57 protein-coding genes (2 of these 57 cut by a window edge) are annotated in these 57,419 nt (G+C 65.0%); 8 read left to right on the top strand and 49 right to left on the bottom strand.

Annotated elements, in window-relative coordinates:
* From ACFI9K_RS08645 to rpsB, 5 genes are all read right to left on the bottom strand, one after another.
* Window positions 1-602, bottom strand: partial view of a phosphatidate cytidylyltransferase gene (locus tag ACFI9K_RS08645; RefSeq protein ID WP_462663106.1) — the 5' portion only. Its footprint begins 313 nt before the window's first position; only the first 602 of its 915 coding nucleotides appear in the window; its start codon is at window positions 600-602; its stop codon lies off the left edge, out of view.
* A 37-nt stretch (window positions 603-639) separates the two neighbouring features.
* Window positions 640-1,197, bottom strand: coding sequence for a ribosome recycling factor (gene frr, locus ACFI9K_RS08640; RefSeq protein ID WP_462663105.1), 558 nt, complete (start codon window positions 1,195-1,197; stop codon window positions 640-642).
* A 55-nt stretch (window positions 1,198-1,252) separates the two neighbouring features.
* Window positions 1,253-1,981 carry a UMP kinase gene (gene pyrH / locus ACFI9K_RS08635; protein ID WP_057477618.1) on the bottom strand — a complete coding sequence of 243 codons (729 nt, stop codon included), beginning with the start codon at window positions 1,979-1,981 and terminating at the stop codon, window positions 1,253-1,255.
* A gap of 164 nt (window positions 1,982-2,145) precedes the next feature.
* Complete coding sequence (tsf, locus tag ACFI9K_RS08630; RefSeq protein ID WP_222093164.1) at window positions 2,146-2,970, bottom strand: translation elongation factor Ts; 825 nt, start codon at window positions 2,968-2,970, stop codon at window positions 2,146-2,148.
* Between the two features lie 159 nt (window positions 2,971-3,129).
* Window positions 3,130-4,032: a 30S ribosomal protein S2 gene (gene rpsB, locus ACFI9K_RS08625; protein ID WP_462663104.1), complete on the bottom strand. Its 903-nt coding sequence runs from the start codon at window positions 4,030-4,032 to the stop codon at window positions 3,130-3,132.
* Window positions 4,033-4,376: 344 nt separating this feature from the next.
* Between rpsB and ACFI9K_RS08620 the strand changes: the two genes are divergently transcribed.
* A complete protein-coding gene (locus ACFI9K_RS08620) occupies window positions 4,377-4,883 on the top strand; it encodes a M23 family metallopeptidase (protein WP_462663103.1) in 507 nt (168 codons plus the stop codon).
* A 3-nt stretch (window positions 4,884-4,886) separates the two neighbouring features.
* Here ACFI9K_RS08620 and ACFI9K_RS08615 read toward each other — a convergent pair whose 3' ends face one another.
* From ACFI9K_RS08615 to ACFI9K_RS08555, 13 genes are all read right to left on the bottom strand, one after another.
* Window positions 4,887-5,819, bottom strand: coding sequence for a MinD/ParA family ATP-binding protein (locus tag ACFI9K_RS08615; protein WP_462663240.1), 933 nt, complete (start codon window positions 5,817-5,819; stop codon window positions 4,887-4,889).
* Between the two features lie 472 nt (window positions 5,820-6,291).
* A complete protein-coding gene (locus ACFI9K_RS08610) occupies window positions 6,292-7,218 on the bottom strand; it encodes a tyrosine recombinase XerC (protein ID WP_462663102.1) in 927 nt (308 codons plus the stop codon).
* Window positions 7,219-7,287: 69 nt separating this feature from the next.
* Window positions 7,288-8,070 carry a siderophore-interacting protein gene (locus ACFI9K_RS08605; protein ID WP_462663101.1) on the bottom strand — a complete coding sequence of 261 codons (783 nt, stop codon included), beginning with the start codon at window positions 8,068-8,070 and terminating at the stop codon, window positions 7,288-7,290.
* A gap of 99 nt (window positions 8,071-8,169) precedes the next feature.
* The gene (dprA, locus tag ACFI9K_RS08600; protein ID WP_462663100.1) at window positions 8,170-9,291 is read right to left on the bottom strand and encodes a DNA-processing protein DprA; all 1,122 of its coding nucleotides are present in this window, start codon (window positions 9,289-9,291) and stop codon (window positions 8,170-8,172) included.
* Window positions 9,288-10,793, bottom strand: a complete 1,506-nt coding sequence (locus tag ACFI9K_RS08595; RefSeq protein WP_462663099.1) for a YifB family Mg chelatase-like AAA ATPase — start codon at window positions 10,791-10,793, stop codon at window positions 9,288-9,290. The genes dprA and ACFI9K_RS08595 overlap by 4 nt, the downstream gene beginning before the upstream one ends.
* Window positions 10,793-11,149 (bottom strand): YraN family protein, encoded by a 357-nt coding sequence (locus tag ACFI9K_RS08590; protein WP_462663098.1) that lies wholly within the window; start codon window positions 11,147-11,149, stop codon window positions 10,793-10,795. The genes ACFI9K_RS08595 and ACFI9K_RS08590 overlap by 1 nt, the downstream gene beginning before the upstream one ends.
* Before the next feature lie 347 nt (window positions 11,150-11,496).
* Window positions 11,497-11,841, bottom strand: coding sequence for a histone-like nucleoid-structuring protein Lsr2 (locus ACFI9K_RS08585; RefSeq protein ID WP_283275546.1), 345 nt, complete (start codon window positions 11,839-11,841; stop codon window positions 11,497-11,499).
* A gap of 431 nt (window positions 11,842-12,272) precedes the next feature.
* On the bottom strand, window positions 12,273-12,578 hold the full coding sequence (locus tag ACFI9K_RS08580; protein WP_008717288.1) for a DUF2469 domain-containing protein: 306 nt from the start codon (window positions 12,576-12,578) through the stop codon (window positions 12,273-12,275).
* Window positions 12,579-12,615: 37 nt separating this feature from the next.
* Window positions 12,616-13,374 (bottom strand): ribonuclease HII, encoded by a 759-nt coding sequence (locus ACFI9K_RS08575; RefSeq protein WP_462663097.1) that lies wholly within the window; start codon window positions 13,372-13,374, stop codon window positions 12,616-12,618.
* Complete coding sequence (gene lepB, locus ACFI9K_RS08570) at window positions 13,371-14,147, bottom strand: signal peptidase I (RefSeq protein ID WP_462663096.1); 777 nt, start codon at window positions 14,145-14,147, stop codon at window positions 13,371-13,373. Before lepB ends, ACFI9K_RS08575 begins: the two co-directional genes overlap by 4 nt.
* 183 nt (window positions 14,148-14,330) lie before the next feature.
* On the bottom strand, window positions 14,331-14,672 hold the full coding sequence (gene rplS / locus ACFI9K_RS08565; protein ID WP_032378188.1) for a 50S ribosomal protein L19: 342 nt from the start codon (window positions 14,670-14,672) through the stop codon (window positions 14,331-14,333).
* Between the two features lie 138 nt (window positions 14,673-14,810).
* Window positions 14,811-15,659: a hypothetical protein gene (locus tag ACFI9K_RS08560; RefSeq protein ID WP_462663239.1), complete on the bottom strand. Its 849-nt coding sequence runs from the start codon at window positions 15,657-15,659 to the stop codon at window positions 14,811-14,813.
* 97 nt (window positions 15,660-15,756) lie between these two features.
* Window positions 15,757-18,105, bottom strand: a complete 2,349-nt coding sequence (locus ACFI9K_RS08555) for a Tex family protein (protein WP_462663095.1) — start codon at window positions 18,103-18,105, stop codon at window positions 15,757-15,759.
* A gap of 68 nt (window positions 18,106-18,173) precedes the next feature.
* Here ACFI9K_RS08555 and ACFI9K_RS08550 point away from each other — a divergent pair, with 68 nt between their 5' ends.
* Window positions 18,174-19,130 carry a serine hydrolase gene (locus ACFI9K_RS08550; protein ID WP_462663094.1) on the top strand — a complete coding sequence of 319 codons (957 nt, stop codon included), beginning with the start codon at window positions 18,174-18,176 and terminating at the stop codon, window positions 19,128-19,130.
* A 5-nt stretch (window positions 19,131-19,135) separates the two neighbouring features.
* Here ACFI9K_RS08550 and trmD read toward each other — a convergent pair whose 3' ends face one another.
* The 12 genes from trmD to ftsY all read right to left on the bottom strand — a co-directional run bounded on the left by trmD (window position 19,136) and on the right by ftsY (window position 31,900).
* Entirely contained in the window at window positions 19,136-19,816 is a 681-nt protein-coding gene (trmD, locus tag ACFI9K_RS08545; protein ID WP_462663093.1) for a tRNA (guanosine(37)-N1)-methyltransferase TrmD, read from the bottom strand.
* Between the two features lie 3 nt (window positions 19,817-19,819).
* Window positions 19,820-20,362: a ribosome maturation factor RimM gene (gene rimM, locus ACFI9K_RS08540; protein WP_222093151.1), complete on the bottom strand. Its 543-nt coding sequence runs from the start codon at window positions 20,360-20,362 to the stop codon at window positions 19,820-19,822.
* Window positions 20,363-20,377: 15 nt separating this feature from the next.
* On the bottom strand, window positions 20,378-20,620 hold the full coding sequence (locus ACFI9K_RS08535) for an RNA-binding protein (protein ID WP_008717313.1): 243 nt from the start codon (window positions 20,618-20,620) through the stop codon (window positions 20,378-20,380).
* A complete protein-coding gene (rpsP, locus tag ACFI9K_RS08530; RefSeq protein WP_032366399.1) occupies window positions 20,617-21,096 on the bottom strand; it encodes a 30S ribosomal protein S16 in 480 nt (159 codons plus the stop codon). The genes ACFI9K_RS08535 and rpsP overlap by 4 nt, the downstream gene beginning before the upstream one ends.
* 186 nt (window positions 21,097-21,282) lie before the next feature.
* A complete protein-coding gene (locus ACFI9K_RS08525; protein WP_462663092.1) occupies window positions 21,283-22,113 on the bottom strand; it encodes a lysostaphin resistance A-like protein in 831 nt (276 codons plus the stop codon).
* Window positions 22,113-23,216, bottom strand: a complete 1,104-nt coding sequence (locus ACFI9K_RS08520) for an amidohydrolase family protein (protein WP_462663091.1) — start codon at window positions 23,214-23,216, stop codon at window positions 22,113-22,115. Before ACFI9K_RS08520 ends, ACFI9K_RS08525 begins: the two co-directional genes overlap by 1 nt.
* An 18-nt stretch (window positions 23,217-23,234) precedes the next feature.
* Window positions 23,235-24,794: a signal recognition particle protein gene (ffh, locus tag ACFI9K_RS08515; RefSeq protein ID WP_462663090.1), complete on the bottom strand. Its 1,560-nt coding sequence runs from the start codon at window positions 24,792-24,794 to the stop codon at window positions 23,235-23,237.
* 153 nt (window positions 24,795-24,947) lie between these two features.
* Window positions 24,948-25,784, bottom strand: coding sequence for a M23 family metallopeptidase (locus ACFI9K_RS08510; RefSeq protein WP_462663238.1), 837 nt, complete (start codon window positions 25,782-25,784; stop codon window positions 24,948-24,950).
* Window positions 25,785-26,103: 319 nt separating this feature from the next.
* Window positions 26,104-28,635: a [protein-PII] uridylyltransferase gene (locus ACFI9K_RS08505; RefSeq protein WP_462663089.1), complete on the bottom strand. Its 2,532-nt coding sequence runs from the start codon at window positions 28,633-28,635 to the stop codon at window positions 26,104-26,106.
* Window positions 28,625-28,963: a P-II family nitrogen regulator gene (locus ACFI9K_RS08500; RefSeq protein WP_019664269.1), complete on the bottom strand. Its 339-nt coding sequence runs from the start codon at window positions 28,961-28,963 to the stop codon at window positions 28,625-28,627. The genes ACFI9K_RS08505 and ACFI9K_RS08500 overlap by 11 nt, the downstream gene beginning before the upstream one ends.
* A gap of 72 nt (window positions 28,964-29,035) precedes the next feature.
* Window positions 29,036-30,325 (bottom strand): ammonium transporter, encoded by a 1,290-nt coding sequence (locus ACFI9K_RS08495; protein ID WP_462663237.1) that lies wholly within the window; start codon window positions 30,323-30,325, stop codon window positions 29,036-29,038.
* Window positions 30,326-30,526: 201 nt separating this feature from the next.
* Entirely contained in the window at window positions 30,527-31,900 is a 1,374-nt protein-coding gene (gene ftsY / locus ACFI9K_RS08490) for a signal recognition particle-docking protein FtsY (RefSeq protein WP_462663088.1), read from the bottom strand.
* A gap of 102 nt (window positions 31,901-32,002) precedes the next feature.
* Here ftsY and ACFI9K_RS08485 point away from each other — a divergent pair, with 102 nt between their 5' ends.
* Window positions 32,003-32,635, top strand: coding sequence for an MSMEG_1061 family FMN-dependent PPOX-type flavoprotein (locus ACFI9K_RS08485; RefSeq protein ID WP_462663087.1), 633 nt, complete (start codon window positions 32,003-32,005; stop codon window positions 32,633-32,635).
* A 15-nt stretch (window positions 32,636-32,650) separates the two neighbouring features.
* Here ACFI9K_RS08485 and smc read toward each other — a convergent pair whose 3' ends face one another.
* From smc to ACFI9K_RS08415, 14 genes are all read right to left on the bottom strand, one after another.
* Window positions 32,651-36,304 carry a chromosome segregation protein SMC gene (gene smc, locus ACFI9K_RS08480; RefSeq protein ID WP_462663086.1) on the bottom strand — a complete coding sequence of 1,218 codons (3,654 nt, stop codon included), beginning with the start codon at window positions 36,302-36,304 and terminating at the stop codon, window positions 32,651-32,653.
* A gap of 62 nt (window positions 36,305-36,366) precedes the next feature.
* The gene (locus ACFI9K_RS08475) at window positions 36,367-36,642 is read right to left on the bottom strand and encodes an acylphosphatase (protein WP_462663085.1); all 276 of its coding nucleotides are present in this window, start codon (window positions 36,640-36,642) and stop codon (window positions 36,367-36,369) included.
* The gene (locus ACFI9K_RS08470; RefSeq protein ID WP_462663084.1) at window positions 36,639-37,538 is read right to left on the bottom strand and encodes an SMP-30/gluconolactonase/LRE family protein; all 900 of its coding nucleotides are present in this window, start codon (window positions 37,536-37,538) and stop codon (window positions 36,639-36,641) included. Before ACFI9K_RS08470 ends, ACFI9K_RS08475 begins: the two co-directional genes overlap by 4 nt.
* Window positions 37,538-37,966: an OsmC family protein gene (locus tag ACFI9K_RS08465; protein WP_462663083.1), complete on the bottom strand. Its 429-nt coding sequence runs from the start codon at window positions 37,964-37,966 to the stop codon at window positions 37,538-37,540. The genes ACFI9K_RS08470 and ACFI9K_RS08465 overlap by 1 nt, the downstream gene beginning before the upstream one ends.
* 89 nt (window positions 37,967-38,055) lie before the next feature.
* Window positions 38,056-38,922 (bottom strand): bifunctional DNA-formamidopyrimidine glycosylase/DNA-(apurinic or apyrimidinic site) lyase, encoded by an 867-nt coding sequence (gene mutM / locus ACFI9K_RS08460; protein WP_462663082.1) that lies wholly within the window; start codon window positions 38,920-38,922, stop codon window positions 38,056-38,058.
* A complete protein-coding gene (gene rnc, locus ACFI9K_RS08455; protein WP_462663236.1) occupies window positions 38,922-39,704 on the bottom strand; it encodes a ribonuclease III in 783 nt (260 codons plus the stop codon). Before rnc ends, mutM begins: the two co-directional genes overlap by 1 nt.
* A gap of 25 nt (window positions 39,705-39,729) precedes the next feature.
* Complete coding sequence (gene rpmF / locus ACFI9K_RS08450) at window positions 39,730-39,912, bottom strand: 50S ribosomal protein L32 (RefSeq protein WP_032397784.1); 183 nt, start codon at window positions 39,910-39,912, stop codon at window positions 39,730-39,732.
* Window positions 39,913-40,521 carry a YceD family protein gene (locus tag ACFI9K_RS08445; RefSeq protein ID WP_462663081.1) on the bottom strand — a complete coding sequence of 203 codons (609 nt, stop codon included), beginning with the start codon at window positions 40,519-40,521 and terminating at the stop codon, window positions 39,913-39,915. It lies immediately after the preceding gene.
* Between the two features lie 90 nt (window positions 40,522-40,611).
* Window positions 40,612-41,400: a DivIVA domain-containing protein gene (locus ACFI9K_RS08440; protein ID WP_462663080.1), complete on the bottom strand. Its 789-nt coding sequence runs from the start codon at window positions 41,398-41,400 to the stop codon at window positions 40,612-40,614.
* Between the two features lie 133 nt (window positions 41,401-41,533).
* Window positions 41,534-42,022 (bottom strand): pantetheine-phosphate adenylyltransferase, encoded by a 489-nt coding sequence (gene coaD / locus ACFI9K_RS08435; protein ID WP_462663079.1) that lies wholly within the window; start codon window positions 42,020-42,022, stop codon window positions 41,534-41,536.
* 36 nt (window positions 42,023-42,058) lie between these two features.
* A complete protein-coding gene (rsmD, locus tag ACFI9K_RS08430) occupies window positions 42,059-42,613 on the bottom strand; it encodes a 16S rRNA (guanine(966)-N(2))-methyltransferase RsmD (RefSeq protein ID WP_462663078.1) in 555 nt (184 codons plus the stop codon).
* Window positions 42,610-46,026, bottom strand: a complete 3,417-nt coding sequence (locus ACFI9K_RS08425) for a pyruvate carboxylase (RefSeq protein WP_462663077.1) — start codon at window positions 46,024-46,026, stop codon at window positions 42,610-42,612. The genes rsmD and ACFI9K_RS08425 overlap by 4 nt, the downstream gene beginning before the upstream one ends.
* 111 nt (window positions 46,027-46,137) lie before the next feature.
* Entirely contained in the window at window positions 46,138-48,399 is a 2,262-nt protein-coding gene (gene recG / locus ACFI9K_RS08420) for an ATP-dependent DNA helicase RecG (RefSeq protein ID WP_462663076.1), read from the bottom strand.
* A 12-nt stretch (window positions 48,400-48,411) separates the two neighbouring features.
* Window positions 48,412-50,088 carry a DAK2 domain-containing protein gene (locus tag ACFI9K_RS08415; RefSeq protein WP_462663075.1) on the bottom strand — a complete coding sequence of 559 codons (1,677 nt, stop codon included), beginning with the start codon at window positions 50,086-50,088 and terminating at the stop codon, window positions 48,412-48,414.
* A gap of 275 nt (window positions 50,089-50,363) precedes the next feature.
* On the opposite strand from ACFI9K_RS08415, the gene rpmB reads away from it, so the two are divergent.
* Together rpmB and ACFI9K_RS08405 are read left to right on the top strand one after the other, a co-directional pair.
* Window positions 50,364-50,555 (top strand): 50S ribosomal protein L28, encoded by a 192-nt coding sequence (rpmB, locus tag ACFI9K_RS08410; protein WP_008717389.1) that lies wholly within the window; start codon window positions 50,364-50,366, stop codon window positions 50,553-50,555.
* Window positions 50,556-50,708: 153 nt separating this feature from the next.
* Window positions 50,709-51,482 (top strand): enoyl-CoA hydratase/isomerase family protein, encoded by a 774-nt coding sequence (locus tag ACFI9K_RS08405; RefSeq protein WP_462663235.1) that lies wholly within the window; start codon window positions 50,709-50,711, stop codon window positions 51,480-51,482.
* A 5-nt stretch (window positions 51,483-51,487) separates the two neighbouring features.
* Here the strand turns inward: ACFI9K_RS08405 and ACFI9K_RS08400 are convergent, their stop codons facing one another.
* Genes ACFI9K_RS08400 through ACFI9K_RS08390 form a run of 3 tightly spaced genes read right to left on the bottom strand, consistent with a single transcriptional unit; the run spans window position 51,488 to window position 53,744 of the window.
* Complete coding sequence (locus tag ACFI9K_RS08400) at window positions 51,488-52,180, bottom strand: uracil-DNA glycosylase (protein WP_462663074.1); 693 nt, start codon at window positions 52,178-52,180, stop codon at window positions 51,488-51,490.
* Window positions 52,177-52,701, bottom strand: a complete 525-nt coding sequence (locus ACFI9K_RS08395; protein ID WP_462663073.1) for a gamma carbonic anhydrase family protein — start codon at window positions 52,699-52,701, stop codon at window positions 52,177-52,179. Before ACFI9K_RS08395 ends, ACFI9K_RS08400 begins: the two co-directional genes overlap by 4 nt.
* Before the next feature lie 38 nt (window positions 52,702-52,739).
* Window positions 52,740-53,744 (bottom strand): thiamine-phosphate kinase, encoded by a 1,005-nt coding sequence (locus tag ACFI9K_RS08390; RefSeq protein WP_462663234.1) that lies wholly within the window; start codon window positions 53,742-53,744, stop codon window positions 52,740-52,742.
* Window positions 53,745-53,920: 176 nt separating this feature from the next.
* On the opposite strand from ACFI9K_RS08390, the gene ACFI9K_RS08385 reads away from it, so the two are divergent.
* Window positions 53,921-54,169: an Lrp/AsnC ligand binding domain-containing protein gene (locus ACFI9K_RS08385; protein ID WP_462663072.1), complete on the top strand. Its 249-nt coding sequence runs from the start codon at window positions 53,921-53,923 to the stop codon at window positions 54,167-54,169.
* A gap of 3 nt (window positions 54,170-54,172) precedes the next feature.
* A complete protein-coding gene (locus tag ACFI9K_RS08380; protein ID WP_462663071.1) occupies window positions 54,173-54,790 on the top strand; it encodes a DUF3515 domain-containing protein in 618 nt (205 codons plus the stop codon).
* Window positions 54,791-54,799: 9 nt separating this feature from the next.
* Here the strand turns inward: ACFI9K_RS08380 and ACFI9K_RS08375 are convergent, their stop codons facing one another.
* Both ACFI9K_RS08375 and ACFI9K_RS08370 read right to left on the bottom strand, forming a co-directional pair.
* Window positions 54,800-55,906 carry a D-alanine--D-alanine ligase family protein gene (locus ACFI9K_RS08375; protein ID WP_462663070.1) on the bottom strand — a complete coding sequence of 369 codons (1,107 nt, stop codon included), beginning with the start codon at window positions 55,904-55,906 and terminating at the stop codon, window positions 54,800-54,802.
* Between the two features lie 73 nt (window positions 55,907-55,979).
* A complete protein-coding gene (locus ACFI9K_RS08370; RefSeq protein WP_462663069.1) occupies window positions 55,980-56,978 on the bottom strand; it encodes an NAD(P)H-dependent glycerol-3-phosphate dehydrogenase in 999 nt (332 codons plus the stop codon).
* Between the two features lie 121 nt (window positions 56,979-57,099).
* On the opposite strand from ACFI9K_RS08370, the gene cofC reads away from it, so the two are divergent.
* Window positions 57,100-57,419, top strand: partial view of a 2-phospho-L-lactate guanylyltransferase gene (gene cofC, locus ACFI9K_RS08365; RefSeq protein ID WP_462663068.1) — the 5' end (the start) only. It continues 421 nt past the right edge of the window; the window shows 320 of its 741 coding nt (coding positions 1-320); the start codon lies at window positions 57,100-57,102; its stop codon lies off the right edge, out of view.

Genomic DNA, 57,419 nt, shown 5'->3' with positions numbered 1-57,419 from the left:
TGTTTTCCGAACAACACACCGGCGATGTAGCCACCGACATCCGAGCACACGACGCCGATGACGAATACCAGAATGCGGCCTGCCCCGTTGTCCTCGAGCACCATCAGAACGGTGAACGAGGCCAACAGCGGTAGCCAACATGCCACCAGAACGGTGACCGAAAGTTCTTCGAGGTAGTTCTTGGGTGCCGAATCGAAACCCTGCCGGAGAAGAAGCCACACCATGCAGACCACGACGGTGCCCACCGCGGCACTGAGCACTCCGGCAGTACCGAACGGCCAGCCCAGCCAGATCATGGCTTGACCACCGAGGATGAGCGGGATGCGCGGAACCAGCACGCCGCCCTCACGGAGTCGCTTGGACACCTCGTACGTCGCGACGGCCAGCGCCGCCGCCACGACGCCGATCCACACCAGTGGGACGAACACGAGCACGAGAATCAGACCGATGCCCAAGCCGCCGCCGACGCCGATTGCGGCAGGCAGGTTCCGGCCCGCTTTACCGGCCGACTTCGCTGCGGCGACCCCGGACGAGGCAGCGGGCGTACCGCTGCCCTCCTGCCGATCCGGTCCCACCACTGTCGTCAACTCCTCGAATGTCATCGTCGTTCTGCCATCGTGCGCCAGGACCAGAAGGAGGTCAGACCTCCATCAGTTCGCCCTCTTTGCGCTTGACGAGTTCGTCGACGGAGGCGGTGTACTTCGCAGTGGTCTTGTCGAGGTCGTTCTCGGCGCGCACGACCTCGTCCTCGCCGGCCTCGCCCTCTTTCTGGATACGCTTGAGCTCTTCCATCGTCTTGCGGCGCACGTTGCGAATGGACACCTTCGCGTCCTCACCCTTGCCCTTGGCCTGCTTGACGAACTCGCGGCGTCGTTCCTCGGTCAACTGCGGCACGCCGATACGAATGAGGTTGCCGTCGTTGGTCGGGTTGACTCCCAGATCGGAATTGCGAATGGCGGTCTCGATCGGCCCGAGCTGATTCGACTCGTAGGGCTTGATCACCACCAACCGCGCCTCGGGCACGCTGATGCTGGCCAGCTGGGTGATCGGTGTCGGTGCACCGTAGTACTCGATGACGATGCGGGAGAACATTCCCGGGTTTGCACGACCGGTGCGGATCGAGGACAGATCGTCACGTGCAACCGATACGGCCTTTTCCATCTTCTCCTCGGCGTCGAAGAGAGCTTCGTCAATCACGATCTGTCCTCCATCGTCTTCGTTCTCGATTCGCCCGCGGCCGTGTCGGTGACGTTCACGACGTGACCAGCGTGCCGATCTTCTCGCCCGCTACGGCGCGAGCAATGTTTCCTTGAACCAACAAATTGAACACCAACATCGGCATTTGATTGTCCATGCACAGGCTGAAAGCCGTCGCGTCGGCGACCTTGAGTCCCTGTTCGATCGCCTCGCGGTGGGTGATCGTGTCGAACATCGTCGCGTCGGGGTCCAGACGCGGGTCGGCCGAGTAGACACCGTCGACGCCCTTGGCCATGAGCAACACCTCGGCCCCGATTTCGAGAGCGCGCTGCGCAGCGGTGGTGTCGGTGGAGAAGTACGGCATCCCCATCCCGGCCCCGAAGATCACGACGCGACCCTTCTCCAGGTGCCTGCGCGCACGCAGCGGCAGGTACGGCTCTGCGACCTGACCCATGGTGATGGCCGTCTGCACCCTCGTCGCCACCCCCTGCTTTTCCAGGAAGTCTTGCAGCGCAAGGCAATTCATCACCGTGCCGAGCATGCCCATGTAGTCCGAACGCGACCGGTCCATGCCGCGCTGTTGCAGTTCCGCACCACGGAAGAAGTTTCCGCCACCGATCACCACGGCGACCTGAACTCCAGTGGACACCACCTCGGCGATCTGCTCGGCGACGTTGTTCACGACATCTGGGTCGAGCCCCACTTGGCCGCCACCGAACATCTCCCCACCCAGTTTGAGCATCACACGTCGGAACCCGGGACGGTCAGGGGCCGGATCGGTCATAGCTCTCCTCGGTACTCGTCGAACACAACGGTTTACTCACCGATCATCCTGCCCTATCGGCACCCGAACGGTGGACACGGCTCCGACCTGCCTCGCGCACGAACGATGCCGCCCACTCGATGAAATCGAATGAGCGGCATCGCCTCGACCGACAGGTGCGCAGACTAGCTGGCCCCGACCTCGAATCGAGAGAAGCGGGTGATGGTCACGCCGGCCTCGTCGAGAATGGCTTTCACGGTCTTGTTGCCGTCCTGAACCGACTTCTGCTCGGTGAGAACGACGTCCTTGAAGAACCCGTTGACGCGACCCTCGACGATCTTCGGCAGTGCCTGCTCCGGCTTGCCTTCTTCGCGTGCGGTCTCTTCTGCGATCCGACGCTCGGCTGCGACCAGGTCCTCGGGGACCTCGTCACGGCTGACGTACTTGGCCTTGAGCGCGGCGATCTGCATTGCGGCAGCACGTGCAGCGTCGCCCGCGGCGTCGCCGTCACCGGTGTACTCGACCAAGACGCCGACAGCAGGCGGCAGATCCGCGCTGCGCTTGTGCAGGTACGTGGCGGTGTTGCCGTCGTAGGACACGACCCGGCGAATTTCCAGCTTCTCGCCGATCTTGGCGGACAACTCGTTCAAGGCTGTCTCGACGGTCTTACCGTTCAGATCGAGGGCCTTGAGCGCGTCGACGTCGGCAGGCTTGCCTGCTGCAGCCGTCGCCGCGACGGACGCCGCGAACGTCTGGAACTCGTCGTTCTTGGCCACGAAGTCGGTCTCGGAGTTGATCTCCACGAGCACTCCACCCTCGGCGACGACGAGGCCCTCGGCGGTGTTGCGCTCGGCGCGCTTGCCGACGTCCTTGGCACCCTTGATGCGCAGGTACTCGACGGCCTTGTCGTAGTCGCCGTCGTTCTCGGCGAGTGCGTTCTTGCAGTCCATCATTCCGGAGCCGGTGAGCTCACGGAGCCGCTTGACGTCGGCGGCAGTGTAGTTCGCCATCGTGGGCGAGCCTCCTCAAAAGTCTGGGTACGGGCGTTGACGAAAATGCTGTTCTCAGGGAGTGATCGGCGGACTCGATGCGGAGCCGTTCCGAGGACAACCCTGACATACCGAAGCGGCCCCGACCCACCCCTGAGGGTGAACCGGGACCGAATTCGATCAGGCCTGAGTGGCCGGTGCTTCTTCTGCTGCGGGAGCGTCCGCTGCCGGAGCATCCGCTGCCGGAGCATCCGCTGCGGGGGCGTCGGCTGCCGGAGCGTCCGCTGCCGGTGCCTCGGCTGCCGGTGATGCCTGCTGAAGCTGCTCGAGCTCCCACTCGGCGAGCGGCTCGCCTGCGCCGACCTCGGGCTTGGCGTCGGATGCAGTGTTCTGACCTGCTCGTGCCTGCACGCCCTCGGCAACTGCGGATGCCACGACCTTGGTCAGCAGCGCTGCGGAACGAATTGCGTCGTCGTTGCCCGGGATCGGGTAGTCGACCACGTCGGGATCGCAGTTGGTGTCGAGAATCGCGATGACCGGGATCTTGAGCTTGCGGGCTTCGCCGACGGCGATGTGCTCCTTGTTGGTGTCGACGATCCAGATGGCCGACGGAACCTTGGCCATGTCGCGGATGCCGCCGAGGGTGCGATCGAGCTTGGTCATCTCACGCGTGAGCATGAGGATTTCCTTCTTGGTGCGTCCCTCGAAGCCACCGGTCTGCTCCATTGCCTCGAGTTCCTTGAGGCGGACCAGACGCTTGTGCACGGTCTGGAAGTTGGTGAGCATGCCACCGAGCCAGCGCTGGTTCACGTAGGGCATTCCCACGCGAGTTGCCTCAGCGGCGATGGACTCCTGTGCCTGCTTCTTGGTGCCGACGAACAGAACCGTGCCACCATGGGCGACGGTCTCCTTGACGAACTCGTAGGCCTTGTCGATGAAGGTCAGAGTCTGCTGCAAGTCGATGATGTAGATGCCGTTGCGGTCGGTGAAGATGAATCGCTTCATCTTCGGGTTCCAGCGACGGGTCTGGTGTCCGAAGTGTGTGCCGCTGTCGAGCAGCTGCTTCATTGTTACTACAGCCATGGCTGAAGAACTCTCTTTCGATGGTGCGGTTGACGCAGAGTGTCGGTGACCTCTGCCCTGGCGTCCGCCCAGGTCGCCGGACCTACGAACCACGGAGATTCGAGGACCGCCGGCAACCTGCACTCGTATCGGTGTCTCTGCCGAAGCAGGCGATGCGATGAGGTGGACGCGCGAAGTCGACCCATGCACGCACAGGCCGCATCATGAGTGTAGACCTGCGGCCGCCCCCGTCATAACCAGGCCCGACTGTCAAGACTCAGCGGTGCCTGTGGACAAACGAATTCACTGTCCACAATCGACGTTGTCACTCGTTTCGATGCTCCTGTTCGAGCGATGGTCGACAGATGAACATCCGTCCCGCGCTGCGGACACTGTCGATCGCCGTCGTGGCCGGCCTCTCGCTCTGCACTGCGTCGGCATCGGCGGCACCGGGCGACTTCGCCTGGCCGTTGCACCCCAAGCCCCGCATCGTCACCCCCTTCGCCCCGCCTGCTCAGGACTGGCTGCCCGGACACCGCGGTGTCGACCTCGCCGGCGACGACGGCCTCCCGGTACTGGCCGTGGCCGACGGCACCGTGGTCTTCGCCGGTTCGGTTGCGGGAAAACCCGTCGTATCGGTGGATCACCCGGGAGGACTGCGATCGACGTACGAGCCGGTCACAGCCTCGGTGTCGGCCGGCACGCGGGTTCGACGCGGGACGGTGCTCGGTTCGCTCGCGCCCGGACACGAGGGATGCTCGATGACCTGTTTGCACTGGGGCATCAGGCGGGGACGCGAATACCTCGATCCGACGGCACTCGTGCGGACCCGGCCCATCGTACTGAAACCGGTGTCGCAGCCGAGCCGGTAACGCTCAGCGCGGGGGCCCGGAGTGCCGGCCGGATGCGGCCGGGAAGTCGTCCGCGACCATGGCCGCGAGTTCGACGAAAGCGCTTCTGGTCTGAGGGCGTAGTTTTTCGAGATCGACCACCGCGCCCTCGGCCAGATGCTCGTCGAACGGTACGACGAGCACGGCGCGACAGCGCTCGAGAAAGTGCTGCTGCAAGAGGTTCATGTCCACCGCAGACGAGCCAGGACGAACCGAGCTGATCACCACGACCGTTCGCTCGACCAGGTGTCCGTAACCGTGCAACTCGAGCCAGTCCAACGTCGCCGCTGCGCTACGCGCACCGTCGACCGCCGGGGAGCTCACCAACACCAGCGCATTCGCCAGTTGCAGCACACCGTTCATCGCCGAGTGCATGATGCCGGTGCCGCAGTCGGTCAGGATGAGGTTGTAGTACACCTGCAGCATGTCGATGACCGCTCGGTAATCCTCTTCGCCGAACATCTCCGAGGCCGCCGGGTCGCGCTCGCCGGCCAGCACTTCCAATCGACTGGGTGCTTGCGAGGTGTGCTCACGAATGTCGGAATAACGCCGAATGTTCGGTGCGGCGGCCAACAGATCTCGAACGGTCGACGACGTCTGTCGCGGAACCCGCTCTCCCAGGGTGCCGAAATCGGGATTCGCGTCCACGGCAATGACGCAATCCCCCCGCAACGACGCGAACGTCGAGCCGAGGCCGAGCGTGGTCGTCGTCTTGCCGACGCCACCTTTGAGCGACAGGAACGCGATCCGGTAATCACCGAGTACCGGCTGGCGGATGCGTTCGACCTGGTTGCGGTACCGCTCCTCGGCCGTCGACTCGCCCGGGTTGATGACACCACCGGTCAGCCGGTGCACGCCGCGACGCCATCCGGAGTTCGACGCACGTTTGGGACGCTTGAGCAACGAATCCGCGCCCAGGTCCTCGCTGGTGGGTCGATAGGGGTTGGGTGCACCGGACCACGGTTGCGGTGACCAGCCAACGGTGGGTTCCGGGAATTCGCCGGCTCGCTGCTGCGCGGGTAGGTACGGCTGCGCGGGTAGGTATCTGTCGGGCTCGGCGGACACCGGCCCTGGCTCCACCGGCACCGGTGGGTTGTACCGCGGCGGAGTTATCCGACGGTCGATCGAGTCGGGCGTCTGCCACGGTGGTGGCTGACGAGGCGTCGATCGCGATCGAGGATTCGGCTCCGCTGATACTTCCCGAGACCCGTTCTCCGGCGACGTTCCGCTTGGGCCGCTCGAATCCTGGTCGTCCGCCGCTGGGGCCTGACGGACATGCATCGACCACGGCTCCGAAGTGCCTTGCGGTCGGTCGCGGTCCACGGTCCCCCATACTCGGTCTGGTTGGTCGGTGGTGACGCTACCAAAGGTAGCGCCGCCGACGCTCGACTCACGCTCGGGGGTGGGCCTGGTCGTGCACGGCACGTAACCGTTCGACCGATACGTGTGTGTAGATCTGTGTGGTGGCGAGGGACGCGTGCCCGAGCAACTCCTGCACCACCCTGAGGTCGGCACCGCCTTCGAGAAGATGAGTCGCTGCTGTGTGGCGCAGGCCGTGAGGACCGAGTCCGGGCCCGCCGGGAACGGTATCTAGCACCTCATGAACGGCCGTTCTGGCCTGCCGTTGGTCGAGCCGTCCACCCCGTTTCCCCAGTAACAATGCCGCCCCGGATCGGGCACCGACCAACGCCGGCCTGCCGCTGACGAGCCAGCCGTCCAAGGCCTGCGCTGCCGGGACACCGAACGGGGCAGAACGCTCTTTGTTCCCCTTGCCCAGAACGCGAATCAGGCGGCGATCGGTATCGACGTCGTCGAGGTCGAGACCGCACAGTTCCCCCACGCGGACCCCGGTTGCGTACAGGAGTTCGACGATGAGCCGGTCTCTCAGCGCGATCGGATCGAGCTCGGCCGCTCCCGATTCGGCGGCAGCCAACGCCTGGGCCGCCTGGTTATGGCGCAGTACACCGGGCAACGTCCGATGACTCGAGGGGGCTGACAGGCGTTCTGCGGGCCCGATCTGCACTGCCCCCACCCGCTCGAGCCACTTGCCGAAGGTTCGCACGGACGACGTTCGCCTGGCCATGGAAGTTCTCGCCGCACCGGCCGCCGAGTACTTCGCCAACCAGGAGCGCACAGTGCGCAGGTCGAGATCGGCAATCGTCGCGCCGGGGCTGGCGTCCGCGAGATGCACGAGGAGCGATCGAGCATCTGCGACATAGGCGCGGATGGTGTGTTCGGAGCGCTCTCGACCGAGTCGAAGGTGTTCGGCGAACTCCTCCACGTGAATGCCGAGGTGAGGCGGCAGCGAATCGGTCATCGGCTCAGCTTGGGCGCTGACGACTCGCACGACAACCGGACACGCCGCCCGGTCGACATCGGTAGGTACTCAGGCGTCGACGCCCGCCTCCGCCTGTGCCAGCTCACGCTTCCAGGTTCGGAAGGTCTCCTCGGTACGCCCGCGACGCCAATAGCCCGAGATGGACGCCCACTCGGCACCGACCCCACGCTCCTTGCGGATGTACGGACGGAGGTTGTGCATGACGGCCTGCGCCTCACCGTGGACGAACACCTGTGCCTGTCCGGGAAGCCACTCCGTGCTCTTGACGGCGTCGATGAGCGGTGCATTGTCTCCGGCCCGGTCGTCGCCGATCTCGTTCGACGACGCTCCACGGTGGATCCAGGTGACATCGACGACCGCGAGAGTCTCCATGTAGATCTCGTCGTGTCGATCGGCGACCTCGATGAACACCTTGGCGATGGCGTCCTCCGGGAGGGCTTCGACTGCGGCCGAGATCGCCGGGATCGCCGATTCGTCGCCTGCGAACAGGTGCCAGTCGGCATCGGGTCGCGGCGCGTATGCCCCCGAGGGCCCGAAGAAGGACATCTCGTCCCCCGGCTTTGCTCGGGTTGCCCACGGTCCGGCAACTCCCTCGTCACCGTGCACCACGAAGTCGATGGCAATTTCCCGCGCGTCGGTGTCGACCGACCGAACGGTGTAGGTCCGCATGATCGGATCGTCCTCGGATCCGAAGAACAGCTTGACGTAGGCGTCGGTCCTGTCGATGGCGTCGAACTCATCGAAACCGGGACCTCCCAGATACACCCGGTGCATGTGCGGGGTCAGCGCTTCCGTGCGAACTACGGTCAAGGTGGTTTTCTTACGTGGCACTACGGACCCCTCTTCGAGCGAACGACGCCGATGCCCACTGCACCGACTAAGCATTACCTAACACCCTACCTTCGAGGCCCGGTCGGCGGTGTCTCCCGGCTATCCCCGGATCACCCGGAACCATCCCGTCTCGTCGCTGGCCACAAAACCGTCCATTTCCAGCACCGGCAGTGCAGCGCGCACCTTGCCGATCGGCACTCCGGAATGTTCGGACAGTTCGCGGCTCGACAGCGACCCGGTCGCCGGCAGCGCGTCGTAGATCAACAGACCGGTCTCCGACAGCGCATCCGTCTCGCGAAAGAGGTCCGGCCGCCACTCCTCCGGCGATCCGAGCACACCTGCCTCGGCCACGACGTCGTGCGAGCTCGACACCAGAACCGCCTCACCGTCGCGGATCATGCGATGGCACCCCGTGGACGTCGGTGATGTGACCGGGCCGGGAACCGCCAGCACCGGACGACCCAGTTTGGTTGCCCATGCTGCGGTGTTGCGAGCCCCGCTGCGCCATCCGGCTTCGACTACCACTACTGCCGATCCGAGCGCCGCGACGAGCCTGTTCCGCGCGAGGAAGCGATGCTTGGCGGGGGTGGTGCCCGGTGCGTACTCGCTCAGCACCAGCCCGTGGTCGGCAATCTGCCGCAGCAATCGAGAGTGCCCCGCCGGGTACGCCCGGTCGACGCCACAGGCGAGTACCGCCATCGTCGATCCCGCCACCCCGAGAGCCGCCCGATGTGCCGCGGCGTCGATCCCGAAGGCAGCTCCGGAAATGACGGTCCAGCCGTCGAGGGCCAGGTCCGCGGCGATTTCTGCGGTGACGTGATCGCCGTACGGGCTCGATGCCCTGGTCCCCACGATCGACACCGAGCGTTCGGTGGCGGCGGCGACGGGCCGATTTCCCAGCGCCCACAACGCAATCGGTGAGCAGGTGTCCATTCCGGCGTTGAGGCCCGCTCCGTCGAACCCGAGGAATTTCCACGCCGGCCACTCGTCGTCGTCCGGTGTGATCAACCGGCCACCCAGCGCGGCTATGTGATCGAGATCTGCTGCGGCGGTGTCGATGTGCGCACGCACTGCAAGCCGCTCACCCAGTCCACCGGCTCGTACCGCCGCGGCTGCTGACTCCGGGCCGTTCGCAGCGGCGTGGTCGACCACGAGTCGGTGCGGTCCTTGCGCCACTCTGGACAGATATGCCCACGCGAGTCGTCGTGCGTCGTGGGTCATGCCACTCCCCTGTCGCGGAAATCCAGTGCCGCTCCGACCTCGTCGGCACCGGGAACAGTGCCACCTGCAAGATCGCTCAGCGTCCACGCAACCCGTATCGCCCGGTCTGCTCCGCGCGCGGTCAGCGATCCGTTCCGTAATGCGCGCTCCACCGGAGCGAGTGCCGTGCGAGCCAGCCGGAATTGTTGTCGCAGTGCAGGTCCCGGTACCTCCGCATTCGTTCGCCAGCCGAAGTCGTGCCACCGATGGGTGGCCGCATCCCGCGCTCCGGTCACGCGTGCGCGAATGTCGCTCGTTCCCTCGCCCACCTCGTCCACCAAGGCTCCCGTCGCGACGCCCATCATCTGTATGCGGAGATCGACACGGTCCAGCAACGGTCCGGAGAGTTTTCCGAGATACTTGCGCCGAGCAGTGGGTGCACAGACACAATCGACCTGTCGCGCAGGTGCGCACGGGCACGGATTCGCGGCCAGAACCAGCTGAAACCGGGCTGGATATCGGGCGACTCCGTCCCGGCGTGCAATGCGGATCTCGCCGTCCTCCAGGGGAGTCCGCAGAGCCTCGAGCACGCGGACACTCATCTCGGCGCACTCGTCCAGAAACAGGACTCCCCTGTGCGCACGGCTGACCGCTCCCGGTTTGGCCATGCCCGTTCCACCACCGACCAGGGCACTGACCGACGTGGAATGGTGAGGTGCGATGAACGGCGGCGATGTGATGAGCGGACGCGCGGTGGTCAACAGACCGGCGACCGAATGAATGGCTGTCACCTCGAGCGCCTCGGCCTCCGTCAACGGCGGGAGGATGCCCGGAAGGCGCTGCGCCAGCATCGTTTTACCAATTCCCGGCGGACCGGTCAGCATGATGTGATGCGCTCCGGCCGCGGCAACTTCCAGAGCCCACCGCGCATCCGCCTGTCCTGCTACATCACTGAGGTCCGGGTAGATCTCCTGATGCCACTCGGTCGGTACGGGCGGTTCCAGGGCCTGCTCGCCGCGCAGCCACGCAACGACATCCCCGAGCGAGGCCGCTCCCAGCACATCGATACCGTCCACGAGACCCGCCTCGGGTAAACACTGCATCGGAACGACCACCCGCTGCCAGCCCGCGCTCTTGACGGCAAGCACCCCGGGTAACACCCCGCGAACGGGCCTGAGCCTCCCGTCCAGCGCCAGTTCACCCAGGAACACCGTGTCCGAGAGGCTCCCCCGCGGAATGGCTTTCGCCGCATCGAGAACCGACAACGCGAGGGCGAGGTCGTACACGGATCCGCCCTTGGGCAATGTCGCCGGCGACAGCGCGAGAATCACTCGGCTGTCCGGCCACGTGCCGCCCGAATTCTTCACGGCCGCCTTGACACGATCACGCGATTCGTTGAGTGCAGTATCGGGCAAACCGACCAGATGCGTGCCCGGCAGGCCCTGCCCTATATCGGCTTCGATTTCCACGAGCACACCATCGACGCCGTTGACCGCAACCGAGTGCGCTCTTCCGAGAGGCATCAGAACGCAGCCCGGACGTGAGTGATCACCGGGTCGTCGTCTCGGCCCACAACGATCGCGATGACGTCGAATCTGATCTGCACCCACGGACCCTGTTGCAGGGCAAGCCAATACAGAGCGAGCCCCCTGATTCGCGTCTGCTTGGTATACGTCACGGCCTCGGCAGGCGTTCCGTAGCCGATTCCCGATCGCGTCTTGACCTCGACGAAAACCATGGTGTCACCATCGCGCGCAACGATGTCGAGTTCACCGGACCGATGCCGCCAGTTGCGCTCGATCACCTCGAGTCCGATGTCCTCGAGATGGCGCACCGCGAGGTCCTCACCGCGCGCACCGAGTTCCTGATTGGTCGCCATATCCGCACTCCTCCACTCTCCGGCCGAACTTCGCGGCCGCTTACGTGCTACCGAAGGTGGCACGTCGAAATCGAGGAGAAACAGAGAATGTGCAGGTGGGTGATTACCCTGTGGACAACTGCCCGCCTGTGGACGAACGCACAGATCGGCGGTTACCTAGTACCGACATTGTCGGACCGTCGTGCCAGGGCTCGTACATCAGCGCGTCCGAGGTCGAGGAGCCCTACACATGAAGAAACTCCGCCCGAATTCATGATTCGGACGGAGCGTCGAGCACAGCATCGGCATCATCGACCGGTGCCGAACAAAATTCACGGGCACCGACGGAGTCGGTGCTTCGGAGTCGATCAGTGAGCAGCTTCGTATGCCGCTTGCACGTCCTGGCTGATGCGGCCGCGCGCACTGACCTCATGGCCGTTCTCGCGTGCCCATGCTCTGATGTCCTGGAGATCGACCTTGCCACGAACAGGTGCCGGAGCGGCACCGCCCTTACGGGTGCGGCGGCCGGAGACCTTCTCGGCGTGCTCGATCCAGAATGCCAACTGTTCGTGCAATTCGTTCGCATGTTTGAGATTCAAATCGATGCGGTACTGGTTTCCACCGATGCCGAATTCGATGGATTCACCTTGGCCATCTTTGATGACCGATCCATCGACATCGTCGATCATCTGCACAAGCGTCTTGCGTGCCATCTCGTACCTCTTACACGTCTGGGGGATGTGATATTCAAGTTCTACCACCCATTCTCGTACCTGCGCAAAGAACTGCAGGTGTTACGCCACGTGTCGAATCGGTGAATATCCGGTCGGAAATTGCGACATATTTCGAGGAATTGGTTCTCGAAATCGAATATCCCTGTTGCGCAGTATTTTTCGAGACCGGGGGTCACTACGCCGGTGATCGTCGCTGGCCATCCCCCGCTGTCGACTATCGAAAACAGGACAGGCGGAACCATTTGGTCGGCTGTCCAATTTCTCACCGAAGGTCGATCGTCACGAAAGATCACAACTCGGTCCGGTGACCGTCGGGCTCGGCAGCCGGTCGGTCCGCGGCCCGCTGCCCACGACTCGCCACTGAGCCGTATTGTCAGTGCCTGCTCACTGCGACGTACCGGCGAAGCGAGCTATTCCGGAAGTCGGAGGTCTGGTTTGTCCAGCTCTTCGATGTTGACGTCTTTGAACGTGATCACTCGGACGTGCTTGACGAAACGAGCGGGGCGATACATGTCCCACACCCATGAATCCGACATTCGTAATTCGAAGTAGATTTCACCGTCGGCGTTGTGCGGAATGAGTTCGACGGAGTTCGCCAGATAGAATCGACGTTCGGTTTCGACCACGTAGTTGAACTGACCTACGATGTCCCGATACTCGCGATACAGCGAGAGTTCCATCTCGGTTTCGTACTTTTCGAGATCTTCGGCACTCATCGGTCTCTTTCATCCTCCAGTCGGGCGTGAAAATTAATCATCGCGTACCCGCGTCGCGGCAGTCCATTCGCCCCACAGCGTCGTCATCGCGAATGGCACCCGCAGCCGCCGCAGCGACGTTCGCGTACGACATCCGATGTTCGCTACTGGGGCCGAGAGCGATCATGGCGGCCGCATGGGCCCGCGTGCTGTAGCCCTTGTGTACGGCGAATCCGTAGCCTGGTATCTCGTCGTCCATCCGCACCATCAGCCGGTCACGCGACACCTTCGCCAACACGCTCGCAGCGGCGATGCACGCGGCGGTGGCGTCGCCACCGATCACCGGGAGCGATGGAACCGGAAGTCCGGGCACCCTGAAGCCGTCGGTGAGTACGTACCCCGGTGTCACCGCAAGACCGGCGACTGCGCGACGCATGCCCTCGATGTTCGCCACGTGCACGCCGATGCGATCGACCTCGGCAGCGTCGATGAACACCACGCTCCATGCCAGCGCGAGCTTCTGGATCTTGGGAAACAGTTCCTCGCGTCGGCGCTCGGTCAACTTCTTCGAGTCGTCCAGATCTGCCAGAGCGGCATGAGCCCTGGCACCGAGTACGCATGCCGCGACGGTCAAGGGACCGGCACATGCGCCCCTACCCGCTTCGTCCACACCCGCCACCGGTCCGAGGCCGCCACGTTCCAGGGCCGACTCCATCGTCCGCAAACCCGCGGCGCGCCGGATGACCGGACGCGGTGGCCAGGACGACCTCGTCAGAGTCGCTCGTGCACGTGGCACGCGACGGGGGGCCGCCGTCATCGACCTTGGATGTCGGGGGAATCCAGAAGGCCGGTCCGCGACGGTGGTAGCGCGATGAAGACGGCCTTGCCGATCACGTTGTCGAGCGGAACTGTGCCGGTGAATTCGTCGGTGATGTGATAACGGGAGTCTCGTGAGTTGCTTCGGTTGTCCCCCATCACCCAGATGTTTCCTTCCGGAACGGTGACGGGGTCGAAGCATCGTCCCGACTTCAGCTCGGTATCGCACGTCATCGTGCCCGGTGCGAACGGGAAGTCCATCTGGATGTACGGCTCGTCCAGGGGCTGCCCGTCGACGAGCACTCGACCCTGCTCGTCACAGCATTCGACGGTCTGACCTCCGGTGGCAATGACGCGTTTGACCAGATCGTTCTCGTCCGGGGCGACCACACCGATCAGTGAGCCGACCTCCTGAGCCCCGCGGATGACCGAGTTGTCGGAGCGCTGCGAGACGAATTCGTCGTTCCACGAATCCGGACCACGAAAGACGACGATGTCGCCGGGCTTCGGGTCGCCGAAGCGATAGCCGATCTTTTCGACCACGATCCGGTCGCCGGTACAACCCGCGCAACCGTGCAAAGTCGGTTCCATCGATTCGGACGGGATCAGGTACACCCGAGCGACGAACGTCTGGAGGAGAAAACTCAACACCAGCGCTACCAGAATGAGAATCGGGAGCTCTCGCCAGAACGATCGGGGCTTGCGTTCCCGACGCTTGTTCTGCGAAGACTCGTCGTCGGGTTCATCGGTCTGATCCTGCGGGGACTGCGTCACGACAACAGGTTAGCCGGAACGCTCGTCTGTACGGCCGGACGGTCTGTGCACCGGCGTTTCTCGGCGGAGCGTGCCGTAGAAGCTGCACGGCGGACGGACGCAAATGGGCACAAACGCGTCATGCCGCGCCACCCGAAAGGGCGACGCGGCATGACGAAGAAGTGTGAAGCCGGGCGGAACCGGTCAGCGCTTTTCCTTGATCTTGGCAGCCTTGCCACGCAGATCGCGGAGGTAGTAGAGCTTGGCGCGACGGACATCGCCTCGGGTGAGCACCTCGAACTGCGCGATGTTGGGGCTGTGCACCGGGAAGGTGCGCTCGACGCCGACACCGAACGAGACCTTACGAACCGTGAACGTTTCGCGAACGCCACCGCCCTGACGCCGGATGACGACGCCCTTGAAGATCTGAATACGCTCTTTCGAGCCTTCGATGACCTTGACATGCACGTTCAGTGTGTCGCCGGGGCGGAAATCGGGGATGTCGCCACGCAGCGACTGATTGTCGAGAAAGTCCAGAGTGTTCATCGGTTGTGCCATCCTTGCGTTCTGCGCATGAGTAGAGGAACCGAGCGGCTCGCTGACTGTGCGGCTCGACTGGTTCGTACTCCGAGTGAGGTCCGTGCCTGCTAGAGGCAACCCGACCATTGTGCCAGACCGTGATGCCTACGACGAAATCGACTCCGCGCGGGCCGGTACGGCGTGGCCCGAAACCGGTGCCGGCACGACTATCCGTGCCAACTCGTCCTCGGTGGCCTCCCGTGCGTGCACGATGCTGGGCTTGCCCGCGATCGCGTCCTGCAAGTAGATCTTGGCTCTGATGAGCGGTCTTCGCCACCGCTTCTCGCGCCGGAGTGCACGCACCATCTTTTTCGGCCTGCTCGTGTAGCGCCACCGCGCCCACGGCGCGCTCGGCCTGCTCAAGCGGATGGCCGCCAGCACGAGTATCGGGAGCACGAACAGCCCTATCAACCCGGTCCAGATCTTTCCCTTGAGCAGGACGATCACGCACATCGCCAGGTTGATCAACGCCAGGACTGCCAGCGCGCTGCGCACCCACGGATCGGGGTCGGCCCGGAAGTCTGCCGGACTCAGCAACTCCAGCGGATGAAAGCCGAGCAGCAGCAGACCGGTGAACGCGAGGGCCGCGAACACCGCATCGACCGACGTACGGCCCTGTTCGGACCAGTAGACGTCGCGTAGATAGAAGATGAGCGCGAACTCGTCGAGGACGAGCGCGGCACCGATTCCGAAGACCGCCGCCAGGACCGCACCGATCGTCTGCGATCCGTCGACGTACACCGCGATCAGACCGATTCCGGCCAGCAACATCAACACGATCCCGAACACGACGTGATGTATGTGTTGCCCGCCGGGAGTGACGTTGCCGGGCCACCACTTCACGTCTGCGCGGATCATCCTGACGCTGAGACGGATCAGCAGGAATCCCAGCAGCAGTCCCAGTAGAAAGCACAACAGAGGCAGGCGGCCGTGGTCGATGACACCGTGCTGCAACCACCTCACGTGTCTCACGTCCCTTCTGCCGGCGACCCGGAGTCCACACTATTCGTGATTCGCGCCACTCCGGACGGCATCGACGATCGAGCAGTCGCTATTTTCCGAATCCTGCCTTCCTCAGCGCGTCGGCCATCGAACCGGCCGCCGGTGCGGCCTGCTGGCTGCCGCCGCGGCGCTCACGCTGGGGACGAGCGTCCCGTCCCCGATTGCCCTGGTCGGCGCCTGCGGTGCGCCCCTGGCCCCGTGGTCGGTCTCCCTGTTGTCCACGTGGGGCGTCCTTTCCGGCGGCGGCCCCGGGTTCGTCGTCCAGTCGCAGACTCAACCCGATGCGCTGGCGAGGCAAGTCGACCTCCATGACCTTGACGCGAACGACGTCACCGGACTTGACGACCTCGCGCGGATCCTTGACGAAATTGTGCGACATCGCAGACACGTGAACGAGACCGTCCTGATGCACGCCGACATCGACGAAAGCACCGAACGCCGCCACGTTGGTCACGACACCTTCGAGAGTCATCCCCGGCTTCAGGTCGGCCACCTTCTCGATACCCGCTGCGAACGTGGCCGTCTTGAACTCCGGACGTGGGTCGCGGCCCGGTTTCTCCAACTCGGAAATGATGTCGGTGACAGTGGGCAGACCGAATCGTTCGTCGACGAATTCCGCGGGGTCGAGGCGACGCAGGAGGGTCGTGTTACCCACCACGTCACGTACGCCGACGCCGGCCTTGCCGACGATGCGGCGCACGACGGGGTACGCCTCCGGGTGCACGCTGGAACGGTCGAGTGGATCCTCGCCGCCCGAGATGCGCAGGAACCCGGCGCACTGCTCGAAAGCCTTGGGGCCCAATCGGGGTACGTCTTTGAGTGTGCTGCGGCTGGCGAAAGGGCCGTTCTGGTCACGATGCGCCACGATGCTCTCGGCGAGGGAACCGGCGATACCCGAGACTCTCGACAGCAGAGGGACCGACGCCGTGTTGACATCGACACCGACTGCGTTCACCGCGTCCTCGACGACGGCGCCGAGAGAACGAGCGAGCAAGGTCTCCGAGATGTCGTGCTGGTACTGCCCCACGCCGATGGACTTCGGGTCGATCTTCACCAGCTCGGCCAACGGATCCTGCAACCTGCGAGCAATCGAGACTGCTCCACGAATCGAGACGTCGAGCTCGGGCAGCTCGCTCGAGGCGTATGCGGACGCCGAGTACACCGACGCTCCGGCCTCGGAGACCACGACCTTCGTCAAGTTCGCCGCGGGGAACTTTGCGATCAATTCTGCTGCCAGAGAATCGGTTTCGCGTGACGCCGTACCGTTTCCGATGGCGATGAGCTCCACCTTGTGCTTGGCCGCGAGCCCTGCGAGTGTGGCGACGGCCTGGTCCCACCTACCCTGCGGCTTGTGGGGATAGATCGTGTCGTGATCGACGACCTTTCCGGTGGCGTCGACAATCGCGACCTTGGTGCCGGTACGGAAGCCCGGGTCCAGACCCATGGTGGTGCGGTTTCCGGCAGGGGCGGCCAGCAGGAGGTCCTTGAGGTTGCTCGCGAAGACGTCCACGGCGTCCTTTTCGGCCGACTGTCGTAGTCGCATACGGGTATCGAGCGACACGGTGACCAACATCTTGGTGCGCCACGCCCATCGGACGGTATCGAGCAGCCACTTGTCGGCGGGTCGTCCGCGATCGGCGATCCCGAACTTCGAGGCGATCCGGCCCTCGTAGACGCTCGGCACCCCGGGCGTCGGCTCGTCGCGCTCCGGCTCGAACCCGAGCGAGAGAACTTCTTCCTTCTCGCCTCTCAGAGTGGCCAGGATGCGATGCGAGGGCAGGCTGGTGAACGGTTCGGAGAACTCGAAGTAATCCGAGAACTTCGCACCTTCCTCCTCCTTGCCCTTGCGGACCGAGGCTACGAGTTTGCCGGAGGTCCACATCAGTTCGCGCAGCTCACCCACCAAATCGGCATCCTCGGCGAAGCGTTCCACCAGAATCGCCCGCGCACCGTCGAGCTGCTCCTGATCGAACCGGGCCGGATCGGTGGACGGATCGGTGAACAGTGCGTCGGCGACGGGTTCGTGGCCCGCTTCGCGTGCGATCTGGGCCTTCGTTCGACGCTTGGGCTTGAACGGCAGGTAGATGTCCTCGATACGGGCCTTCGTCTCGGCCAGCATCAGTGATTGCTCGAGGGCGTCGTCGAGTTTGCCCTGTGAACGAATCGACTCGATGACGGCGTCCCGGCGTTCGTCGAGCTCGCGCAGGTACCGCAGCCGCTCGTCGAGCTGACGCAATTGCGCGTCGTCGAGGGTGCCGGTGACTTCTTTGCGGTAGCGCGCGATGAACGGCACCGTCGAGCCGCCGTCGAGCAGTTCTACGGCGGCACGAACCTGTTCCTCACGAACGTCGAGTTCTTCGGCTATGCGCTTGTTCACAGATTTCAGAGCAGTGGTCACGGCGATGGACCCTACCGCTACTGTGAGACAGGTCGGTCAGCGGTTCAACGTGTGGGAGAGATGCGCTCATGGTCAGGGTCTCGCACATCCTGGCCGCTGTCTGCGCGTCCCTGCTGATCGCCGCCGGTTGTTCGGTTCCGCCGGACGATCAACTCGGTGACTCCGACGCCAAGGCCACTGCCGACACTTCTGCGTCGCCTTTTCCCGACATGCAGAAGGTCGACGGCGTTGCGCTCGAGGCCAGGATCCCCATGGCGATCGCATCCGCGCAGGCGCGTGGCGCAGACGTCGACTTCGCGCTACTGGACCGGGAGACCGGGGCCTACTACAGCAGCAACGCCGACGTTCAGGTCGAAACCGCCTCGGTCTCCAAGCTCTTCATCGCCGACGAAGTGATGTTTCGTGCACAGTCGGAGAACCGGGCCGTCTCGCCCGACGAACTGGCCACCATGACCGACATGCTGGAGCGCTCCGACGACAATGCCGCGTACACCCTGTGGTACCGGTACGGCTCCTCCGGGATCGTCGATGCGGTCGTTGCCCGGTACGGCTTGACGAGCACCACGCCACCGGGCGACGACCAGTGGTACAACACCGAGACCACACCGAGCGATCTGGTCGGCTACTACGCGGGTCTGCTCAACGGCAGCGGTGGGCTCACGACGGCCTCGACCGACGTCATCGTCGGCATGCTGCGGCGTTCGGCACCGATTGCCGCGGACGGTTACAAACAGCACTTCGGCATAGTCGACGGCCTACCGGGCGAGAGCGTGCGCGCCGTCAAACAGGGCTGGATGTGCTGTGTGTCGGACCGGTGGGTGCATTTGTCGACCGGCACCATCGGAGTCGACAACCGCTACGTGTTGGCACTCACGTCGCGAGAAGACATCTTCTACTCCGACGACATGGAAAGTTACCCCGATACCGCGGTGGTGGATGTCAGCGACGACGCCAGTGCGTTGCATGCCCGAGACACCCTCACCGGATTCGTCTCGATGCTGTTTCCGGGCGGAACCATCAGCTGAATTGCTCAGTCGCCGAGCAAATCCGGGCGACGCTCGGCGGTTCGTGTCAACGACTGCGCACGACGCCAAGCCGCGATCTTCGCGTGATCACCCGACAGAAGTACATCGGGAACGTCGAGTTCCCGCCACCGTGCGGGGCGGGTGTAGCTCGGCCCCTCGAGCAGACCGTCGGAGAACGAATCCTCTTGGTGCGACTGTTGATTGCCGAGCACTCCGGGCATCAGTCGCACCACGGCCTCGGCCATCACCAGAACGGCCGCCTCACCACCGATGAGGACGTAGTCGCCGATGCTGACTTCCTCGACTCGCACTCGGCGGGCCGCATCATCGAACACCCGCTGATCGATGCCCTCGTACCGACCGCACGCGAACACCAGATGCTTCTCGGTCGACCATCGTTCGGCGGTGCGCTGAGTGAACGGTACTCCAGCGGGAGTGGGAACCACCAAGAGCGATTCCTCGGTCAGAACGTGGTCCAGGGCGTCGCCCCACACGGTGGGTTTCATGACCATTCCCGGTCCCCCACCGTACGGCGAATCGTCGACAGCCTTGTGGACGTCATGGGTCCACGACCTCAGATCGTGGACCTCGACCGAGACCAGACCACGGTCGATTGCCTTGCCCAGCAACGCAGTTCGCAGTGGAGTCAGGTACTCCGGGAAGATGGTCACGACGTCGAGGCGCACCGTCTACTCCGGATCCAGCAGGCCCTCGGGCGGGTCGATCTCGATCGTCTTGTCGGCCAACGACACCGAGGTCACGATCGCAGCCACGAAGGGCACCAGGATTTCCGCGCGAGCGGCGGCGTCCGCATTGTCGGCAGGGGTGATGGACAGCAACTCGCCCGCAGCCGAATGCAGAACCTCGCGGACAGTTCCGACGGTCGAGCCATCGGCCAGCTTCACCGTCAGGCCTTCGAGTTCGTGATCGTAGAACTCGTCCGGGTCGTCCGACGGTGGCAGATCGGTGGATTCGACGACGAACAGTGTTCCGCGAAGTTGGTCGGCTGCCGTCTTGTCGTCGATTCCGTTCAAACGCAGCAGAAGCCGCCCGGAATGTTCCCGGACGGCGTCCACCGTGTACGTGGCCGGCGTTGCGGTCGATCGCGGCTTGCGGCCGCGAAGAACGGTGCCGGCGGCGAAGCGGTCGTCGGGGTCGTCTGTGCGAACCTCGACGACAACTTCGCCTTTGATGCCGTGCGACTTGGCAACACGGCCGATGACGAGCTCCATGATCGGTAGGTCGACCTAGTGGTCCGTGTCGACCACGTCGACACGGATGCCGCGACCACCGATACCCGAAACGAGTGTGCGCAGGGCAGTCGCAGTGCGACCGCCGCGCCCGATCACTTTGCCCAGATCGTCAGGGTGCACGTGAACTTCCACGGTACGACCGCGACGGCCGGTGATCATCTCGACTCGAACGTCATCGGGATTGGCGACGATGCCGCGAACGAGATGTTCGACGGCATCGGCGACAACGGCACTCACTTCTCAGCAGCCTCGGCGGCCGGCGCGTCTGCCGTCTCGGTTGCTGCAGCGTCGGTGGTCTCTGCGGCGGCCGAATCGTCGGACTTCGGAGCCTTCTTCTTCTTGGCGGTGGTGGCCTCACCCTGCGGCTCGGAATCGGCCTGTGCCAGCGCGGCGTTGAACAGGTCGAGCTTCGACGGCTTCGGCTCGGCAACGCGCAGGGTTCCCTCGGTTCCGGGCAGACCCTTGAACTTCTGCCAGTCGCCGGTGATCTTCAGCAGGGCCTCGACGGGCTCGGTCGGCTGCGCGCCGACTCCCAGCCAGTACTGCGCACGCTCGGAGTTGATCTCGATGACGCTGGGGTCCTGCTTGGGCTCGTACGTGCCGATGGTCTCGATCGCACGGCCGTTACGGCGAGTGCGGGCGTCGGAGATGACGACGCGGTAGTGCGGGGTGCGGATCTTGCCGATACGCATGAGCTTGATCTTGACAGCCATGTTCTGGTGAAGCCTCTCGAAAATTGGTCACGGCGCAATTCAGCGGTTCGCACGGCATGCGGACCCGGTTTTGCGTTGAAGGTTGTTGTGACCGCCGCTCGGTACGTGACCGGATGACGGGCGAACAGCTGTTGATTGTGCCAGACGAGCCACGGAATCCGTGAATTGCCCTGCACAGCGGCTCGGTCACGCCAGCAGAACGACCAGTGCCGGCAGAGTGTTGTTCATCGAGTGCGCCGTGGTCGACGCCACGACCGAGCCGGATCGCATTCTGGCGATGCCGATTGCCAGCCCGCCCCACAGCAAGATCACGAAGCGCCACCATTCGCGGTGCCAGATCGCGAACACCACCGCGGTGATCACCAGTACCACCCATCGATTTCCCAGCCATGCCATCGGCATCGGGCGGGTGCGCTTCTCGAGCGCACCCCACAGCATGCCTCGAAACATCAACTCCTCGCAGATCGGTGCGCCGATCCAGATCCACACGGCCAGAACGACTTTCCAGCTCATTGCGGTGTCCGTCACGCCGCCCAGCGGATTCTGGTCGTCGAACTCGAGCCTCGACAGCAGAACGAGGGCGAGCAGTAGACCGCCCACCACCGCCACACCACCCCACGCCAACCCGGATCTGACCTGTCCGAGCAGTTCGGAACTGGATCTGGGGAGACCGAAATCCACGACGGGGCCGTTGCCGCGAGCCACCGAGATGGCCAACGCCGATCCCGCGGCAAGCAGGCTGGGAATCATGATGCCCACGACGAACAGTGCCGAGGTCTCGGACGTCACGACCAGTCCGAGTAGCAGGAAGCCCGCCAGGTTGAGGCCCAGAACGAGTGCCGCCGCGGGTAGTCCCCATCGCTGGCCGTGTCGACGCTGCGCAGCGGCCTGTTCGGCTCGCCAGTAGGTCTCGGACAAGCCCGAACCCTGCTGCTGCACGTGATTCATCGGTGCCATGCCGGCCCAACTCGGACGGTTCGGATCGACGTGCCCGCCGCCGATGGAGGGATCGGTCATCACCGAGTCTCCGATCTGTTCGTCGGCCGGGCTCCGCGGTCGGTCACGCGGCCGCGCAGGATGACCAGATCCGGGTTGGACAGGACATCCGGTCCGCTACGTGGATCCTCGGAATAGACGACGAGATCTGCGGGTGCGCCGTGCTCGAGGCCCGGTCGTCCCAGCCAGGACCGCGCGTCCCAGCAGGCAGCGCCGAGGGCGTCCGTCGGGGAGAGTCCGACGCGCGCGAGCGACGCGACCTCGTCGGCGATGCGGCCGTGTGCGATCGAACCACCGGCATCGGTTCCCGCGTAGATGGAAATCCCGGCATCGTGAGCTCGTCCGACGGTATCGGCGACGCGCGCGTGCAGCGCACGCATGTGCCGGGCGTAGTCCGGATAGCGCGTGGCGGAGTCGGCAATTCCGGGGAACGTCTCGATGTTGATCAGAGTCGGCACCAGTGCGGTTCGGTGCTCGACCATCATTTCGATGGTCTCGTCGGTCAGGCCGGTGCCGTGTTCGATGCAGTCGATTCCTGCCGCAATGAGTCCGGGCAAGGCGTCTTCGCCGAATACATGGGCGGTCACGCGTGCGCCCTCGGCGTGAGCAGCGGCGATCGCGTCGACGAGGATCGATTCGTTCCACAGCGGTCGAAGGTCGCCGACCGACCGGTCGATCCAATCGCCGACGAGTTTGACCCAGCCGTCACCGAATCGAGCCTGCTGGGCGACTGCTTCGGGGAGCTGCGACTCGTCCTCGATATCGATTGCCAGACCCGGTATGTACCGCTTGGGCGACGCGATGTGTCGGCCCGCTCTGATGATGCGTGGCAGGTCGTCGCGTTCGTCCAACTCGCGGGTGTCCACCGGGGATCCGGCGTCGCGAAGCAGCAGCGCGCCGACGCTGCGCTCGGTTTCGGCCTGCGAGATCGATCCCGCCGGATCGGTGTGTCCTCCGCCGTACTCGATCCCCACATGACAGTGGGCATCGACGAGACCCGGCAGAATCCAGCCACCGTCGTGCACGAAATCCGCGCCGGCAATCGGTTCCACGGACAGGACGCCGTGATCGATCCACAGATCTATCTCGGACCCGTCCGGCAGTCCGCGGCCCCGTACCCGCATCGCCGACACGTGCGGCGCTTACTTCTTCGGCAGTTTCAGCTGGGAGAGATCGATGCCTTCGAGCCCCGGTGGCAACTGGTCGAGACCCTTGGGCATGGACGACAGATCGGGCATCCCGGCAGGCATCCCGGCAGGCATACCGGGGAACCCACCGCGGATCTTCGGCTGTGTGGGTCCGCGAGCACCCTTCTTGCCCTTCTTGCCTTTCTTGTTGTTGCGCACCTGCTTTCGCGCGCCCGGCATGCCCATCCGACCGGCCATGGCCGACATCATCTTGCGGGCCTCGAAGAACCGATCGACCAGCTGATTGACGTCGGACACCTTGACGCCGGAGCCGTTCGCGATGCGCAGCCGACGCGACGCGTTGATGATCTTGGGGTCGGTCCGCTCCTGCGGCGTCATGCCCCGAATGATGGCCTGTACTCGATCGAGTTGCTTCTCGTCGACGTTGGCCAACTCTTTCATCTGGCCTGCGCCGGGCAGCATGCCCAACAGATTCCCGATGGGACCCATCTTGCGGACAGCCATCATCTGCTCGAGGAAGTCGTCGAGCGTGAGCTGGCCGGATCCGATCTTGTTTGCGGTCGCCTCTGCCTGCTCCGCGTCGAAGTGCTGCTCTGCCTGTTCGATGAGGCTCAGTACGTCACCCATACCGAGGATGCGGCTCGCCATACGGTCGGGATGGAAGACGTCGAAATCTTCGAGTTTCTCACCGGTCGAGGCGAACATGATGGGCTGCCCGGTGACCTCGCGGACACTCAGTGCCGCGCCGCCGCGGGCGTCGCCGTCGAGCTTGGTGAGCACCACGCCGGTGAAGCCGACTCCGTCACGGAACGCCTCGGCGGTACTGACGGCATCCTGACCGACCATGGCGTCGAGAACGAACAGTGTTTCGTCGGGCTCCACCGCGTCGCGGATCCCGGCGGCCTGGCTCATCAGTTCGGTGTCGATGCCGAGGCGGCCGGCGGTGTCGACGATGACGACGTCGTACTGCTTGCTCCGGGCCTCGGCGATTCCGGCTCGCGCCACCTCGACGGGATCCGCGGCAGACACGCCGAGTGCATTCTCGCCGCCGCCGATGGACGTTCCCGGATGGGGCGCGAACACGGCCGCACCGGCGCGTTCGCCCACGATCTGCAGCTGGCTGACGGCACCGGGTCGCTGCAGGTCGCAGGCGACGAGAAGCGGGGTGTGCCCCTGGCCTTTGAGCCACTTGGCGAGCTTGCCCGCCAAGGTGGTCTTACCGGAACCCTGCAGGCCGGCCAAAATGATGACGGTGGGCGGATTCTTGGCGAAGACCAGTCGGCGCGTTTCGCCGCCCAGGATTCCGACCAGTTCCTCGTTGACGATCTTGACTACCTGCTGGGCCGGGTTCAGCGCACCCGACACCTCCGCACCCTTGGCACGAACCTTGATGCGGTTGATGAATTCCCGCACGACGGGCAACGCCACGTCTGCCTCGAGCAGGGCCAATCGGATCTCACGGGCTGTGGCGTCGATATCCGCACCGGACAGTCGACCCTTACCACGCAGGTCCTTGAGAGTCCCGGCCAATCTGTCGGAAAGGGATTCGAACACCGATTGCACTCCTGAGCTAGCCGATCACCGAAAACGAGCCGAGTCCGGCACTGTCACCAGACCGAGTCCGGCGTTGCCACCAGACTAACGCCAGACCACTTTATCCTCGCTCGGGGCGTCGGGCAGTGAGTCCACTCGGTGCGGTGCGGTCGTTCAAGCCTTGCTCGCGGAATCGCTCCATGTCACGGCCACACCGCGGGTGGAGAGCCACTGTGCGGGATCGACCTTCACGCCGGCAGGATCGTGCACCTCGAAGTGCAGATGCGGACCGGTGGATTGGCCCCGATTGCCCACCGTGGCAATCTGCTCGCCTGCCGACACGCGCTGGCCCGGGTGTACGGAGAAATCGTTGACGTGACCGTAGATGGTCTCGGTGCCGTCGTCGTGCAGCACCGTCACCCAGAGACCGAACCCAGCCGCCGGCCCAGCGTCCGACACCGTGCCGTCGGCTGCGGCGTAGATGGGCGTTCCGATCGGGGCGGCGATGTCCAGGCCGCTGTGCTGGGTGCCCCAGCGCGAACCGAAGTTCGACGTCAGCACTCCGGCCACGGGCTGGACCGTCGACTTCTTCAGTGAACGCAGACTCTCGAGCGGCGACGTCGGCCCGGCGCCCGTTCCACCGAGTCCGACGTCGCCCAGCCACTGCTGAGCCGCCGCGTCGACCTCGGGACCGAGAGCAGCGAGAGGTCCCGATACCTGCGCAGTGGTGTCGGACGGAACTGCAGAAAGATCGGGCTGGGGGGCGGGAGCCAGCTCCGGTGCGGCCTGCGGCGGGGCACCGAGAGGCGGCGCGAACTGCGGCATCTCGAACTGTGGCATCTCGAACTGCGGTGGCATGAACTGCGGCAGCTCGAACCCGGCAGGCAACAGACCGTCCGGAACGGCGAAGGGGAATCCGGCCGTGGGCGGTTCCGGAACGGGAGCCGCGCCTGCCGTACCGGCGCCCATCGTCGTCGCACCGACGACGATCGCACCCGTCGCGGCAACGATGGTGGCCGCACGCCGGCCGGTGTCCTGAACTTCCTCTGCGGCGCGATGCTTACCGCTCCGCGTACCCGATGCCGTGTCGGCGGGTACGTAGATGTTCGACCGTCGGTGTGATCCCACAGTGCGTGCCTCTCGAAATGTCAGAACAGGAGCCTGCACGAGCGAAGAGATGTTCGTGCAGCGGAGCCGGCAGTTCGGCCCGAGGGCCTGCTGCGTCAGGTGACGAACATAACAAATAGGTATCGGGAGTAAACCCATCGGCCGGAAGTTGGTGAAATGTCACCATGCATGTCGGTTCTCTAACCAGCTTCCGACCGGCGGGTCAGGTGCCCTCTGGCTTTTCCGGGGGTTTGGGTGGTTCCGGAGACGGCACCACAGCGAGAAGTGCGCGCTCGAGGTCCTCGCGTACCGCTCGGCTGTCTGCTCCCGCCAAATCGATGCAGAAGGAATCGACCACCGAGCTGCCCAGTGTCGAGACTCGAGCCCAGCGGATATCGGATCCGTGCGCTTCGATGGCACCGGCAAGTCGGCAGAGGAGGCCGAGCCGATCCTCCGCTCGCAGTTCGAGTACCACCTGACCCGGTTCGTGGTCGTCGAACCACAGCACCCGAGGCGGGGCCTGGGCGTAGAGAACCGGCACCGCCGAATCCTCGCCGTCGTCTTCGACGGTCTCGGCTCTGGCGTCGCGTTCCTTGGCATCGAGTACCGCGACCAGGTCGAGCTCTCCGGCCTGAGCGCGAATGATCTCCTGCCGAAGCAGCCCGGCCTGCGGCGGGGCTCCGAACAACGGTGCGACGTCGAACGAGTTGATCGCCGACCCATCGTGACTGCCGAGCGAGGCGGACAGCACGCGCAGCGAGTGCAGGGCCAGAACGCCGGCGGCGTCGGAGAGCAGCCCCGGGGTATCCGGGGCGACGACCGTGACCACGAAAGTGTGGAGCCCGTCGGTGGGAGCGATATCGACGTGCACACCTCCACGTGCCGCGAGTTCGAGGTGGGCCGGGTCGAGTGGGTCCGGGGTCGGTAGCGACTCCCCCGCCATCACCAACCGACAACGTCGCACGAGCTCGCGTATGAGCGATGCCTTCCAGTCTCCCCAGACTCCGGGACCTGTGGCGAGCGAATCCGCTTCGGCGAGAGCATGAAGCAGCTCGAGCAGGATGGTGTCCGCACCGAGCGCGTCCACGACGGTTTGCACGGTCGCCGGGTCGTCGAGGTCGCGACGCGTGGCGGTCTCCGGCAACAGCAGGTGATATCGCACCATCGACGTCAGCAGCGCTACGTCGGACGGCCACAGTCCGAGCCTGTTACCGATCTGGATCGCAAGATCCGCACCGACGACGCTGTGGTCTCCGCCGCGACCCTTGCCGATGTCGTGAATCAGCGCGCCGAGTACCAGCAGATCGGGGCGCGCCACTCGAGTGGTCAATGCGCTTGCGTAAGCGGCTGTTTCGACCAGATGTCGATCGACCGTCCAGGTGTGGACTGCATCTCGGGGCGGTAGGTCACGCACTGCACCCCACTCCGGAATGAGCCTGCCCCACAACCCTGTTCGATCCAGAGCCTCGATTGCCGCGATGGCTTTTCGGCCCGATCCGAGCAACACGAGCAGATCGTTCAGAGCTTCCTTGGGCCAAGGCTCACGGAGTTCGGGTGCGCTGTCGGACAACCGGTTGAGTGTCGATGCCGACATCGGCATGCCGGTCTGCGCCGATGCCGCAGCCACGCGCATGATCAGGCCCGGGTCCTTGTTCGGCCGCGCATCACGCGCGAGCACCACCTCACCGGCGTGCTCGACGACCCCCTCGTCCAACGGACGACGGACCGGCACTCGACGCAGACGCGAAAGTCCTTTCCTCGGCAGGGAATTACCGGCTGTACGCAATCCCACGTCGACGGAGTAGCTGATGGTGCGGGCCGAATCGCTCAGCACACGAGCAAGATCGAAGCGATCTCCGATGCGCAGCGCGGCACCGATTTCATCGGCGTCCTGCGCGCGTAATTGATCCCGCGCTCGACCCGCGACGCGGTGCAGTTCGGTTCGGACGTCCAGTAGTCGTCCGTGCGCGAACGCCAAACCACCGCCGGGCGATTCGGGTCCGAGACCGGGCATCCCGTCGGTGAGTTGGGCAATGGCGAGCGCGTCGAGGAGCTGGACGTCCCGCAATCCGCCGCGACCACTCTTCAGATCGGGCTCGGCGCGGTGTGCGATTTCTCCGCTGCGTGTCCACCGACCGCGGGTCTGCTCGATCAGCTCGTCGAAGCGTCCGCGAATTCCGTTGCGCCACTGGCGACGTACGCCGCCGATGAGTAGATTGCTCAATTCGACGTCACCGGCGATGTGGCGAGCTTCCAGCATTCCGAGCGATGCCGTCATGTCGGCCGCGGCCACCTGGAGAGCCTGGGGCACCGTGCGCACGCTGTGATCGAGCTTGATGTGGGCGTCCCACAGCGGATACCAGAGCTTGTCTGCGACGTCGGACACGATTCTCGGTTCCAGATCGTCGTGCAGGAGTATCAGATCGAGGTCCGAGTAGGGCAGCAGCTCGCGGCGCGCCAGACCGCCGACTGCGACGATGGCGAAGCCCGAGTCCGGTTTGATACCGAGCTCGGCACCTTTGGTGGTCAGCCAGAACTCGTGAAGATCGACCAGAGCCTGCCTCAGCGACGGAGCATCGAGACGACGATTGCGCGTGCCGCCGTCGAGTAGTTGTTTCCTGGCGCGCGCGAGATCTGCTGCAGCATCGCTCGTGCTCTTCGACGCGGAGCCCGTGGAGACCGAAGGCCCCGATCCTGACGCTTTCGCGCCAGAACCGGGGCCCCCGGCCCGAGACCCTTTGGGGTCAGAGTGCATCGGCGCCACGTTCTCCGGTGCGGACCCGGATGACCGAGTCGACCGGGGAAACCCAGACCTTGCCGTCACCGATCTTGCCGGTACGGGCTGCCTCGACGATGACCTCGACGACCTTCTCGACAGCAGCGTCGTCGACGACTACCTCGACACGCACCTTCGGAACGAAGTCCACCGAGTACTCCGCACCTCGATACACCTCGGTGTGGCCCTTCTGACGGCCGTAACCCTGAACTTCACTGACAGTCATTCCGAGTACGCCGGCCTGCTCCAGCCCCGTCTTGACGTCCTCCAGGGTGAACGGTTTGACGATTGCCGTGATCAGCTTCATTTTTGAATCCCTTCACAAGACCTCGAGTGCCCGTTGTCGGACGGTGCAGCGTTCACGTCTATCTCTACCTTGTCAGGCGAAATCATATGCAGTCTCGGCGTGCTCGGCCTCGTCGATGCCGTTCGCCTCCTCCTCGTCGGTCACACGCCAGCCGAGGGGCTTGAGTGCGAAGGCGATGACAGCGGTGACGATTGCGGTGAAGATCAACGCGAACAGTGCGATGACGATCTGCACGACGAGCTGCTTGTAGTCGCCCCCGTAGAAGAGGCCGGTCTCGGAGCCGAGGAAGCCGATTCCGATGGTTCCCCACAGGCCGGCAACGAGGTGCACGCCCACGACGTCGAGCGAGTCGTCGTAGCCGAACTTGAACTTCAGGCCGACTGCAAGAGCAGAGAGAACACCGGCGATGACGCCGAGGATCATGGCACCGACGGGCGTCAGTGCGCCCGCGGCCGGGGTGATGGCGACCAGACCGGCAACGATGCCCGAGGCGGCACCGAGGCTGGTGGCGTGCCCGTCACGGATGCGCTCGGTGATGAGCCAGCCCGCGATGGCAGCTGCGGTGGCGGCAGTGGTGTTGACCCAGGCCACGCCGGCGATACCGTCGGCCGCGAATGCCGAGCCTGCGTTGAATCCGAACCAACCGAACCAGAGCAGTGCAGCACCGAGCATGACGAACGGCAGGTTGTGCGGGCGGTAGGCGACCTTGCCGAATCCGGCGCGCTTGCCGATGATGATCGCCAGAATCAGGCCGGCGATACCGGCGTTGATGTGCACCACGGTGCCACCCGCGAAGTCGATGGGGGCCACGTTGGCGACAGTGTCACCGTCGTCGTTGACCATCGTTCCGAAAATCTTTGCAGCCAGACCCTTTTCGGACCCGGAGAGCAGTCCGCCGCCCCACACCATGTGGGCCAGCGGGAAGTACGCGAGGGTGACCCAGATGCCGGCGAAGGCGAGCCACGTGCCGTACTTGACTCGGCCGGCGATCGAGCCACTGATCAGCGCGACCGTGATGATCGCGAAGGTGACCTGGAACGCCACGTCGATGATGTTGGCGTATCCCCATGCACCGGCGATGTAGTTGCCGTCGGCACCGGTGATCGAATCCTTGAGTCCGAAGAACTCGAACGGGTTCGCGAAGACCCCGCCGATGTCCTGAGTTCCGTACGACATCGACCAACCCCACAGGAAGTAGATGATCGAGACGACGGCCATTGCTCCGAACGACATCATCATCATGTTCAACACGGACTTCGACTGCGACATACCGCCGTAGAAGAACGCCAAGCCCGGCGTCATCAGCAGTACCAGCGATGCTGCGATCAGCATCCACGCGGCGTTGCCGGAGTTGGCCAACATATCCTCGGGACTCACGTACACCCTCCATTCTCCTGCACACCGGTTGGCGCGCCGTTACGCAAGAAGACTGGTTTCACGAAGTTTCATCCGTGACACTCGGGTGTTTCGGACATGTGAACGCATGACCGGATTCTGTTGCTAAAAGGTTTCGTGCTGGCTTTTGTGCTTTTCACCCGGTCCGTGGGCGACCCGATGAGTCGATCAACCGAGCAGTGCGTCGACGAATGCACCCGGCTCGAACGGAGCCAGATCGTCGGCACCCTCGCCGAGACCGACGAGTTTGACCGGGACTCCCAGTTCTCGCTGAACCTGGAAAACGATGCCGCCTTTGGCAGTTCCGTCGAGCTTGGTCAGCACCACACCGGTGATGTCGACGATCTCGGCGAACACGCGCGCCTGAGTCAGCCCGTTCTGGCCGACTGTCGCGTCCAGCACGAGCAACACGTCGTCGACATGAGCCCGCTTCTCGATGACACGCTTGACCTTGCTCAGCTCGTCCATCAGACCCGACTTCGTGTGCAGCCGACCGGCGGTGTCGACGAGAACCACGTCGACCCCGTTCTCGATTCCCTTGCTCACGGCGTCGAACGCCACAGCGGCCGGGTCTGCGGCCTCCTTGCCACGGACAACCTCGGCACCCACTCTCTCCGCCCAGGTCTGCAACTGATCCGCCGCAGCCGCGCGGAAAGTGTCGGCGGCTCCGAGCAGCACCCTCCGGCCGTCCGCGACCAATACGCGAGCGAGCTTGCCGGTGGTGGTGGTCTTGCCGGTGCCGTTGACTCCGACGACCAGCAACACCGCAGGCGTGCCCTCATGAGGAAGCGCGCGAATCGAGCGATCGAATTCCGGGTGCAGCTGCGCCACCAGAATTTCGCGCAGCAGCGCTCGCGCGTCCGCTTCGGTGCGAATGCTGCGAGCGGCCATCTGCTCGCGCAGGGTGCGCATGATCTCGGCTGTGGTCGCCGAACCGATATCGGCGATCAGCAGGGTGTCCTCGACCTCCTCCCAGGAATCCTCGTCCAGGTCGCCGCCGCCGAGCAGTCCGAGCAAGCTCTTGCCCACCGCGGACTGAGATCGAGCGAGGCGACCACGGAGGCGGTCGAGACGACCCTCGGTGGGATCGATGGTGTCCAGTCGAGGAGCAGGAGCCTCGGCGTCCGGGAGGGGCTCCGGCACTGCGGGCTCGGCGGGCACCGCGGGTTCGACAACCGGTACCTCGGGCTCGACGACCGGAGCCTCGGGCTCGGCGACCGGAGCCTCCGGTTCGACCGTCTCCGGCTCGACCGGGGTGGTCTCGACAGGCTTCTCGATAGGCGGGACGGGCTTCGAGACAGGCGGGACGGGCTTCTGAGCAGGTGGGACGGGCTCGGCGGTCGCGGTCCCCTGACTGAAGGAGAAACCGCTACCAGCGGTGTATCCGCCGGATCTGTCCTTGGTGGCCGCATCCTCGATCCGTGCGGTCTCGTCCGACTTGAGCGAGACTCGCCGTCGACGGGAGAGCACCAGCCCCGCGACGAGAACGACCAGTAGGACTGCGGCGATCGCCGCGACGATGATCCACGCTTGGTTACTCACGCACTCCATCCTGTCAGGCGATCATGTCCGTTCGACACCCGTGGTGCTCTGCCCGAGAAATGCGCTGTCCCCTACCCGAGCCGTGTCGATAGCATCTCCGGCATGGAGTGGACCACGGTGCGCGATGCCGACCGATTGACGGAGATGTTCGGCGAGCCGAGCTTTCGAGCCGCGAACAAGGACCGCGGCACGCTGCACCCGCTGGACGTGCAGTGGCTCGCTGCCTCGCCGTTCTGTCTGATGGGGACCTCGGACGCGAGCGGACGATGTGACGTCTCCCCGAAGGGCGACCCGCCCGGCAGCCTGGTCCACGTCATCGACGACGCCACGATCGCGCTTGCCGAACGGCCCGGCAACCGTCGGATGGACGGGTACCGCAACATTCTCGAGAATCCGTTCGTCGGGCTGAACTTCTTCGTGCCCGGGCGAGGTGACACCCTGCGGATCGCCGGTCGCGCGTCGCTGGTCACCGATGCACCGTTCTTCGACGAATTGCAGGTCAAGGGCCACCGACCGATCATGTGCGTGGTCGTCGACATCGAGCAGGTGTTCCACCACTGCGCCAAGGCATTCATGCGGTCCAAGTTGTGGCAGCCGGAAACGTGGGACGCGGAGTCGATTCCCGACGTCGCATCGTTGACGAAGGCGTTGATCCCCCAGGCTCCCGAGACCGTCGAGGAGCTGCGCGAATACTACGGACCGTCGTACGCCGAGCAGCTCTACCCTCAGCAGTGAGCGCCTGTACCGGTCCTACGAGACCGTGTCCGCCTCGACGACGGGTTCGGTCTCCGGCTCGGCTACATCAACGGCGACTCGTTCTCGGTTCAGTCGCTGCGAGATGACCGTGGTGATGCCGTCTCCGCGCATGCTGACGCCGTACAACGCGTCGGCCACTTCCATCGTCGGCTTCTGGTGCGTGATGACGATCAGCTGCGACTTCTCGCGGAGCTGCTCGAACAGCCCGATCAGTCGACGCAGGTTGGTGTCGTCGAGTGCAGCCTCGACCTCGTCCATGACGTAGAACGGCGACGGCCGAGCGCGGAAGATGGCCACCAGCATGGCCACCGCCGTCAGGGATTTCTCTCCGCCCGAGAGCAGCGACAACCGCTTGACCTTCTTGCCCGGAGGACGCGCCTCCACTTCGATTCCCGTGGTGAGCATGTCCGACGGGTCGGTCAGAATCAGCCGACCTTCGCCGCCGGGAAAGAGTTTGGCGAACACTCCGGTGAATTCTCGTTCGACGTCCAACCAGGCCTCGGTGAAGACCTGCAGAATGCGATCGTCGACGTCGGCGACAACGCCGAGCAGATCCTTTCGCGCCGACTTCACGTCCTCGAGTTGAGTGGACAAGAAGTTGTACCGCTCTTCGAGAGCGGCGAACTCCTCGAGGGCCAACGGGTTCACCTTGCCGAGGGTGGCGAGATCACGTTCGGCGCGCTTGGCCCGCTGCTCCTGGGTGGCGCGGTCGAACGGCATCGGGGCGGGTGCCACCACCTGCTCACCGCGTTCCCTGGCGGCCTCGTACTCTGCCATCTCGAGCTCGGTCGGGGGCAGTGCCACGTCGGGACCGTATTCCGCCACCAGATCGTCGAGGCCGATTCCGTGCTGCTCGAGAATCGTCGTCTCGAGTTGTTCGATGCGCAGCGCAGCCTGCGCGCGGGCGACCTCGTCTCGGTGGACGGCGTCGGTGATCGAGGCGAGCTGACCCTGCAGCGCCCGAACCTGTTCCTTGACTTTGTCGAGTTCGACTGTGCGCGTGCTGCGTTCAGCGGACAGCTCGTCGCGCCGTCGTGCCGCCGCGGCGACGACCGAGGCCAATCGAGAAGCGACCTCCTCGCCCGATTCGCCGACGGCGGCTGCCACTGCGGCTGCGTGCCGCCGGGCCGCGCTCTCGCGTTCGGCTCGCGCCCTGGCCTCCCGTTCGGCCCGGGCCGCCCGACGTAGCGAATCGGCTCGGCCCCGCACCGACTGCGCGCGCTCCTCGGCGGTTCGTACGTTCAGTCGCGCCTCGACCTCCACCGCGCGTACCTCGGTCAGCGCCGCAGCCGCCGTCTCGCGCTCCATCGTGGTGGCCGCGTCACCGTTCTCGCCGTCGCCTGCGAAGCCGCTCTGCTCGTCCTCGGCTGTCCGCAGACTGTCCTCGAGCTCGGCCAGGCGCGCAACCGCGTCTTCGCGACTCGATTCGGCCGAGCTGCGCTGCGTCGTCAATCGCGCTGACTCTGCGTGCGCCGAACGCGCCAACTGCCCCAATCGGCCCAACTGCTCGTACACAGCCGCCATCGCGGCATCGGATTCGTTGAGGGCGGCCAGAGCCTGCTCCGCCGATTCGCGTCGGTCGCGCTGCTCCGCCAACGCTCCCGAGAGCGCGGCGTCGAGTTCCTCTGCGCGGCGCACGGCAGCCGCGAGCTCCACTGTCGACGTGTCGATCGCGGACTGCACCTCGAGGGTGCTCGGTCGACGGTCCGATCCGCCCGTCACCCATCCCGGTTCGACGACGTCACCGTCCTTGGTCACCGCACGCAGGTCGCCGAACTCCGAGACGAGGCGATGTGCAGCATCGAGGGAATCCACGGCCACGACGCCATCGAGCAAGGCACTCATCGCCCCGGCCAGTCGATCCGGATATTCGATCAGGTCCAGGACCCAACGCGCGCCGCTCGGCAATTCTGCGTGGCGAATCGGCTGTGCCGCAACGGTACTGCTGTGCACGATGGCCGCTCGACCACCGTCTGCCGCTCGGAGTGCCAGCACGGCATCGCGCGCGGCGTCGAACGAATCGGCGTGCGCGGCATCGGCCGCGGGCCCCATGGCGACGGCCACCGCGATCTCGTACCCCGGCTCCACCGTGAGATGGGCGGCGAGAAGACCGGACAGACCGTCCTGCTGGTTCTCCACCAGCCACCCGGCACCGTCCTTGCGCTCGAGGCCCATGGTGAGCGCCTCGATCCTGGCCTCGAACGACGCCACCCTCTTCCCCGCGATACGTTCTTCGGCCTGCAGTTCCGACACGCGCGCGTCGGCATGGCGTAGTGCGGCGACAGCTCGCTCGTAATGAGTGTCGAGACTGAGCTCACTGGCGTCGAGGGTGCCGATCTGATCCTGGACGCTCTCGAATTCACGTTGAGCCGACTCGCCGCGCTCTCTGGCCTCGTCGATGGCAACCGACAGCCGCGCTACTTCGGCGTCGATGGACTCGACCTTGGTCCTGAAGGTGTCGACTCGACCGGACAGGCGCGCGAATCCTTCACGCCGGTCGGCCACCGCGCGCACAGCGGCGAGGTGGGCACGCTCGGCGGCTGCGGCAGCGGATTCGCGGTCGGCGAGCTGCTCACGGGCCGCTTCGAGGGTCTCGCGCGCCATCTCGACGGCTTCGACCAGTTCCAATTCCTCCTCGGCGACGCGCTCGGCCTGCGCTTCGAGCTCGTCCGGATCCTGCCCACGCCCGGTGCTCTGGACGGCGTCCAGATGCCGAGCACGTTCGTGCGCGATGCGTACCGTCGCATTCACGCGTTCGGCCAGCGCAGAGAGACGAAACCACGTCTGTCCGGCCGCCTCGGCGCTCGGTGTCAGCCGAGCCACCGCCTGCTCGTGTTCCGCGAGCGCCACGGTGCCGGCTTCCAGGGCATCCTGCACCATCGCATACTGCTCGCGAGCTGCTTCCTCGTCCTGGGTCTGGTTCGCGAATTCTTCCCGTCTGGCCACCAGATCGTCGGCAACCAGTCTCAGCCGGGCATCACGCAGATCCGCCTGCACGGTCTGCGCGCGGCGGGCCACCTCAGCCTGTCGGCCCAGTGGCTTGAGTTGACGGCGAAGTTCGGTGGTCAGGTCCGTCAACCGCGCGAGATTGGCCTGCATCGCGTCGAGCTTGCGGACCGCCTTTTCCTTGCGTTTGCGGTGCTTGAGCACCCCGGCGGCTTCTTCGATGAAGGCCCGTCGATCCTCGGGTCGTGATTCCAGGATCGCCGCCAGCCGCCCCTGCCCGACGATGACGTGCATCTCGCGGCCGATACCGGAGTCGCTGAGCAACTCCTGGACGTCCATCAACCGGCACGAACTGCCGTTGATCTCGTATTCACCGGCACCGTCGCGGAACATGCGTCGGGTGATCGAGACCTCGGAGTAGTCGATCGGAAGTGCACCGTCCGAGTTGTCGATGGTCAAAGTCACCTCGGCGCGACCGAGCGGTGCGCGCCCGGACGTACCCGCGAAAATGACGTCTTCCATCTTTCCACCGCGCAGCGCCTTGGCACCTTGTTCGCCCATCACCCAGGTCAGGGCGTCCACGACGTTGGATTTCCCGGAACCGTTGGGGCCGACCACACAGGTGATCCCGGGCTCGAAACGAAGAGTCGTCGCCGAAGCGAAGGACTTGAAGCCCTTGAGCGTCAGACTCTTGAGATACATAGCGTCCGTACTTTACCGGTACGACGCAGCGATGTGCGCCGAGCCATCGACGGAAGACGGGGTCACCGTTCGACGAAGCCCTTGAGTCCGCCGCGGGCGCTCTCCCAACTCTCGACGACCAGAGTGACCGTGCCCGGGGTGCTGCGACCTCGGAGCAGGCCCAGGAGCGCGTCGAGGCGCTCCCGTGGTCCCTCCGCAATCACCAGGACTCGGCCGTCCGCGTGGTTCGTCGCGTGACCGACCAGTCCGAGCTCGAGTGCACGCGAGCGAGTCCACCACCGGAATCCGACGCCTTGCACCGTGCCGTGCACCCATGCCGTCAGCCGTTCGTCGGTCATGCCGGGCTCACCTCACGAACGGATCCGTCGAAACTCGTTGCGTACAAGGAGTTGGAATCGAATCCGACTCCGCCGAATGCCACCGACGAGGTCAACGGAAGACCGGTCGCCACCACACACGACGATCCCGACGAGGGATCGACGCGAACGACCCGTCCCGCGAGATTCTGTGCGAGATAGACCATTCCGTCGTCACCGACGGTCAGGTCGTCGGACATGGTGAGTGGTCCGAATCCGTCGATGCGAATGCGCTCGGACGGCCCAGCGGGATCCTTCTGGTCGAGTACGGTCACTGTTGTTTCCGGATCGAAGGTGTTGGCCACGTAGATCTTTCCGTCGGCGATACCGATGCCGTTGGCAGAACCCAGATCGGTCCGCACCGTCGACACCGAGCCGTCGGTAGCAATGCGAGTCAGTCCCGACGTGGCACCGAGATTGCGGGTGGTGAACAGATCACCCGCGGCGGAGCGGGCCAGCCCGTTGGGCATGGTCAGGCCCGACGCGTACGTCGACCTCGCCCCCGTGTCCAGATCGATCTTCTCGATCGTGCCGGTGCGCAGGTCGAAAAGCCCTGCGGCAGCGCTGTTTCCGGTCGTGAAGAACAGCGAGTTCGCGTCCCGTACCAGTCCACCGGGTGACTCGACGCCCGACACGAGGGTGCCCCGATCTCCGGTCGGCGTGACGGTACGGAGCGCGCCCGGTCCGATCGGCGAGATCTCGGAAACGACCATGGAACCTTTTCCGTCGAACTCCAGGTTCTCCAGCATCCCGAATCCCGACGCCACAGTTCTCACCGACCACGGCGTACAGGTGCTCGACGCCTCCGCGGTGGGCGGCAGGGCAGCCGACGCGGCGAGAACCAGGCCCGCCACGACGGCGGCTGCCCCCACCTTCATCAGGCGTCCACGTCGATGTCCAGGTTGATCGTGGTGCCGGCCTTCAGGGTTCGGCCGACCGTGCACACTTTGTCGATCGCGCGTTCGACGACGGTCAGCAAGCGTTGCTGCGCCTCGGGGTCCATCGCGCTGAGGTCGACGCGGAGGATTTCGTTCAACTCGGGATAGCGCTCGTTCTCGCGATCGGCTGTTCCCGACACCTCGACGGTGGCGGAGTAGTCGTCACCGAGTCGACGGGAGAGGGGGACGTCGGAGCTCATGCCTGTACATGCCGCGAGGGCGATCTTGAGCAACTCCCCCGGTGTGAAGACGCCCTCGACCGACTCGGACCCGACCAGCACCTCGGCTCCACGCGAGCTGCGACCGGTGTATCGACGGGTACCTGTTCGCTCGACCCACAGTGTGGTCGGCGTGCTCTGTTCTGCCATGACGGAAATACTAGGCGGGTGGGGCGGGAGTGGAGCCTGCGGAACGACCCTGGACGCGGAGTGGAGCCTACGGAACGACCTTGTCGCGCTCAGTTACGGAGGTGTCGGGGTCTCGGCTGGCAGGTGGGGCAGCTGAACGACGAGCGGTTCATGAATTTCTCTCGTCTGATCGGCGCACCGCACCTCGAACAGGGCAGACCTTCCTGCCCGTACGCGTCGAGGGACCTGTCGAAGTAACCGGACTGTCCGTTGACGTTGACGTAGAGCGCGTCGAACGAGGTGCCGCCCTGTGCCAGGGCCTCTCCCATCACCGCGTGCACTGCGGTGAGCAGACGCCGAAGTGCAGGCCTGGTCAACGTGTCCGCAATACGATTACCGTGAATCTTGGCGCGCCACAGAGCTTCGTCTGCGTAGATGTTGCCCACACCCGAGAGGACTGTCTGATCGAGCAGCGCCCGCTTGATCTCGGTGTGCTTGCCGCGCAGCACATTCACCACGGATTCGGCATCGAACAGCGGGTCGATCGGGTCTCGGGCGATGTGCGCCACCGGTTCGGGTACCGGGGTGCCGTCCACCGTGACGATCGGGGCGAGTGCCCAGCCGCCGAATGTTCGTTGGTCGACGAATCGAAGATCTGTGCCGTCGTCGAGCCGTGCCCGAATCCTCAGGTGCTTCTCGTCCGGCGCAGACGGCGGCTGGACCAGCATCTGACCACTCATGCCCAGATGCACGACGGTTGCGAAGTCGCCGGGCTCCATCACCAGCCACAGGTACTTTCCGCGGCGCCGGGCCGAGGAGACGCGCTGACCCCGCAGCTGACCGATGAGATCGAGGCCACCGAGATCGTGTCGACGCACGGCGCGAGGGTGCAGCACTTCCACCGAGTCGATGGTCTTGCCCACCACATGGGATTCCAGACCGAGCCGGACGACTTCGACCTCGGGCAGTTCGGGCATCAGGAAGGGTTGATCGGGGGCGCGTCGGCTGCGGCAATATCGTTGCCCGACAGCGCATTCCACGCCAAGCTAGCGGCCTTCTGCTCGGCTTCCTTCTTCGATCGACCGACTCCGACGCCCCGCGGAAATCCACCGATCAACACGGTGGCAGTGAACTCTTTGTCATGATCGGGCCCGGTGGACGCGATTTCGTACGCCGGCACTCCGAGTGCGCGTTCTGCAGTCAGTTCCTGCAGGCTCGTCTTCCAGTCCAGACCTGCGCCGAGTTTGGGGGCACGGTCCAGCAGATCGGCGAACAGTGTCAGCACGACGGTACGAGCGACGTCGATTCCGTGCTGCAGGTGGATGGCACCCAGCATCGACTCCATGCCGTCGGCCAGGATGCTCGGCTTGTCGCGTCCGCCGGTCTGCTCCTCGCCCTTGCCCAGCAGCAGATGCCGACCCAGACCGCCCTCACCGAGACCACGCGCTACTTCCGCCAGCGCATGCATGTTGACCACACTGGCCCGAATCTTGGCCAGCTGCCCTTCGGACTTGCTGGGGTGCACCGCGTACAGGTGTTCGGTCACCGCCAGACCGAGCACCGAATCGCCCAGGAACTCGAGGCGCTCGTTGGTGGGCAGGCCGCCGTGCTCGTAGGCGAACGAACGATGAGTCAGTGCCAGAGTCAGCAAAGGTTCGGCCAGAGAAACACCGATAGCGGCGAGGAGCGACTCTCGGTCGTCCCCGCCGCCGACGGCAGTAGAACTATTCTTCTGTGAATCGTTGTTGTGCCGATCCACTACCTCGTTGGTCACGTATGCGGAATCAGACCGCTGCGACGACCTGGCGGCCCTTGTAGGTACCGCAGGAAGGGCACGCGATGTGGGGCAAGGTCTTCTCGCCGCAACCACGGTTGGGGCACGTCACGAGGGTGGGCGCAGTGGTCTTCCACTGGGCACGACGCGACCTCGTGTTGGAACGCGACATTTTGCGCTTCGGGACAGCCACTTACTTCTCCTCGGCTTCGTTGTTCACAAGTTCATTGCTCGGTTCTGGATCCACGCCAAATTTGGCTGCAAGACCAGCCCAGCGAGGATCAATTGTATCGTGACTGTGGCCGGATTCAGCAATCGCCAGGCGAACGCCACATTCTGGGCACAATCCCTCGCACTCGTCACTGCAGACGGGGTGGAGTGGGAGCTCCAACCCGACCGCGTCGACAATCACGGGTTCGAGGTCTATCAGGTCGTCGACGATGCGGTGAATCTCGTCCGCATCGGTCGTCTCCTCGGTGATGCTGTTGGGGTATGCGAACAGCTCGGTCAAGTAGACGTCGACATTGCCGCTGATCGGATCGAGGCACCGCGTGCACTCGCCGGCAGTGGCGGCTCGTACGGAACCGGTGACGAGAACGCCTTCCGATACCGCCTGCAACTGCAGATCGAGCGAGACCGGAACACCGGCTTCGATGGCGATGGCATCGAGGCCGATTCGGGAAGGAGCAGGAACCGTCCGCTCGATGGTCTTCGTCGACCCGGGTCGACGACCGAGGTTGAGGATGTCCAGAACGAATCCGTCGTCCAATTCAGGACGGGGCGTTCTCTTGAGCGGGGGCACGGCTGTTCTTCCTTACTGTCGGGATGCCTACTGTCGGTAAGCAACCCCACAACGGTACGCATGCATGCATACGAGGGCAAATCACCGCCCTCAATGGCGGCTGCGTCGGCCTTCCTGGCTGCCGTACGTGGGTTCGCCGTACGGCTCGCTGCCGTATTCCGGGACACCGGAACCGGTCCGAAGTTGCTGGCGTCCGCGGCCGACGGAGCGAATGGTGCCGCTGAGGAACTCCTCGAATTCTGCGAGCTTGGTGTCGACGTACACGTCGCACTCACTGCGCATACGATCGGATTCGGCGTGAGCACTGTCGATCACCCGCGCCGACTCGGCGTGCGCTGCTTGGACCACCTCGGTTTGAGACACCAACCGGTTCTGCTCGGCCGTACCGTCGGCCACCGATCGCTCGTAGGACAACGTGCCGGACTCGATCATCCGGTCGGCCTCGGTGCGGGCTCGAACGGTCAGTTCCTCGTACTCGCGCCGGCCCTCGAGCACCGTCCGCTCTGCTTCTGCCTCGGCATCGGCCACGAGCTGCTCGGCGTGTGCGGACGCCTCGGACACCATGCGGTCCGCCTGCGCCTTGGCATCGGCGAGGATGCGATCGGCAGAATCCCGAGCGTTCTCGACCGTGTCCTGAGCTTCGGCGTTGGCGGTGCCGACGGTCTTCTCCGCCGTCGCACGGGCATCACCCACCAGCTTGTCGCGATGGTCCAGAACGTCCTGCGCGTCGTCGAGCTCGCCGGGGATGGCGTCACGAACGTCGTCGAGCAGTTCCAGGACATCGCCGCGCGGGACGACACACCCGGCGGTCATCGGAACGCCGCGCGCCTCCTCGACAATGGCGACGAGCTCGTCGAGCGCCTCGAATACGCGGTACACCGGTTACCCCAATCGTCGAATCTGCCACCGTGCGAACCGACCGAGACGGTCGAGCCACCCAGTGCTCCGCCTCCCAGTCTGCCTGTCCGAACGGGCGTCGGCGCTATACCCGCCCGGTGTGTCGCTCTGTGACCTAGTCGGCAGCGCGCTCGGCGATACGAGTGGTCAGTCGCTCCTGGACGAACGGCGGCAGCATTCCGGTGACGTCTCCCCCGAAGGTCGCGACTTCCTTGATCAGCGAACTGGACAGAAAACTGTGCTGCGGATTCGCCGGGAGGAACAGGGTGTCCACCCCGGTGAGCGTTCGGTTCATCTGCGCCATCTGCAGCTCGTAGTCGAAATCGACCGAGCTGCGCAGACCCTTGACGATTGCCGAAATGCCTTCTTGCCGAGCGTAATCGACCAACAAGCCGTACCACGATCCGATCCTGACGTTGGGCAGATGTTCCGTCGCCACCTCGAGCATCTCGATTCGCTCGTCGATGCTGAACATGCCCTTCTTGTTCTTGTTCACCATCACCGTGACCACCACCTCGTCGAACGCGGCCGCGGCGCGCTCGAAGATGTCGAGATGACCATTGGTCACCGGGTCGAAGGATCCAGGACACAGTGCGCCAGTCATGCCCGCGAACTTATCAGCCGATGCAGGGCCCGATCGTCACGAACGTGCCGCAATCTCGATTCGACTCTCTCCGTACTTCTTCGACTTCTCCGGGACGAGACCGTTCGGCCACTCCGTCTCCGGCGAACGCGAGGACCGCTCGAGCACCACAACGGCCTCGGGTGCGAGCCATCCCCCGGTGACCAGCCTGTCCAACAGACCCGTCACCGCGTTGTCGGTGACGGCATACGGCGGGTCCGCGAGCACCAGGTCGTATTCCGTGTCCGGGACCCCGGCCAGGACCGAGGCCACCGGGGCGCACCTGACCGATGCGCCGGGTAACCCGACCGAGTCGATGTTCCTGCGCACCACCGCCGCCGCACGAGCGTCCGATTCGACCAACACCGCCGACGAGGCTCCGCGCGAGAGCGCCTCGAGCCCGAGCGCCCCAGAGCCTGCGAACAAATCGAGAACCGCGGCACCGTCGAGGTCCATCCGGCTTTCCAGCGAGCTGAACAAGGCTTCCCGCACCCGCTCGGACGTCGGGCGGGTGCCCTGGCCCGGAACCGACAGCCGTCGCCCCCCGGCCACACCCGCCACGATCCGCGTCATTCGTTCCCGGCCTCTTCGCCCGTCGACCCCCCACCGACGACGACGAGCAGATCTCCACCCTCGACCTGTTGAACACCGGAGATCGCCAACCGGGACACAGTGCCTCCACGGGGAGCGGTGATCGCGGCTTCCATCTTCATCGCCTCGATGGTGGCGATGGTGTCACCGGCCGAAATCTTCTGTCCCTCTTCGACGGCCAGAGTGACCACACCGGCGAACGGTGCCGGGATGTGACCGGAATTGGACCTGTCCGCCTTCTCGACCGTGGGTGCCTCGCTCGAGATCGATCGATCACGGACCGACACCGGACGCAGCTGCCCGTTGAGAATGCACATGACGGTACGCATGCCACGCTCGTCCGGATCGGAGATCGCTTCGAGCCCGATGAGCAGTTCGACGCCCTTCTCGAGGGCCACTCGATGCTCCTCACCTTGACGCAGACCGTAGAAGAACTGGTTCGCGGACAGGCGCGTCGTATCGCCGTACTTCTCCCGGTGCGCAGCCAATTCCGCAGTGGGGCCGGGAAACAGCAAGCGGTTCAGTGTCTGACGACGTTGCGCCGAGGTGCCGTCGAGGCTCTTCTCGTCTTCCTCGGACAGCGGCGTGACCGGCTTTCCGGGGCCACGACCTTCGAGTGCCTTGGTGCGCAACGGTTCCGGCCATCCGGCCGCAGGTGTGCCCAGATCTCCTCGGAGGAATCCGATCACCGAATCGGGGATGTCGTATCGACTCGGATCCTCGGCGAATTCTTCGGCCGACGCCCCTGCCCCGACCAGCGCCAATGCCAGGTCGCCGACGACCTTGGAACTCGGCGTCACCTTGGTCAGACGACCCAACATCCGATCTGCTGCAGCGTAATTGGCCTCGACCGTCTCGAACCGGTCACCGAGTCCCAGCGAAATGGCTTGCTGCCGCAGGTTCGAGAGCTGGCCGCCGGGGATCTCGTGGGTGTAGACGCGGCCCGTCGGAGCCGGCAGACCGGACTCGAAGGGCGCGTACACCTTTCGGACGGCTTCCCAGTACGGCTCGAGGTCGCAGACGGCCTGCAGATCCAGCCCGGTGTCCCGGTCGGTGTGCGCCGCTGCTGCGACGATCGCCGACAGCGCGGGCTGACTCGTAGTCCCGGCCATCGCCGCACTGGCACCGTCGACGGCGTCGGCACCGGCCTCCCACGCCGCCAGGTAGGTCGCGAGCTGACCGCCGGGCGTGTCGTGCGTGTGGACGTGCACGGGGAGGTCGAAGTTCGACCGCAGCGCCGTCACCAACGTCTTGGCCGCCGGTGCCCGCAGCAGGCCCGCCATGTCCTTGATGGCGAGCACATGAGCGCCCGCGTCGACGATCTGTTCGGCCAACTTCAGGTAGTAGTCGAGGGTGTACAGGTCCTCGTTCGGATTCGACAGGTCCCCGGTGTAGCTCAGCGCCACTTCGGCGATCGCAGTGCCGGTTTCGCGTACCGCGTCGATTGCGGGCCGCATCTGATCGACGTTGTTCAGAGCATCGAAGATGCGGAAGATATCGATTCCGGTGTCGGTCGCCTCGGCAACGAAACTACGAGTCACCTTCTCTGGATACGGGGTGTAACCGACAGTGTTCCTGCCACGCAGCAGCATCTGAATCGCGATGTTGGGCACAGCTTCTCGCAGACTCGCGAGCCGCTCCCACGGATCCTCGTGCAGGAATCGGAGCGCCACATCGTAGGTCGCTCCGCCCCACGCCTCGATGGAGAGCAACTGCGGCGTCGTACGCGCCACGTACGGAGCCACCCCGAGCAGTCCGCTGGTGCGCACACGTGTGGCCAACAAGGACTGGTGTGCATCACGGAAGGTGGTGTCGGTGACGCCGAGCGCCTTTTGGTTACGCAGATCCCGGGCGAAGCCCTCGGGCCCGAGCGCGAGCAGCCGCTGACGCGAACCGTCGGGAATCGGCGCGGAGAAGTCGACCGCCGGAAGTTTGTCGTGCGGGTACACCGGAGACGGACGCTCACCGTGCGGCTTGTTGACCGTCACATCCGCCAGGTAGGTGAGAATCTTGGTGCCCCGGTCACCCGAGGACCTCGACGTCAGCAGTTCCGGGCGCTCCTCGATGAACGAGGTGGTGACACGGCCTGCAGTGAAGTCGGGGTCGACCAGCACGGCCTGCAGGAACGGAATGTTGGTCGCAACGCCGCGAATTCTGAACTCCGCCACCGCACGTCGAGCCCGCGCCACGGCGGTGTCGAAATCACGACCACGGCAGGTGAGCTTGACGAGCATGGAATCGAAATATGCGCCCACCTCGGCACCGAGCGTCGTGCCACCGTCGAGTCGAACCCCGGCACCACCGGGAGTGCGGTAGGCAGTGATCCGGCCGACGTCCGGCCGAAAACCGTTCGCCGGATCCTCGGTGGTGATGCGGCACTGCAATGCGGCACCGCGCAAGACGATGTTCTCCTGCGCCAGACCGAGATCCGCCAGCGTCTCCCCCGATGCGATCCGCAGCTGAGACTGCACCAGGTCCACATCGGTCACCTCTTCGGTGACCGTGTGCTCCACCTGAATCCGCGGATTCATCTCGATGAAGACGTGATTGCCGCGCGTGTCGAGCAGAAACTCCACGGTGCCGGCGCACGAGTAGTTGATCTGTTTGGCGAACGCCACGGCGTCGGCACAGATCCTCTCCCGCAGTTCCGCAGGCAGATTCGGTGCCGGTGCCAGCTCGATGACCTTCTGGTGCCGACGCTGCACGCTGCAGTCACGCTCGAACAGATGCACCACGTTGCCCGCACCGTCGGCGAGAATCTGAACCTCGATGTGCCGGGGATCGATCACGGCCTGCTCGAGAAATACCGTCGCATCTCCGAAAGCCGACTCCGCCTCACGCGCAGCCGCTTCGATGGACTCACGCAACTGAGCAGGTTCGGCCACTCGTCGCATTCCTCGTCCGCCGCCGCCCGCCACTGCTTTGACGAACAAGGGGAAGGTCATCGTCTCCGACGCTGCGACGAGCTCGTCGATGTCGGACGACGGTTCCGACGACGCCAGCACCGGAAGCCCGGCTGCTTTCGCGGCCGCGATGGCGCGAGCCTTGTTACCGGTCAGCTCCAGCACCTCGGCGGAGGGACCGACGAAGGTGATGCCGGCATCGGCGCACGCAGCGGCGAGATCCGGGTTCTCGGACAGGAATCCGTACCCGGGGTACACCGCATCGGCCCCACTGCGTCGAGCGGCTGCGACGATTTCGTCGACCGACAGGTACGCCCGTACCGGATGGCCCTTCTCCCCGATCTGATACGCCTCGTCCGCTTTAGTCCGGTGCACCGAGTTTCGGTCCTCGAACGGGAACACCGCAACGGTGGAGGCACCGAGTTCGTAGGAAGCGCGGAAGGCACGGATCGCGATCTCGCCGCGGTTGGCAACCAAAACTTTGGAGAACATTGGCTCAACTTACCCGGCAGCATCGGCCTTCGAGGCGTACTGATCTCAGCATGCGAGACGAATCGGCCGATTTTCCTCGACTGAAACGGTGCAGTGAGCGTTTCGTGTCGGTCAGGACTTCTGAAGGTAGTCGACTCGGTCGGATCGCCAGGCCGACCGCATCATCGATGCGATGCCGGGATCGTTCGCCAGCGACGGGTCCCGTGCGAACAACGTTCGCGCGCAGTCCTGCGCGTCGGCGATGATGTCCTCGTCGTCGATGAACGAGAGCAGCCGCAGGCCGCTGACGGTTCCGGACTGCGCGGCCCCGAGCACGTCACCTTCGCGCCGGGTGGCGAGGTCGAGTTTCGCCAGTTCGAAGCCGTCGTTGGTAGCGGCCACGGCCTCGAGCCGAGCGAAGGAACCGCCCATCGGACTGAGGTAGCTGATCATGATGCACAGACCCTGGTGCCCACCGCGACCGATGCGGCCACGTAGCTGGTGGAGCTGACTGACCCCGAATCGGTCGGCGTCCATGATCACCATGACCGTCGCATTGGGAACGTCGACGCCCACTTCGACCACCGTCGTACACACGAGGACGTCGATCTCGCCGGAGTTGAACTCGGACATGGTGATGTCCTTGTCGTCGCCGGAGAGCCGCCCGTGCAGCAACCCCACCCGAAGATCGTTCATCGGACCGGCCGCGAGGGTGTCGTACAGATCCACCGCGGCCGTGGTCTCCGGCCCGTTGTCCGATTTCGACGCGTTCTTCTTACCCGTCTCTGCGTCGTCGCCGTCGCCGATCCGAGAACAGACCACGTAGGCCTGACGTCCGGCCGCAACTTCTTCTCGAATGCGTTGCCACGCTCGATCCACCCACGCCGGCTTGACCCTGGCAGGCACCACGTTGCTGATGATCGGCGACCGGCCACGCGGGAGTTCGGTGAGTACAGACGTTTCGAGATCGCCCAGTGTGGACATCGCGATGGTGCGCGGGATCGGCGTCGCCGTCATCACGAGTAGGTGCGGACTGGTGTTGCCGCGGGCCTTCGCCCGCAACGCATCTCGCTGTTCGACACCGAATCGGTGTTGTTCGTCCACGACGACCATCGCGAGATCGAGAAACTCCACGCGGTCCTCGATCAGGGCGTGGGTACCGATCACGATGCCGGCGTCTCCGGTCACGGCATCGAGCAGTGCGGACCGCTTGGCCGCAGTGGACATCGAACCGGTCAACAGCGCGACCTTGGTCGCGAGCTCGTGCGATCCGAGCTCACCACCGGCCGCAAGACTGCCGAGCATCGATCTGATCGACCGCGCGTGCTGCGAGGCGAGCACCTCGGTCGGTGCCAGCAACGCACACTGATGACCGGCATCGATCACCTGCAGCATCGCCCGAAGCGCGACGATGGTCTTGCCCGAGCCCACCTCGCCCTGCAACAGACGCGACATCGGATGTGGTGCCGCCAGATCGTTGGCGATCTCGGCCGCGACGTCGCGTTGACCGGCCGTCAACTCGAACGGCAGCCGTCGATCGAATTCCACGGCTATACCGTCGGTGATCGGTGGGCATCGCGCCGCGACCCTGGTGGATGCGTCTTTTCGACGGTCTGCGAGCACGAGCTGAACGGCCAGCGCCTCGTCGAATTTCAGCCGCTCACGTGCGGAGTCCTTGTCCTGCGCGGTATCCGGGAAATGGACCGATCGCAGCGCGGTGTCGATATCGACGAGCCCGCGTTCTCTGCGTACCGACTCGGGCAGTGGGTCGGTCACATCGTCGAGTTGGTCCAGGACCTGACGCACGCACCGCATGAACGTCCAACTCTCGACGTCCTTGGTCGCCGCGTAGATCGGGACGAACGCCCGGTCGAACACCGACATGTCGACGGACCCGGAGGCGTCGACCGCACCGCGGGCCAGGCCGGCCAGTGTTCCGCCGCCGACGATGCGACCCGCAGGTACCACGGCACCGTCGTTGTCGTCGCCGCCGAGGATGACGTAACTGGGATGGGTGAGATTCCACCGCTTGCCGAAGTACTTCACTTTGCCGGAGAACATTCCTCGTCGCCCCGGGACGACGACGTGTTTGAGCTTGTGCGGGCTGAAGAAGGTGGCTTCGATTCGCTGTCCGTCGGCGGCCAGTGTCACTGCGAGAAACTGGCCGTTGCGATTCTTCATCGAGCGCAGCGTTGCGGACTCCACCGTGGCCACGATGGTGATGTGATCCCCTTCCGGCGGTTCGCTTTCGCCGAGCTCGGAACCGTGCGTCATGTAGCGATGGGGATAGTGCCGCAACAGATCCTCGACGGTATGGATACCGAAAGTGTCTGCGAGCGGGGTCGCCGCCGCGACTCCGAGAACGTCATCGAGCCGGTCCACCAGCGTTGCCATAGCCGAAATTCCCTATTCCACTCCGAATTGGACGAGATCGCCCGGCTGCCCACCCGAGTAGACCACCACGTCGACCCCGGGATGCGCGCGCGTGACGTACTCGGCGAGCTGGGCACCGAAACCGTCCGAAGCCTGCACCCCGACCAGCACGGTCACCATTTCTCCTCCGGTGGCCAGAAGCTGATCGAGCAACCGGCACCCGGCGTCGAGCGGACGAGCGGCAACGATCACCACCTCTTGTCCTGCCAGACCGATGCTGTCACCCGGCTCGCACGTACCCACCCAGGTGAGCGAGCGTTCCTGTGCGATGCGCAGTGAACCCCACCTCGTGCCGGCTGCCGCTTCGGACATCGTGAAGGCATCGTCGACCGCGGCCCTGGCGGCGTCGTGGACAGCGAGCGCCGCCAAACCCTGCACCATCGCCGAGCACGGCAGCATCATCACGTCCTTGCCGTCGGCTCGGGCGGCAGCACCGACGGCAACGAGCTCCTGCGCCGACAACGCCCCGTTCGGCAACACCAACACCTCGCGGTGCTTCGATCCGACGATGGCGCGCAGCAGTACAGCGGAGTCGATCGGCTCGTCGCACCGCACCACCGTCGCGCCTTCCTGAACGTAGAGATCCGCAGCACCGTCGCCGGCCGCCAGCGCCAAGATATCGCGACCCACCGACAGGGCCGGTCCGCGGCGTGCGTCGTGCGCGGCCTCGGAATCGAACTCGGACAGACCGAAGCACGAGATGCGCACCCCGCGAACGTGTCCGGTGCCGATACCGCGCTCGACGGCAGCGCCCGGGTTTGCGGTGTGGACGTGCGCGGACCAGGCCCCGGATCCATCACCGGCCACCACGACGGAATCGCCGAGGTCGGACAGGGCCGCCCGAAGTGCGGTTGCTTGCGCGTCGTCGATGCCGTGGACGACGTAGACCACCTCGTACCCCAGGGGCCGGCCCTGCGAGGACCCCACCGTCTCGGGTGCTCCGACACATCCGTTCACCACGCTCGACCCGTCGCCGGTCGATGCTCTGTCCCGATCGTGTGGGCGACGGTAACGCCTGCGTGGCGGGGTGCGGCCGGTCACCACTTCCACCAGCGCATCGAACACGACCGACAGCCCGAGCGCTCCGGCGTCCACGACCCCGGCCTCGCGCAGTTCCACGAGTTGGTCGGTCGTGCTGTCGAGGGCGCGGGCGGTGGCCTCGGCGATGTCGATCACCAGGGTGGACAGATCGACGTTGGCGTCGTGCGCCGCGGCATTGCGGTCGGCGGCGGCGAGAACGGTGAGCATCGTGCCCTCGACGGGAACACTGACCGCATCCGAGACCAGAACCTGCGCGCGTCGCAGCATCGCCTGGACGGAGACGGTGTCCAACGGACCGTCCGCTGCTGCCTCGGCAACCGCGCGCAGCAGCTGGGACGCGATCACTCCCGAGTTACCGCGGGCACCCGCTACCGCGCCGACGGCCAGTGCACGCCCGACGGCGCGGGTGTCCGCACCGGGCCCGGCTCCGCGCATCGACTCCACTGCGGCCCGGAAGGTGAACATCAGGTTGGTGCCGGTGTCCGAGTCCGGGATCGGAAAGACATTGAGCGCGTTGATCTCGTCGCACCGGGCGGTGAGGGAATCGACGCACCGGTAGGCCCACCGTCGTAGGGCCGGAGCATCGATCGAATCGAGTACGTCGACCACGTCGAGCAGCCTCCCCGCGTTGCATCGATACCCTTGTCCGTACTCCGGTCGCGGACAGTGCCCGAAGCTTAGTCGGGCAGGATGGTCGTGCGCGCTGTCATCGATCCCACAGCAGCGTCTGCGGTGGCAGTTTGGTGATTGCGGGCGGCGCCGCTATTCTTGCAGGGTTGCCTCGAGGCGATCTTCACGCATTGCAATTCTTGCATCTGCAGGCAGTTCGTTTCGATGTCTTCGACCACATGTATCGATCAACATCTATCAAGGAGTTCGCGACTATGGCTGCCGTCTGCGACGTATGCGCCAAGGGGCCCGGCTTCGGTAAGTCGGTCTCGCACTCGCACCGACGGACCAACCGTCGTTGGAACCCGAATATCCAGACCGTTCACGCTCAGGTTGCGCCTGGTAATTCCAAGCGCATGAACGTGTGCACCTCCTGCTTGAAGGCAGGCAAGGTGGTCCGAGGCTGATTCGAGCCTCGCTCTTCGTTTTCCTCCACGGCCTCGACTGCGTGCGAGAACTGTGCCCCGCTCCCGAATCTTCGGAGGCGGGGCACAGTCATGTGTACGCCTGATAGTCGGACGTCCATTAGAGTCCCTGACGTGAGTTATTCCGATACCGACATGTCCAGCAAGGTCAGCATCGAGGACGGCGTCCTGCGCATCGTCGTCGCCACCGAGGCCGGTGGTGCCTCACTCGACCTGGAGGGCATCGGCGCAGGTACCTCTGCGCTCCGCTCCGTGAATGCCGGCGAGACCGAGATCGGCAGCGTTCTTCTCATCGGGCGTGGACCCAATTTCTGCGCCGGTGGCAACGTACGCGACTTCGCCGGCGCAGCAGATCGCGGTGCGTTCGTCGGCTCCGTCGCAGACACGTTCCACGCATTCGTTCGTGAACTCGCCGCTGTCACGGTTCCTGTGGTCGCCGGTGTACACGGCTGGGCAGCAGGTGCCGGCATGAGCCTGGTGTGTCTCACCGATATCGCCCTCGGTGGACCGTCCACCAAGCTTCGCCCCGCGTATCCGTCGATCGGTTTCACCCCGGACGGAGGGATGTCGTGGACACTGCCCCGCATCGTCGGTTCGGGCCGCGCGATGGACATCCTGCTCAACGACTCGATCATCAACGGCGAAGAGGCAGTTCGACTCGGAATTCTCAGCCGACTGGTGGGCGACGACATCGTCGACAGCGAGGCCGAACGTCTCGCTCGAACACTTGCCGTGGGGCCGACGTCGGCCTACCGGGGAATCAAGGCGTTGCTGCAGAGGTCCGAATCCGCAACTCTGTCGGAACATCTCGATGCCGAAGCCGCGTCGATCTCGGCAGCCGCATCGTCACCGGCCGGACGAGAAGGCGTGGATGCGTTCGTCGAGAAGCGTCGTCCGGATTTCTCCTGAGCCGATCAGGGCAGCGTCCAATCGATCGGTTCGTTCCCGCCCTTCACCAACAACTCGTTCACGCGGCTGAAGGGCTTGGACCCGAAGAATCCGCGTGACGCGGACAACGGCGACGGGTGCGCAGATTCGATGTACGGCACGGATCCGAGCATCGGCTTCAGAGTCGCCGCGTCGCGTCCCCAGAGAACTGCGACCAGACCAGGTGCATCGGGACTCTCGGCCCGGGAGACGAGCGCGCGAATCGCCTGCTCCGTCACCGCTTCCCACCCCTTCTTTCGGTGCGATGCGGCCTGCGAGGGTTCGACGGTGAGCACTCTGTTGAGCAACATCACGCCGCGATCCGACCAGGGCGTGAGGTCACCGGTGCTCGGCGTGGGCAACCCCAGGTCGTCGGAGTACTCCTTGAAGATGTTGCTCAAGCTCCGAGGTACCGGCCTGACGTCCGGTGCGACGGAAAAGCTCAGTCCTACAGCATGTCCCGGTGTCGGGTACGGATCCTGGCCGACGATGAGGACCCGCACCTCGTCGAAGGGATAGTGAAACGCGCGCAGAACGTTCTCCCCCGCGGGCAGGTAGTGTCGGCCGGCGGCGAGCTCGTCTCGCAGAAAGTCGCCCATCGCAGCAACATTCGCCTCGACAGGCGCAAGAGCACGCGCCCATCCGGCTTCCACGCTCTCGGCAAGCGGCCGAGGCGTCACCGATCGATCCGGCGCAGCGCGTCACGGTAGTACGCGGCGTTGGCCGAGTACATCTGTACGTTGATGTCCACATGACCTTCGGGAACCTGATATCCCTCCCGAATCTTCGCCGGTACTCCCAGCGCCATGGATCGTTCGGGAACGACGAACTTGAACGGCACCACGGCGCCGGCCCCCACGATCGAACCCGCACCGATCTTCGACCCGTTCAACACCACCGAGCCCGAGGCGATGAGGCAGTTGTCTCCGATGATCGCACCTTCGACGTGCGCATTGTGCCCGAGTACACATCCGGCACCGATCACCGTCGCGTCGATCGGGGTGCAGTGCACCACGGTGCCGTCCTGGACGTTGGTTCCTGCGCCGATGGAGATGGTGCCGTAGTCCCCCCGCAGAACGGCGTTGGGCCACACCGACGATCCGGCCGCCAAGGTCACCGCGCCGATGACGACCGCGTCGGGATGGACGTAGGCGTCGGGATGAATGTCGGGTTCGCGATCACCGAGTGCGTAGATAGCCATCCCTGCAACTTAGCGGACTCGATATCGCCGGATTTCGTTCACTCGCTCTCGAAGCTCGTCCATCCCGATCTACCCGAACGGACGTGTCCGCCGACAGTCACCCGACCCGGCAGATCGTCACCTGCAGGCTCGACGCGGCCGATCACCGTCCATCCCGCCGGAATGGCGCTACGGTCGCCGAACGTACCGACGAGAGCGTGATCCTCACCGCCGGTCAGGACCCAGTCCAACGGATCGATGTCCATCGCCGTTGCGGCGGAACGCAACTCGGCCGGTATGTCCAACAGCTCCGGATCGACGGCCATGGTGACCTTCGATGCCTCGGCTATGTGACCCAGGTCGGACAACAATCCGTCGGAGACGTCCGTCAGTGATGTCGCGCCGGCCTCCGCGGCCTCCACCCCGGCGCGATACGGCGGGACGGGGACGCGGTGCGCATCGAGCACCGCATCGTGGCCCACTGTGTCGCTGTCCGCGATCAGCAACGCCAGTCCGGCGGCGGACCAACCGAGGCGGCCCGCGTAGGCGATGAAGTCACCGGCCCGCGCGCCCGATCGCAGAACCGGTTCTCTGCCCTCGAGATCACCGAGTACGGTGACCGAGATCACCAGTTCCGGCGACTGCACCATGTCGCCACCGACGATGGCAGATCCCGCCGCCACCGCCTCGAGCCACATGCCCTCGTTGAGACCGTCGATCACCCGCACCGGAGTATCGGCCGGACATCCGAGCGATACGAGGAAGCCCGAACAGCGAGCGCCCATCGCGGCGATGTCCGCGCCGTTCTGCGCGATCGCCTTACGGCCGATCTGCACCGGACTGGACCAGTCCAACCGAAAGTGCCTGCCGTGCACCAACATATCCGTCGATGCCGCAATTCTTCCGTCGGCTGCGGCAACAACGGCTGCGTCGTCCCCGGGCCCGACGATGGTCGACCGAGGTTGCACGCGGCCTGCAACGGCGCGGGCGATGACCTCGAATTCGCCGACCTGCGCAACGGTGGGTTCGGTGCCTGCGGCCGACTCGGTGCCGGGGTCGTCGATGATGTTCCTCCTCGAGAACGCGGTGCGTGCACGACGGACTCACGCGGAGGGCGCAGCCCGCCTGCGGTACCTTTTAGCGGCGGCCGGGACAGCGCCGACGCTGCAGGTTACGTGCACAGAGAACGTAGTCGACTCAACTTACAGTCGAGACGTCCGGCAGGGGAAAGGGACCACCGATGGTGCAAGCATTCGTTCTCGTTCAGACCGAGGTCGGCCGCGCAACTGCCGTCGCGCAGCAGATCGAAGCCGTCGACGGAGTGGTCTCCGCAGAGGCCGTCGTCGGTCCCTACGACGTCATTGCGCGCGCCGACGGCGCAACTGATGCCGAGGTGGCCGAGATCGTCTCCCGCATCCAGAAGGTGGGTGCCATCACTCGCACTCTCACCTGTCCGGTCGCTCCCCGACCGGCTGCGTCGGTCCGATAACCGATGAACGCGACCGATTCCGGCAACGACGCCCCCGATCCCACAACCGACACCGCGACGGACCCCACACCCGACACCACTCGCGAACAACGACACCCGGCCGTGATCGCCACCGCGATCGCATTGCCGGTTGCACTGGTTGTCGGAGTTCTGGTCGCCGCCATTGCGGTGAACCGTTCTCCGGTCCGCGATCCGGTCGCGCTGGGACCGGTCGATGCTCCCGACGCCGACAGTGCGCAGTGCACTACATTGTTGGATGCACTGCCCGAGGACCTCGGCGACTACACCAGGGCTGAGCTGGCCGACCCGGCACCTGTCGGTGTCCGAGCCTGGGCCTCGTCCGAGGAGAACTCCGAACCGGTCGTGTTGCGTTGCGGTCTGCCACGCCCGGTCGGGTTCGACGTGGCTGCCCCGCTGCAGGTGATCAACGGAGTGCAATGGTTCGAGGTGTCCGGTGACGACGACGGAATCGATGCCAGCACATGGTTCGTCGTCGATCGCGGTGTCTACGTCGCCTTGACGATTCCCGGCGATTCGGGCCCCACTCCCCTGCAGGATGCGTCGTCGACGGTGTCCGACGCACTAGCCCGGCAACCGCTCGATCCGGCCCCGTTGCAGTAGCGGGCAGAACTATCGCAATCCGGTTCCTCGCGCGAGCGCAGTGTCGATCAGGGTGGTGATCAGCGTCGGGTAGTCGACACCGGATTCCGCCCACATCTTGGGGTACATGGAGATCGACGTGAATCCGGGCATCGTATTGATCTCGTTGATGACCGGGCCGTCGGCGGTGACGAAGAAGTCCACTCGCGCCAATCCCTGACAGTCCAGCGCTCGGAAAGCGGCAACGGCGAGTTCGCGAATGCGGTCGCTGGTGGCGTCGTCGAGCGCAGCCGGGATGTCGAACTCGCTGACGTCGTCGAGATATTTGGTGTCGAAATCGTAGAACGCGTGATCGTCGATATCTGCGTCCGGAATGCGGATTTCGGCGACCGCGCTCGCACGCACCGTGCCGTCCGGGAACTCGAGTACCCCGCACTCGACCTCGCGACCGTGGATCATCGCTTCGACGATCACTTTCGGGTCGTGTTCGCGCGCGACGCCGATCGCGGCGTCCAGTTGGTCCCATGCCGTGATGCGCGAGATGCCGATCGAGGATCCGCCTCTGGCCGGTTTGACGAACGCGGGCAAGCCGATTCGATCCCGCTCGTCCGGGCTCAGGTCGTCGACTCCGCGACGAAGTACCACCTGGCGACCGATCGGAAGCCCTTCGGCACCGAGCAGCTTCTTGGTGAATTCCTTGTCCATGCCGGCCGCACTGGCCAGCACGCCGGGCCCGACGTACGGGACTCCCGCCAACTCGAGCAGCCCCTGCAGGGTTCCGTCCTCGCCGTACGGTCCGTGCAGAACCGGGAAGACGACGTCGACGGACGAGAGCACCGTTCCGCCGTCGCCCTCGCCGAGAGCGATCAGCGCACCGGCGTGACCCGGGTCGGTACTGAGCGTGAGTGCTGCGCCGGCCTTGTCCACGGTGGGCAGCACGCGGTCGTGAATCGTCAGTGCATCGATATCGGAGGAACCGAGAACCCAGGCACCGTCCGGGGTGATGCCCACCGGAACGACCTCGTACCTGGTCCGATCGAGGTTCTGCAGCACGCTACCTGCCGATACACAGGACACTGCGTGCTCGCTGCTGCGGCCACCGAACACGACGGCAACTTTGATGCGGGGAGTACTCACGATGAGAAACCGTACCGTCGCTCCGTGCTCCGCACCGATTCGCCCTATCGGTCTCGAGGTGGCGAACACTGCCTCACTCGGGCTTGATACGCCGTCCCAACAGGTGACCGACTGCGTCCGGTACGGACATGCCCCCGTGACACACCCGGTGCACCGCATCGGTCAGCGGCATCTCCACGTCGTAGCTCTCGGCGAGAGCACGCACCGATGTGCAGGATTTCACGCCCTCGGCCACCTGTCCGTGTGCTGCTTCCTGCGCGCTCTCGAGGGAACCACCGGAACCGAGTCGCTCACCGAACGTACGGTTGCGCGAGAGAGGCGAGGAACACGTGGCAACGAGGTCGCCGACGCCGGCCAGCCCGGACAGAGTGGACGGTGTCGCACCGAGCGCTACACCGAGTCGGATGATCTCCGCCAGCCCCCTGGTCATGATCGACGCCAGGGTGTTCTCTCCGTATCCGACTCCGCTGGCCATTCCACAGGCGAGCGCGATGACGTTCTTGCAGGCTCCGCCGATCTCGGCACCGATGACATCGGAGTTGGTGTACGGCCGAAAGTAGCCGGTGGCGCAGGACTTCTGGATCTCGAGCGCGCGCTGGGAGTCCGAGCAGGCGATGACGGTCGCCGCAGGCTGACCCTCGGCGATCGGGCGCGCGAGGTTGGGGCCGGACAGACACGCCACCCGACTCGGATCTGCTCCGGTGACCTGCGCTATCACCTGGCTCATCCGCATGAGCGTTCCGGTCTCGATCCCCTTGGCCAACGAGAGCAGCGTCGCGTGCCGCGGGATCGAGTCCGTCCATTCGCCCAGGTTGGCTCGCAGACTCTGGGACGGCACGGCCAACACCACGATGTCGGCTCCATCGAGAACGTGCGCGGGATCGCTGGACGCGCGGATGGACGAGGGCAGCTCGATACCCGGAAGGTAGTCCTCGTTCTCGTGACGGTCGGTGATGGACGCGGCGAGCTCTTCACGGCGAGCCCACATCGTGACATCGGTGCCGGCATCGGCCAGTACCTTGGCGAATGCCGTTCCCCACGACCCCGAACCCAACACCGCTGCTCTGCTCATTCCGCCAACCCCTCGCCTGCTTGCCGATGCCGTCGTTCGTCGCGCGCATCACACTAACGTGAAAACCTGCTCGGGCGGTCGGAGTCGGCACAGATCCGCGACGCTGGCAGGATCGACAACCATGGGTGCAACACGATGCGACGACGGCGACCGAGTGGCCGCGTCATCCGACCCTGCCGGCCGCATTGTGGCGGTGCTGATCGCGGTGAAGGATCTCGCGGCGGCGAAGTCGCGTTTGGCGGCGGAGTTCTCGGGTCCCGAGCGAACCCGATTGGTGCTGGCGATGCTCAGCGACACCGTAGCTGCCGCAGACGCGGTGTCGCTGGTCGATTCGGTGACGGTGGTGACCCCCGATCCGCTGGTCGCGCAGACCGCCAGAAGCTTGGGCGCGCGAGTGTTCGACGAGCCGGTCGGCGATCCCTCGCAGCCGCCAGACGCACG

It is taken from the genome of Rhodococcus sp. PSi06 (assembly GCF_054960675.1).
Note: the sequence above shows the minus strand (reverse complement) of the source record. Positions and strands in the feature narration are given on the sequence as shown.

Bases quoted from the DNA above. Each gene is read 5' to 3' on its own strand.
- pyrH (WP_057477618.1), bottom strand. From the start codon at position 1,981: ATGACCGATCCGGCCCCTGACCGTCCCGGGTTCCGACGTGTGATGCTC.
- tsf (WP_222093164.1), bottom strand. From the start codon at position 2,970: ATGGCGAACTACACTGCCGCCGACGTCAAGCGGCTCCGTGAGCTCACC.
- rpsB (WP_462663104.1), bottom strand. From the start codon at position 4,032: ATGGCTGTAGTAACAATGAAGCAGCTGCTCGACAGCGGCACACACTTC.
- ACFI9K_RS08620 (WP_462663103.1), top strand. From the start codon at position 4,377: ATGAACATCCGTCCCGCGCTGCGGACACTGTCGATCGCCGTCGTGGCC.
- ACFI9K_RS08610 (WP_462663102.1), bottom strand. From the start codon at position 7,218: ATGACCGATTCGCTGCCGCCTCACCTCGGCATTCACGTGGAGGAGTTC.
- dprA (WP_462663100.1), bottom strand. From the start codon at position 9,291: ATGACCCACGACGCACGACGACTCGCGTGGGCATATCTGTCCAGAGTG.
- ACFI9K_RS08595 (WP_462663099.1), bottom strand. From the start codon at position 10,793: ATGCCTCTCGGAAGAGCGCACTCGGTTGCGGTCAACGGCGTCGATGGT.
- ACFI9K_RS08590 (WP_462663098.1), bottom strand. From the start codon at position 11,149: ATGGCGACCAATCAGGAACTCGGTGCGCGCGGTGAGGACCTCGCGGTG.
- ACFI9K_RS08585 (WP_283275546.1), bottom strand. From the start codon at position 11,841: ATGGCACGCAAGACGCTTGTGCAGATGATCGACGATGTCGATGGATCG.
- ACFI9K_RS08580 (WP_008717288.1), bottom strand. From the start codon at position 12,578: ATGAGTGCCGAAGATCTCGAAAAGTACGAAACCGAGATGGAACTCTCG.
- ACFI9K_RS08575 (WP_462663097.1), bottom strand. From the start codon at position 13,374: ATGACGGCGGCCCCCCGTCGCGTGCCACGTGCACGAGCGACTCTGACG.
- rplS (WP_032378188.1), bottom strand. From the start codon at position 14,672: ATGAACACTCTGGACTTTCTCGACAATCAGTCGCTGCGTGGCGACATC.
- ACFI9K_RS08550 (WP_462663094.1), top strand. From the start codon at position 18,174: ATGGTCAGGGTCTCGCACATCCTGGCCGCTGTCTGCGCGTCCCTGCTG.
- rimM (WP_222093151.1), bottom strand. From the start codon at position 20,362: ATGGAGCTCGTCATCGGCCGTGTTGCCAAGTCGCACGGCATCAAAGGC.
- rpsP (WP_032366399.1), bottom strand. From the start codon at position 21,096: ATGGCTGTCAAGATCAAGCTCATGCGTATCGGCAAGATCCGCACCCCG.
- ACFI9K_RS08525 (WP_462663092.1), bottom strand. From the start codon at position 22,113: ATGACCGATCCCTCCATCGGCGGCGGGCACGTCGATCCGAACCGTCCG.
- ACFI9K_RS08520 (WP_462663091.1), bottom strand. From the start codon at position 23,216: ATGCGGGTACGGGGCCGCGGACTGCCGGACGGGTCCGAGATAGATCTG.
- ACFI9K_RS08505 (WP_462663089.1), bottom strand. From the start codon at position 28,635: ATGCACTCTGACCCCAAAGGGTCTCGGGCCGGGGGCCCCGGTTCTGGC.
- ACFI9K_RS08500 (WP_019664269.1), bottom strand. From the start codon at position 28,963: ATGAAGCTGATCACGGCAATCGTCAAACCGTTCACCCTGGAGGACGTC.
- ACFI9K_RS08495 (WP_462663237.1), bottom strand. From the start codon at position 30,325: ATGTTGGCCAACTCCGGCAACGCCGCGTGGATGCTGATCGCAGCATCG.
- ACFI9K_RS08485 (WP_462663087.1), top strand. From the start codon at position 32,003: ATGGAGTGGACCACGGTGCGCGATGCCGACCGATTGACGGAGATGTTC.
- smc (WP_462663086.1), bottom strand. From the start codon at position 36,304: ATGTATCTCAAGAGTCTGACGCTCAAGGGCTTCAAGTCCTTCGCTTCG.
- ACFI9K_RS08475 (WP_462663085.1), bottom strand. From the start codon at position 36,642: ATGACCGACGAACGGCTGACGGCATGGGTGCACGGCACGGTGCAAGGC.
- ACFI9K_RS08470 (WP_462663084.1), bottom strand. From the start codon at position 37,538: ATGAAGGTGGGGGCAGCCGCCGTCGTGGCGGGCCTGGTTCTCGCCGCG.
- ACFI9K_RS08465 (WP_462663083.1), bottom strand. From the start codon at position 37,966: ATGGCAGAACAGAGCACGCCGACCACACTGTGGGTCGAGCGAACAGGT.
- mutM (WP_462663082.1), bottom strand. From the start codon at position 38,922: ATGCCCGAACTGCCCGAGGTCGAAGTCGTCCGGCTCGGTCTGGAATCC.
- coaD (WP_462663079.1), bottom strand. From the start codon at position 42,022: ATGACTGGCGCACTGTGTCCTGGATCCTTCGACCCGGTGACCAATGGT.
- rsmD (WP_462663078.1), bottom strand. From the start codon at position 42,613: ATGACGCGGATCGTGGCGGGTGTGGCCGGGGGGCGACGGCTGTCGGTT.
- ACFI9K_RS08425 (WP_462663077.1), bottom strand. From the start codon at position 46,026: ATGTTCTCCAAAGTTTTGGTTGCCAACCGCGGCGAGATCGCGATCCGT.
- recG (WP_462663076.1), bottom strand. From the start codon at position 48,399: ATGGCAACGCTGGTGGACCGGCTCGATGACGTTCTCGGAGTCGCGGCG.
- rpmB (WP_008717389.1), top strand. From the start codon at position 50,364: ATGGCTGCCGTCTGCGACGTATGCGCCAAGGGGCCCGGCTTCGGTAAG.
- ACFI9K_RS08405 (WP_462663235.1), top strand. From the start codon at position 50,709: ATGTCCAGCAAGGTCAGCATCGAGGACGGCGTCCTGCGCATCGTCGTC.
- ACFI9K_RS08395 (WP_462663073.1), bottom strand. From the start codon at position 52,701: ATGGCTATCTACGCACTCGGTGATCGCGAACCCGACATTCATCCCGAC.
- ACFI9K_RS08385 (WP_462663072.1), top strand. From the start codon at position 53,921: ATGGTGCAAGCATTCGTTCTCGTTCAGACCGAGGTCGGCCGCGCAACT.
- ACFI9K_RS08380 (WP_462663071.1), top strand. From the start codon at position 54,173: ATGAACGCGACCGATTCCGGCAACGACGCCCCCGATCCCACAACCGAC.
- ACFI9K_RS08370 (WP_462663069.1), bottom strand. From the start codon at position 56,978: ATGAGCAGAGCAGCGGTGTTGGGTTCGGGGTCGTGGGGAACGGCATTC.